This is a genomic window from Bradyrhizobium macuxiense (genome assembly GCF_001542415.1).
GTDB lineage: Bacteria > Pseudomonadota > Alphaproteobacteria > Rhizobiales > Xanthobacteraceae > Bradyrhizobium > Bradyrhizobium macuxiense.
The window spans coordinates 57,672-113,746 of record NZ_LNCU01000088.1; the positions used below are offsets into that span (position 1 = coordinate 57,672).

54 protein-coding genes and 1 pseudogene (2 of these 55 cut by a window edge) are annotated in these 56,075 nt (G+C 64.9%); 30 read left to right on the forward strand and 25 right to left on the reverse strand.

Going from position 1 to position 56,075, the window contains the following annotated elements:
- Nucleotides 1–568, forward strand: partial view of a phosphonate ABC transporter, permease protein PhnE gene (phnE, locus tag AS156_RS25665; RefSeq protein WP_066510237.1) — the 3' portion only. 281 nt of this gene lie to the left of the window's left edge; only the last 568 of its 849 coding nucleotides appear in the window; the start codon falls outside the window, past its left edge; the stop codon is at nt 566–568.
- A 124-nt stretch (nt 569–692) separates the two neighbouring features.
- Here phnE and phnF read toward each other — a convergent pair whose 3' ends face one another.
- Nucleotides 693–1,418, reverse strand: a complete 726-nt coding sequence (gene phnF / locus AS156_RS25670; RefSeq protein ID WP_066510239.1) for a phosphonate metabolism transcriptional regulator PhnF — start codon at nt 1,416–1,418, stop codon at nt 693–695.
- A gap of 104 nt (nt 1,419–1,522) precedes the next feature.
- On the opposite strand from phnF, the gene phnG reads away from it, so the two are divergent.
- Genes phnG through AS156_RS25715 form a run of 9 tightly spaced genes read left to right on the forward strand, consistent with a single transcriptional unit; the run spans nt 1,523 to nt 8,482 of the window.
- Nucleotides 1,523–1,984: a phosphonate C-P lyase system protein PhnG gene (gene phnG, locus AS156_RS25675; RefSeq protein WP_066510241.1), complete on the forward strand. Its 462-nt coding sequence runs from the start codon at nt 1,523–1,525 to the stop codon at nt 1,982–1,984.
- Between the two features lie 4 nt (nt 1,985–1,988).
- On the forward strand, nt 1,989–2,597 hold the full coding sequence (gene phnH / locus AS156_RS25680; protein WP_066510242.1) for a phosphonate C-P lyase system protein PhnH: 609 nt from the start codon (nt 1,989–1,991) through the stop codon (nt 2,595–2,597).
- A 3-nt stretch (nt 2,598–2,600) separates the two neighbouring features.
- Nucleotides 2,601–3,704 (forward strand): carbon-phosphorus lyase complex subunit, encoded by a 1,104-nt coding sequence (locus AS156_RS25685; RefSeq protein ID WP_066510248.1) that lies wholly within the window; start codon nt 2,601–2,603, stop codon nt 3,702–3,704.
- Complete coding sequence (locus AS156_RS25690; protein ID WP_066510250.1) at nt 3,701–4,585, forward strand: alpha-D-ribose 1-methylphosphonate 5-phosphate C-P-lyase PhnJ; 885 nt, start codon at nt 3,701–3,703, stop codon at nt 4,583–4,585. The genes AS156_RS25685 and AS156_RS25690 overlap by 4 nt, the downstream gene beginning before the upstream one ends.
- Complete coding sequence (phnK, locus tag AS156_RS25695) at nt 4,578–5,375, forward strand: phosphonate C-P lyase system protein PhnK (protein WP_066510252.1); 798 nt, start codon at nt 4,578–4,580, stop codon at nt 5,373–5,375. The genes AS156_RS25690 and phnK overlap by 8 nt, the downstream gene beginning before the upstream one ends.
- 8 nt (nt 5,376–5,383) lie before the next feature.
- Entirely contained in the window at nt 5,384–6,082 is a 699-nt protein-coding gene (phnL, locus tag AS156_RS25700) for a phosphonate C-P lyase system protein PhnL (RefSeq protein ID WP_066510258.1), read from the forward strand.
- Between the two features lie 13 nt (nt 6,083–6,095).
- Nucleotides 6,096–7,250 carry an alpha-D-ribose 1-methylphosphonate 5-triphosphate diphosphatase gene (locus tag AS156_RS25705; RefSeq protein WP_066510607.1) on the forward strand — a complete coding sequence of 385 codons (1,155 nt, stop codon included), beginning with the start codon at nt 6,096–6,098 and terminating at the stop codon, nt 7,248–7,250.
- The gene (gene phnN, locus AS156_RS25710; RefSeq protein ID WP_066510261.1) at nt 7,247–7,843 is read left to right on the forward strand and encodes a phosphonate metabolism protein/1,5-bisphosphokinase (PRPP-forming) PhnN; all 597 of its coding nucleotides are present in this window, start codon (nt 7,247–7,249) and stop codon (nt 7,841–7,843) included. Before AS156_RS25705 ends, phnN begins: the two co-directional genes overlap by 4 nt.
- Before the next feature lie 27 nt (nt 7,844–7,870).
- Nucleotides 7,871–8,482: a pyridoxamine 5'-phosphate oxidase family protein gene (locus AS156_RS25715; RefSeq protein ID WP_066510264.1), complete on the forward strand. Its 612-nt coding sequence runs from the start codon at nt 7,871–7,873 to the stop codon at nt 8,480–8,482.
- A gap of 19 nt (nt 8,483–8,501) precedes the next feature.
- Here AS156_RS25715 and AS156_RS25720 read toward each other — a convergent pair whose 3' ends face one another.
- Entirely contained in the window at nt 8,502–9,101 is a 600-nt protein-coding gene (locus AS156_RS25720) for a TetR/AcrR family transcriptional regulator (protein ID WP_066510273.1), read from the reverse strand.
- Between the two features lie 203 nt (nt 9,102–9,304).
- Here AS156_RS25720 and AS156_RS25725 point away from each other — a divergent pair, with 203 nt between their 5' ends.
- Together AS156_RS25725 and AS156_RS25730 are read left to right on the forward strand one after the other, a co-directional pair.
- Nucleotides 9,305–10,546, forward strand: a complete 1,242-nt coding sequence (locus tag AS156_RS25725; protein ID WP_066510275.1) for an efflux RND transporter periplasmic adaptor subunit — start codon at nt 9,305–9,307, stop codon at nt 10,544–10,546.
- Nucleotides 10,547–10,573: 27 nt separating this feature from the next.
- On the forward strand, nt 10,574–13,756 hold the full coding sequence (locus tag AS156_RS25730; protein WP_066510277.1) for an efflux RND transporter permease subunit: 3,183 nt from the start codon (nt 10,574–10,576) through the stop codon (nt 13,754–13,756).
- Nucleotides 13,757–13,872: 116 nt separating this feature from the next.
- Here the strand turns inward: AS156_RS25730 and AS156_RS25735 are convergent, their stop codons facing one another.
- The 4 genes from AS156_RS25735 to AS156_RS25750 form a co-directional block, all read right to left on the reverse strand.
- The gene (locus tag AS156_RS25735) at nt 13,873–14,091 is read right to left on the reverse strand and encodes a hypothetical protein (protein WP_066510278.1); all 219 of its coding nucleotides are present in this window, start codon (nt 14,089–14,091) and stop codon (nt 13,873–13,875) included.
- Between the two features lie 253 nt (nt 14,092–14,344).
- Entirely contained in the window at nt 14,345–15,145 is an 801-nt protein-coding gene (locus AS156_RS25740) for an SDR family NAD(P)-dependent oxidoreductase (RefSeq protein ID WP_066510282.1), read from the reverse strand.
- A gap of 1 nt (nt 15,146) precedes the next feature.
- The gene (locus tag AS156_RS25745) at nt 15,147–15,701 is read right to left on the reverse strand and encodes a carboxymuconolactone decarboxylase family protein (RefSeq protein WP_066510284.1); all 555 of its coding nucleotides are present in this window, start codon (nt 15,699–15,701) and stop codon (nt 15,147–15,149) included.
- Nucleotides 15,702–15,748: 47 nt separating this feature from the next.
- On the reverse strand, nt 15,749–16,702 hold the full coding sequence (locus AS156_RS25750) for a hotdog family protein (protein WP_066510286.1): 954 nt from the start codon (nt 16,700–16,702) through the stop codon (nt 15,749–15,751).
- A gap of 211 nt (nt 16,703–16,913) precedes the next feature.
- On the opposite strand from AS156_RS25750, the gene AS156_RS25755 reads away from it, so the two are divergent.
- The 3 genes from AS156_RS25755 (at nt 16,914) to AS156_RS25765 (ending at nt 22,190) form a co-directional block, all read left to right on the forward strand.
- Nucleotides 16,914–20,387: an indolepyruvate ferredoxin oxidoreductase family protein gene (locus AS156_RS25755; RefSeq protein ID WP_066510288.1), complete on the forward strand. Its 3,474-nt coding sequence runs from the start codon at nt 16,914–16,916 to the stop codon at nt 20,385–20,387.
- Between the two features lie 145 nt (nt 20,388–20,532).
- Entirely contained in the window at nt 20,533–20,985 is a 453-nt protein-coding gene (locus tag AS156_RS25760) for a hypothetical protein (protein ID WP_066510290.1), read from the forward strand.
- A gap of 386 nt (nt 20,986–21,371) precedes the next feature.
- Nucleotides 21,372–22,190 (forward strand): aldo/keto reductase, encoded by an 819-nt coding sequence (locus AS156_RS25765; RefSeq protein WP_066510292.1) that lies wholly within the window; start codon nt 21,372–21,374, stop codon nt 22,188–22,190.
- A gap of 81 nt (nt 22,191–22,271) precedes the next feature.
- Here AS156_RS25765 and AS156_RS25770 read toward each other — a convergent pair whose 3' ends face one another.
- From AS156_RS25770 to AS156_RS25780, 3 genes are all read right to left on the reverse strand, one after another.
- A complete protein-coding gene (locus AS156_RS25770) occupies nt 22,272–22,496 on the reverse strand; it encodes a hypothetical protein (RefSeq protein ID WP_066510299.1) in 225 nt (74 codons plus the stop codon).
- Between the two features lie 137 nt (nt 22,497–22,633).
- Complete coding sequence (locus AS156_RS25775) at nt 22,634–23,872, reverse strand: aminotransferase-like domain-containing protein (RefSeq protein ID WP_066510301.1); 1,239 nt, start codon at nt 23,870–23,872, stop codon at nt 22,634–22,636.
- Nucleotides 23,873–23,931: 59 nt separating this feature from the next.
- Nucleotides 23,932–24,474 (reverse strand): DUF3124 domain-containing protein, encoded by a 543-nt coding sequence (locus tag AS156_RS25780; protein WP_245313075.1) that lies wholly within the window; start codon nt 24,472–24,474, stop codon nt 23,932–23,934.
- Between the two features lie 57 nt (nt 24,475–24,531).
- On the opposite strand from AS156_RS25780, the gene AS156_RS25785 reads away from it, so the two are divergent.
- From AS156_RS25785 to AS156_RS25800, 5 genes and pseudogenes are all read left to right on the forward strand, one after another.
- The gene (locus AS156_RS25785; RefSeq protein WP_066510303.1) at nt 24,532–26,259 is read left to right on the forward strand and encodes a cation:proton antiporter; all 1,728 of its coding nucleotides are present in this window, start codon (nt 24,532–24,534) and stop codon (nt 26,257–26,259) included.
- A 55-nt stretch (nt 26,260–26,314) separates the two neighbouring features.
- A partial coding sequence (locus AS156_RS44955) for a 3,4-dihydroxy-2-butanone-4-phosphate synthase (protein WP_430641813.1) occupies nt 26,315–26,605 on the forward strand: 291 nt, incomplete at its 3' end.
- A gap of 1 nt (nt 26,606) precedes the next feature.
- A pseudogene (locus tag AS156_RS25790) lies at nt 26,607–27,477 on the forward strand (3,4-dihydroxy-2-butanone-4-phosphate synthase); the annotation flags it as partial.
- Between the two features lie 194 nt (nt 27,478–27,671).
- Entirely contained in the window at nt 27,672–28,886 is a 1,215-nt protein-coding gene (locus AS156_RS25795) for an acyl-CoA dehydrogenase (protein ID WP_066510306.1), read from the forward strand.
- A 132-nt stretch (nt 28,887–29,018) separates the two neighbouring features.
- Nucleotides 29,019–29,936 carry an MBL fold metallo-hydrolase gene (locus AS156_RS25800; protein WP_066510309.1) on the forward strand — a complete coding sequence of 306 codons (918 nt, stop codon included), beginning with the start codon at nt 29,019–29,021 and terminating at the stop codon, nt 29,934–29,936.
- Nucleotides 29,937–29,999: 63 nt separating this feature from the next.
- On the opposite strand, the gene AS156_RS25805 is transcribed toward AS156_RS25800, so the two are convergent.
- Both AS156_RS25805 and AS156_RS25810 read right to left on the reverse strand, forming a co-directional pair.
- On the reverse strand, nt 30,000–30,854 hold the full coding sequence (locus tag AS156_RS25805; RefSeq protein WP_066510311.1) for a DUF1499 domain-containing protein: 855 nt from the start codon (nt 30,852–30,854) through the stop codon (nt 30,000–30,002).
- A gap of 164 nt (nt 30,855–31,018) precedes the next feature.
- Entirely contained in the window at nt 31,019–32,647 is a 1,629-nt protein-coding gene (locus tag AS156_RS25810; protein WP_066510312.1) for a fatty-acid--CoA ligase, read from the reverse strand.
- 75 nt (nt 32,648–32,722) lie between these two features.
- Between AS156_RS25810 and AS156_RS25815 the strand changes: the two genes are divergently transcribed.
- Complete coding sequence (locus AS156_RS25815; protein WP_066510314.1) at nt 32,723–33,943, forward strand: extensin family protein; 1,221 nt, start codon at nt 32,723–32,725, stop codon at nt 33,941–33,943.
- 24 nt (nt 33,944–33,967) lie between these two features.
- On the opposite strand, the gene AS156_RS25820 is transcribed toward AS156_RS25815, so the two are convergent.
- Entirely contained in the window at nt 33,968–34,660 is a 693-nt protein-coding gene (locus AS156_RS25820; RefSeq protein WP_066510316.1) for a L,D-transpeptidase, read from the reverse strand.
- Nucleotides 34,661–35,002: 342 nt separating this feature from the next.
- Between AS156_RS25820 and AS156_RS25825 the strand changes: the two genes are divergently transcribed.
- Together AS156_RS25825 and AS156_RS41175 are read left to right on the forward strand one after the other, a co-directional pair.
- Complete coding sequence (locus AS156_RS25825; RefSeq protein ID WP_066510319.1) at nt 35,003–35,980, forward strand: magnesium transporter CorA family protein; 978 nt, start codon at nt 35,003–35,005, stop codon at nt 35,978–35,980.
- Between the two features lie 141 nt (nt 35,981–36,121).
- Nucleotides 36,122–36,343, forward strand: a complete 222-nt coding sequence (locus AS156_RS41175) for a hypothetical protein (protein WP_245313066.1) — start codon at nt 36,122–36,124, stop codon at nt 36,341–36,343.
- Nucleotides 36,344–36,582: 239 nt separating this feature from the next.
- Here the strand turns inward: AS156_RS41175 and AS156_RS25830 are convergent, their stop codons facing one another.
- Together AS156_RS25830 and pdxH are read right to left on the reverse strand one after the other, a co-directional pair.
- Nucleotides 36,583–37,335, reverse strand: a complete 753-nt coding sequence (locus tag AS156_RS25830) for an SDR family NAD(P)-dependent oxidoreductase (protein ID WP_066510320.1) — start codon at nt 37,333–37,335, stop codon at nt 36,583–36,585.
- 97 nt (nt 37,336–37,432) lie between these two features.
- The gene (gene pdxH, locus AS156_RS25835; protein ID WP_066510322.1) at nt 37,433–38,074 is read right to left on the reverse strand and encodes a pyridoxamine 5'-phosphate oxidase; all 642 of its coding nucleotides are present in this window, start codon (nt 38,072–38,074) and stop codon (nt 37,433–37,435) included.
- A gap of 150 nt (nt 38,075–38,224) precedes the next feature.
- On the opposite strand from pdxH, the gene AS156_RS25840 reads away from it, so the two are divergent.
- Both AS156_RS25840 and AS156_RS25845 read left to right on the forward strand, forming a co-directional pair.
- Entirely contained in the window at nt 38,225–38,593 is a 369-nt protein-coding gene (locus AS156_RS25840) for an RT0821/Lpp0805 family surface protein (RefSeq protein ID WP_347336646.1), read from the forward strand.
- Nucleotides 38,594–38,729: 136 nt separating this feature from the next.
- On the forward strand, nt 38,730–39,689 hold the full coding sequence (locus AS156_RS25845; RefSeq protein ID WP_066510324.1) for a DnaJ C-terminal domain-containing protein: 960 nt from the start codon (nt 38,730–38,732) through the stop codon (nt 39,687–39,689).
- 377 nt (nt 39,690–40,066) lie between these two features.
- On the opposite strand, the gene AS156_RS25850 is transcribed toward AS156_RS25845, so the two are convergent.
- Nucleotides 40,067–40,831 carry an anti-sigma factor family protein gene (locus AS156_RS25850; RefSeq protein ID WP_066510326.1) on the reverse strand — a complete coding sequence of 255 codons (765 nt, stop codon included), beginning with the start codon at nt 40,829–40,831 and terminating at the stop codon, nt 40,067–40,069.
- Between the two features lie 66 nt (nt 40,832–40,897).
- Entirely contained in the window at nt 40,898–41,386 is a 489-nt protein-coding gene (locus AS156_RS25855; protein ID WP_066510327.1) for a sigma-70 family RNA polymerase sigma factor, read from the reverse strand.
- Between the two features lie 268 nt (nt 41,387–41,654).
- Here AS156_RS25855 and AS156_RS25860 point away from each other — a divergent pair, with 268 nt between their 5' ends.
- The 4 genes from AS156_RS25860 (at nt 41,655) to AS156_RS25875 (ending at nt 45,802) form a co-directional block, all read left to right on the forward strand.
- Complete coding sequence (locus tag AS156_RS25860) at nt 41,655–42,254, forward strand: histidine phosphatase family protein (protein WP_066510329.1); 600 nt, start codon at nt 41,655–41,657, stop codon at nt 42,252–42,254.
- Nucleotides 42,255–42,448: 194 nt separating this feature from the next.
- Nucleotides 42,449–43,537 carry a chorismate synthase gene (aroC, locus tag AS156_RS25865; protein WP_066510331.1) on the forward strand — a complete coding sequence of 363 codons (1,089 nt, stop codon included), beginning with the start codon at nt 42,449–42,451 and terminating at the stop codon, nt 43,535–43,537.
- Nucleotides 43,538–43,708: 171 nt separating this feature from the next.
- Nucleotides 43,709–44,902 (forward strand): adenylate/guanylate cyclase domain-containing protein, encoded by a 1,194-nt coding sequence (locus tag AS156_RS25870; RefSeq protein ID WP_066510333.1) that lies wholly within the window; start codon nt 43,709–43,711, stop codon nt 44,900–44,902.
- Between the two features lie 12 nt (nt 44,903–44,914).
- On the forward strand, nt 44,915–45,802 hold the full coding sequence (locus tag AS156_RS25875; protein ID WP_066510335.1) for a DMT family transporter: 888 nt from the start codon (nt 44,915–44,917) through the stop codon (nt 45,800–45,802).
- An 11-nt stretch (nt 45,803–45,813) separates the two neighbouring features.
- Here the strand turns inward: AS156_RS25875 and clpS are convergent, their stop codons facing one another.
- The gene (gene clpS / locus AS156_RS25880; protein WP_066510336.1) at nt 45,814–46,119 is read right to left on the reverse strand and encodes an ATP-dependent Clp protease adapter ClpS; all 306 of its coding nucleotides are present in this window, start codon (nt 46,117–46,119) and stop codon (nt 45,814–45,816) included.
- A 246-nt stretch (nt 46,120–46,365) separates the two neighbouring features.
- Between clpS and AS156_RS25885 the strand changes: the two genes are divergently transcribed.
- Nucleotides 46,366–47,217, forward strand: a complete 852-nt coding sequence (locus AS156_RS25885; RefSeq protein ID WP_066510337.1) for a DUF1194 domain-containing protein — start codon at nt 46,366–46,368, stop codon at nt 47,215–47,217.
- An 89-nt stretch (nt 47,218–47,306) separates the two neighbouring features.
- Here AS156_RS25885 and AS156_RS25890 read toward each other — a convergent pair whose 3' ends face one another.
- The 8 genes from AS156_RS25890 to AS156_RS25925 form a co-directional block, all read right to left on the reverse strand.
- Entirely contained in the window at nt 47,307–48,131 is an 825-nt protein-coding gene (locus tag AS156_RS25890) for a nucleotidyltransferase domain-containing protein (protein WP_066510340.1), read from the reverse strand.
- 175 nt (nt 48,132–48,306) lie between these two features.
- A complete protein-coding gene (locus AS156_RS25895) occupies nt 48,307–49,542 on the reverse strand; it encodes a class I SAM-dependent RNA methyltransferase (protein WP_066510342.1) in 1,236 nt (411 codons plus the stop codon).
- Nucleotides 49,535–50,290: a TlyA family RNA methyltransferase gene (locus AS156_RS25900; protein ID WP_066510345.1), complete on the reverse strand. Its 756-nt coding sequence runs from the start codon at nt 50,288–50,290 to the stop codon at nt 49,535–49,537. The genes AS156_RS25895 and AS156_RS25900 overlap by 8 nt, the downstream gene beginning before the upstream one ends.
- Entirely contained in the window at nt 50,287–50,856 is a 570-nt protein-coding gene (locus tag AS156_RS25905) for a nucleoside 2-deoxyribosyltransferase (RefSeq protein ID WP_066510348.1), read from the reverse strand. Before AS156_RS25905 ends, AS156_RS25900 begins: the two co-directional genes overlap by 4 nt.
- A 35-nt stretch (nt 50,857–50,891) precedes the next feature.
- On the reverse strand, nt 50,892–52,841 hold the full coding sequence (dxs, locus tag AS156_RS25910) for a 1-deoxy-D-xylulose-5-phosphate synthase (protein WP_066510350.1): 1,950 nt from the start codon (nt 52,839–52,841) through the stop codon (nt 50,892–50,894).
- A 546-nt stretch (nt 52,842–53,387) separates the two neighbouring features.
- On the reverse strand, nt 53,388–53,639 hold the full coding sequence (locus AS156_RS25915; protein ID WP_066510358.1) for an exodeoxyribonuclease VII small subunit: 252 nt from the start codon (nt 53,637–53,639) through the stop codon (nt 53,388–53,390).
- A 74-nt stretch (nt 53,640–53,713) separates the two neighbouring features.
- On the reverse strand, nt 53,714–54,640 hold the full coding sequence (locus tag AS156_RS25920) for a histone deacetylase family protein (protein ID WP_066510359.1): 927 nt from the start codon (nt 54,638–54,640) through the stop codon (nt 53,714–53,716).
- 317 nt (nt 54,641–54,957) lie between these two features.
- Nucleotides 54,958–56,075, reverse strand: partial view of a bifunctional metallophosphatase/5'-nucleotidase gene (locus AS156_RS25925; protein ID WP_066510612.1) — the 3' portion only. Its footprint extends 556 nt past the window's final position; the window shows 1,118 of its 1,674 coding nt (coding positions 557–1,674); the start codon falls outside the window, past its right edge; the stop codon is at nt 54,958–54,960.

Here is a 56,075-nt window from a genome sequence, read left to right on the forward strand (position 1 = left end):
CGGCACCACGCTCGCGGCGGTGATGGCGCTGCCAGTCAGCTTGTTGGCGGCACGCAACATCATCCCGTCGAACCTGATCCGCTTTCCGGTGCGCCGCTTCCTGGATTCGATCCGCGGCATCGATACGCTGATCTGGGCGCTGGTCTGGATCAACGTCGTCGGCTTGGGTCCGTTCGCCGGCGTGCTGGCGATCGCGGTGTCTGACTTCGGCGCGTTCGGCAAGTTGTTCTCCGAAGCTATCGAGGCCGCCGACCGCAAGCAGGTCGAGGGCATTCGCGCCTCCGGCGGCAACGCGCTGCACGAGATCCGCTTCGGTCTGTTGCCGCAGGTGCTGCCGGTCATTGCGGGCCAAGTGCTCTATTTCATCGAGTCGAACACGCGCTCCGCCACCATTATCGGCATCGTCGGCGCCGGCGGCATCGGCCTGCAGCTCGCCGAGCAAATCCGCGTGCTGGAGTGGCAGCATGTATCGTTCCTGATCCTGATGATCCTGATCGCGGTTGCCGTGATCGACTTCATCTCGGGCAAGCTGCGTTTCGCCATCATCGGGCAAAGAGCGGTCGCCTGACGGGGTGGCAAAGGCGCGCAACGCCGAGCCCACCATTCTGGCGCCGTGCGCGGGAAGGTGGGCACACTTCCGCCTTCGCTCCTCGAGAGGTGGCGGACAACTCACTTAGTCCGCCTCGCAGATATCAACTGTTCTCGATCAGGAATTCGACCCGCTCCGCGGCAAAGCGCGAGCGCTTGGTGAGGAGCGGCTTGGCTGCGGTGTCCACATCAGTGGAATCGACGACAAGCACGGCATGGCCCAGCGTGAGATCGAGCCGCGCGGCGTCGGTGGCGTCGACAATCGCTCCGGTGATCCGGGTCGAGGAGCGCCGGTAATCCCTGATATCGTAATGCGCCAGCAGCTTCGTCATCGAGCGGACGTTGGCGAACACGCTGCCGGCATCGGGAAAGCGCTCGGCGGAGAGCCAGGTAGTGGAGACGCAGATCGGAGTACGGTCGGCGAGCCGGACCGACTCGATCCGGATCAGCGGGGCGCCGATCTTCAAGCTCAGCTCGCGCGCGATCTCCCGGGTGGCGACGTCGTCCCTTGCGTCGATCAGCTTGCCGCGCGGCTCGTGCCCGCCGGCGCCGACGATCTCGGAAAATCGCGTGCGTGAGTGCAGGGGATAGGCGAGGCGCTGCGCCTCGACATAGGTTCCGCTGCCGCGCTCGGCGCGGACCAGGCCGCGCTCGGCAAGTGCTGCAAGTGCGCGCCGCACGGTATGGCGGTTGACCCGGTAGGTCTCCGCGATCTCCATCTCGCTGGGCAGCTTTTCGCCGGCGATGAAGCGGCCGTCAGCGATGCCGCGCTCGATGCCGTCGGCGACCTGCCGCCACAAGGCGACGCCGGAACTTTCTTGCATGCTCATGGCGCGGTGATACCAGAAATCTTCGATTTGTCACGAAACAGTCATGGCGTTCCGTTATCAAGTTGTCTATTAACATAGACAACTTGAATCGAGCAAGGTTGCCCATGAGTTCGTCCGGACAGAACAGCAAAGAGGCGCAGCGCAAGGCCGCAATGGCGGTGCTGGCGCATTCCGGCGCTGCCGAGATCGCGGGGCGATTGCAGCAGATCGCGGTGCCTGCGCATGAAAACCTCCGCGAGCCCGAGAACGGCCTGGTGATGCTGCGCGGCCGGGTCGGCGGCGACGGCGCACCATTCAATCTTGGCGAGGCGACGGTGTCGCGTGCCGCGGTGCGGCTCGCGACCGGCGAGGTCGGCTTCGGCTACACGCTCGGCCGCGATGCGCAGAAGGCGCAAATGATCGCGCTGTGCGACGCCATGGTGCAGTCGGCGCAATTCGCCGATGAGGTGGAAGCGAAGGTGGTTGCGCCGTTGCGCGCAGCCATGATCGCCGAACGCAGCCGCAAGGCCGCGGAGACCGCGGCAACGCGGGTCGATTTCTACACGATGGTACGCGGTGAGGGATGATGCGATGACCACGGTTGCCGAATTACCCGCAGGCTTTGCCGACAAGGTGTTGTCGGCGCAATCGACCTTCCGCTCGGTGATGGATGCGATGGCGCGCCCGGGCAGCATCCAGCGCGTCACGGCGAGTGCGGGAACGCCCGCCGGCATGATGCGCGGGTCGGCTGCGATCGCGCTGACGCTGTTCGATCACGACACGCCGATCTGGCTCGATGCCGCGATGTCGGCGACGCCAGATGTGGCGAGGTGGCTGAAATTCCACACCAGCGCGCCGGTGATCGCGGATTCCTCGATCGCGAGCTTCGCGCTGGTCGGCAATCCGGCGAACTTGCCGGCACTCGATCATTTCGCGTTCGGCAGCAACGAATATCCTGACAGGTCGACCACACTGATCCTGCAGGTCGACAGTCTCGCGCATGGGCCGGCCTTCGAGCTGAAGGGGCCGGGCATCGAAGGCACGGCGCTGCTGCAGGCGATGATCCGGCCGCGCGACCTGTTCGCACGGCTCTCGATCAACGAAGCCCTGTTCCCGCGCGGCATCGATGTCGTGCTGGTCCATGACGATGTCATTGTTGCGATCCCCCGCACCACGCGGCTGGTCGCAAGCGGAGTGTAAGCGATGTATGTAGCCGTCAAGGGAGGCGAACGCGCCATCGAGAACGCTCACCGCCTGCTCGCGCATGAGCGGCGCGGCGACCGCGATGTGGCCGAAGTGTCGCTGGCGCAGATCTCCGAACAGCTCTCGCTCGGCGTCGACCGCGTCATGACCGAAGGCTCGCTCTACGATCGTGAGCTCGCGGCGCTCGCGATCAAGCAGGCGCGCGGCGACATGATCGAGGCGATCTTCCTAGTCCGCGCCTTCCGCGCCACGCTGCCGCGCTTCGGCGCCACCGAGCCGGTCAACACCGGCGAGATGCAGGTGCGGCGTCGCATCTCCTCGACCTTCAAGGACATTCCGGGCGGCCAGATCCTGGGGCCGACCTTCGACTACACCCATCGCCTGCTTGATCCGCAGCTGGCCGAAGGGTTCGTGCCGGAGCAGCCGTTGACGGCGGAGGCGTTGCAGGCGGCGACGCCACGCGTGACCGACATCCTCGGCCGCGACGGCCTGATCGAAGGCTCGCCGCAAGCCGATGCCGACGCGCCGGTCGGCGACCTCACCCGCGAGCCGCTGAACTTCCCGGCCGATCGCGATCTGCGGCTGCAAAACCTGGCGCGTGGCGACGAGGGCTTCCTGCTCGCGCTCGGCTATTCGACCCAGCGCGGCTACGGCCGCAACCATCCGTTCGCCGGCGAGATACGTTTCGGCGAGGTCGAGGTCGAGTTCTTCGCCGAGGACGCCGGGTTCGCCGTGCCGCTCGGCTCGATCGAGCTGACCGAGTGCCAGATGGTGAACCAGTTCAAGGGCTCGGCGAACGAAGCGCCGTGTTTTACCCGCGGCTATGGCCTGGCCTTCGGGCAGAGCGAGCGCAAGACCATGTCGATGGCTCTGGTCGATCGCGCTCTGCGCGCGCGTGAACTTGACGAGGAAGCGACGTCGCCGGCGCAGGACGAGGAGTTCGTGATGTCGCACTCCGACAATGTGCAGGCGACCGGCTTCGTCGAGCATCTGAAGCTGCCGCACTATGTCGACTTCCATTCGGAGCTCGGCCTGCTGCGTAAGTTGCGGCAGGAATTCGCCGAGGCGAACGAGGCTCCCGAAATGCAGGAGGCCGCAGAATGAACGCGCCGACTTACAACTTCGCTTATCTGGACGAACAGACCAAGCGGATGATTCGCCGCGCGATCCTGAAGGCGATCGCGATTCCCGGCTACCAGGTGCCGTTCGCCAGCCGCGAGATGCCGATGCCCTATGGCTGGGGCACCGGCGGCGTGCAGGTGACGGCGGCGATCCTGGGGCCGCAGGACGTGCTGAAGGTGATCGACCAGGGTTCGGACGACACCACCAACGCGATCTCGATCCGCAAATTCTTCGGCAAGACCGCGGGCGTGGAGACCACGACCTCGACCACCGACGCGACCGTGATCCAGACTCGGCACCGCATTCCCGAGGCGCCGCTGCATGCGGGGCAGGTACTGGTCTATCAGGTGCCGATCCCGGAGCCCCTGCGCTTCCTCGAGCCGCGCGAGACAGAGACGCGGCGCATGCACGCGCTCGCCGAATACGGCCTGATGCACGTCAAGCTCTACGAGGACATCGCACGCTTCGGCCACATCGCCACCGCCTACGCCTATCCGGTTAAGGTGAACGCGCGCTACGTGATGGACCCGTCGCCGACGCCGAAATTCGACAATCCGAAGATGGACAATTGCCCGGCGTTGCAGCTGTTCGGCGCCGGCCGCGAGAAGCGCATCTACGCGATCCCACCTTACACCACGGTGGTCTCGCTCGATTTCGAGGACCATCCGTTCACGCGCTACCGCTTCGATGCGCCATGCGCGCTGTGCGGCGCCGCCGATTCCTATCTCGACGAGATCGTCACCGACGACAAGGGTGGACGGATGTTCGTTTGCTCGGACACCGATTTCTGCGAGCAGCGCCAGGCGGCCGGCCATCACGGCGCGCTGAGCGCGGCGCCGCACAAGGAGAAGGCGCATGTCTGAGCTGTCCCGCCTCGACAATGATCAGCCGCTGCTGGTCGCCGAAGGGCTTGCTAAAAATTATGGGCAGCTCGCGGCCTGTCGTGACGTCTCCTTCTCACTCTATCCCGGCGAGGTGCTGGCGATCGTCGGCGAATCGGGTTCGGGCAAGTCGACGCTGCTGCAGCTTCTGTCGGCGCAGCTTGCGCCGAGCGCCGGGTGCGTCTCCTACAGGATGCGTGACGGTGTGCTGCGCGATCTCGCCGATCTCGGCGAAGCCGAGCGGCGCTTCCTGTTCCGCACCGATTGGGGCTACGTGCACCAGGATCCGGCGCAGGGCCTGCGCATGGCGGTCTCGGCCGGCGCCAATGTCGGCGAGCGGTTGATGGCGGTCGGCTGGAATCACTACGGCCGGATCCGCGACACCGCATCGACCTGGCTCGAGCGGGTCGAGATCGATGTCGGCCGCATCGACGATGCACCGAAAACCTATTCGGGCGGCATGCGGCAGCGGTTGCAGATCGCGCGCAACCTCGTCACTGAGCCGCGGCTGGTGTTCATGGATGAGCCGACCGGTGGCCTCGACGTCTCGGTGCAGGCGCGCCTGCTCGACCTGATGCGCAACCTCGTCAGCGAGCTCGGTCTCGCCGCCATCATCGTGACCCACGATCTCGCCGTTGCGCGGCTGTTGTCGCACCGCGTGATGGTGATGAAGGGCGGCCGCGTCATCGAGACTGGATTGACCGATCAGGTGCTCGACGATCCCCGCGAGCCCTATACGCAACTGCTCGTTTCCTCGATTCTGCCGCCATGAGCCAGCCAATGACCGCGATGATCGAACTTGCCAATGCCGAGAAGACCTTCACCATGCATCTGCAGGGCGGCGTCGAGCTGCCCGTGGTGCGCGGCGTCTCGTTCCATGTCGAGCCGGGCGAATGCGTGGTGCTGTCGGGCCCGTCGGGCGCGGGCAAATCCTCGATCCTGAAGATGATCTTCGGCAACTACCGCTGCGACGGCGGCCGGATCGGCATCCGCCACCACGGCTCGGTGATCGACCTCGCCACCGCCGAGCCGCGCCAGGTGCTGAGCATCCGCCGCTCGACCATCGGCTATGTCAGCCAGTTCCTGCGCGCCGTACCGCGGGTGGCGACGATCGATGTCGTCGCCGAGCCGCTGATCGCCAACGGCGTGGTGCGCGAGGAGGCCCGGGCACGCGCCGGGCAGCTGCTGCGCCGGCTCAACATCCCGGAGCGGCTGTGGCCGCTGCCGCCCTCGACCTTCTCCGGCGGCGAGCAGCAGCGCGTCAACATCGCGCGTGGCTTTATCTCGGACCTGCCGATACTGCTGCTGGACGAGCCGACGGCCTCGCTTGACGCGGCCAACCGCGCCGTGGTGGTCGAACTGATCGCCGAAAAGAAGACAAAGGGCGTCGCGATGGTCGCGATCGTCCATGATGACGAGATCCGTCACTTGATCGCCGACCGCATCGTCGACGTGACCTCGTTTGCTGCTGCCGCCTGAAGGACCGTTTGAAATGACTGCCAAGCAAGACACCATCATCGGCAATGCTCGCCTCGTCCTCGCCGATCGCGTGATCGAGCAGGGCTGGGTTGCCATTGCCGATGGCAAGGTCGCGGAATTCGGCGAGGGCAGGGCGCCCGGTGCGAGCGAGGACGCCGGGGGCGACCTCATCATGCCGGGGATGATCGAGCTGCACACCGACCACCTCGAAATGCACTACGTGCCGCGGCCCAAGGTGTACTGGAATCCGGTTGCCGCCGTGATCTCTTATGATGGGCAGCTCGCGACGTCAGGCATCACCACGGTGCTGGATTCGCTGCGCGTCTGGCGCGAGGACGGCGCCGAGGGTGTCGATGGCCGCGCCGGCCTGCTGGCCGAGGCTATTGCCGAGGCGCGTGAGGACAACCTGCTGCGCGCCGATCATTTCCTGCATCTGCGTTGCGAAATCCCGATGCCCGACGTGGTCGCCGAGGCCAAGGAACTGGTCGGCCGTCCCGACGTCCGGCTGATGTCGCTCATGGATCACACGCCCGGCCAGCGCCAGTTCCGCGACGAGGTGAAGCTGCGCGACTACTATCGCGGCAAGGGCGGCGGCATGACCGACGCCCAGCTCGACGTGTTGTTTGCAAGGCGCTTCGCCTATCAGAAGGAATATGCCGCGACCAACATGCGCGCGATCGTCGCGCTGGCGCATCAGTACAGGATTCCGCTGGCGAGCCACGACGACACCACGGACGAGAATGTGGCCGACGCCGTCACCGACAAGGTGTCGGTCGCCGAATTCCCGACCACGATGGAGGCGGCGCGCGGGCTGCACGCCGCCGACATCGACATCCTAATGGGGGCCCCGAATGTGGTGCGCGGCGGTTCGCATTCCGGTAACATCGCGGCTGTCGATCTGGCGCAAGAGGGGATGCTCGATATCCTGTCGTCGGACTACATCCCGTCGAGCCTGCTGATGGCGGCGCTGCAACTGCCGCAGCGGGTACCGGCGATCGATCTCGCGTCAGCCGTTCGCACCGTGACCAAGACGCCGGCCGAGGCGGTCGGGCTCACCGATCGCGGCGAGATCGCGGTCGGCAAGCGCGCCGATCTGATCCGCGTCCACGTCGCGCGCGATGTGCCTGTTGTGCGCAGCGTCTGGCGCGAAGGAGGGAGGGTCGCATGACCGGATCTCCCGTCATGACCGGGCAGCGGCTCGCCGCGATCGGCCCGGGACGGTTGGTGTTGGTGGTCGGTCCAAGCGGTGCCGGCAAGGATACCTTGCTGGGCCTTGCACGGGCGGCTTGTGCCGACGATCGCAACATCGTGTTTCCGTGCCGCCTGATCACGCGCGAGGCATCAGCCTCGGAAGACAACGAGCAGGTCAGTGCGGAGGCCTTCCAGCGCGCGGTTGCCGGCGGCGACTATGCGATGCATTGGGAAGCCCATGGGCATCGCTATGCGCTGTCGCGGGCTGTCGACGACGACATCCGCGCCGGCCGCGCCGTGATCGCGAATGTCTCGCGCACCGTGATTTCGGCCACACGCCGCAACTACGCCAATGTCGTGGTCGTCTCGATCACCGCGCCGCCGGATGTGCTGGCCGCGCGGCTCGCGATGCGGGCGCGCGCCAGCGACGGCAAGATCGAGCAGCGGCTGGCCCGCGCGGTCGACGAGACTACGGCGACGCCGGATTTCACCATCGTCAATTCCGGCACCGCCGACTATCACGCGCGGCAGCTCGTCCGCATCATCAAAGGCGAGCGCTGGGACGACTAATCGCCTTGAACAAAGGGAAGGGCACGAATGTCGGTGGTTGAAACGATCGAGCAGCTTGAGGCGATCTACGGCTTCCCGAACGATGCGTCGACCGTGAAGGTCGCCGACCGTGTGACGCCGCTCTACCGCGTGCTCATCGAAAAATCGCCCTTCGTGTCGCTGGCGACCTCCGGGCCCGAGGGGCTCGACTGCTCGCCGCGCGGCGATCTGCCGGGCTTCGTCCGTATCCACGACGAGAAGACGCTGATGATGCCGGATCGCCGCGGCAACAACCGCTGCGACTCCTTGCGCAACATCGTTCGCGATCCCCGCGTCGGGCTGTTGTTCCTGATCCCGGGTTCGGGCAGCACGCTGCGCGTCAACGGCCGTGCCTATGTCTCCGCCGAGCCTGAGCTGCTGGCGTCGTTCAAGATGGAGGGGAAGGCGCCGCGCACGGTCATCGTGATGACCGTCGAGGAGATGTATTTCCAGTGCGCCCGCGCGATCGTACGCTCCGATCTCTGGAATCCGGAGAAGCGGGTCGATCCGAAGACGTTGCCGACACCAGGCGAGATCCTCGCCGAGATGAGTGACAACACGGTCGGCGGCGAAAAATACGATCGGGAATGGCCCGAGCGCGCGCGACAGACGATGTGGTGACGTCGCGCCTGAACGAGGATCAGCCCCTGGACTGCTCCTCGAACGCCTTCAGCGACACCATCGCGATCTCGCGCAAGGCGTCACGGTCGATGCGTGAGGAGGCCATCACGCCCATGCCGGCAGTGACGGCCGAGAGGTAGCGCGCGAGCGCAGCCGGGTCCGCATTGTCGCCCAGATCATTCTCGGCTTTCGCGCGCTCGAAACGCTCACGCAATTGGTCTTCGGTGTGAGCGCGGCGCGCGGCCAGTTCGAACGGCACGTTGGCCGAGCCGGTGCCGCAGGCGAGGCCGCCTTGCACCAGGAGACAGCCGGGCGGGTTGGCTGGATCGGTGTGCGCATCTGCGGTCCCCATCAGGAACCGTTCAGCCACGTCGCGGGCGGTGGGGCTGGACAGGACCTGCTCCATCCAGGAGTCGCGCTTCTCAGTGTATCGGTCGAGCGCGGCCTTCAGCAGGCCTTCCTTGCTGCCGAATGCGGCATAGAGGCTTGGGGGATTGATATGCATCGCCTCGGTGAGCTGCGCGATCGTCGCGCCCTCATAGCCATGGCGCCAGAACACCTCCATGGCCTGGTCCAGTGCTGCGTCCGCGTCGAATGCGCGGGGGCGTCCCATACCCATTTTCCGTTACTCCGTAAGCCGGGTGCCGTTTCTGCGACGTGCTGTCCCTAGCCTATCCTATTGTTGCACATGGTGTTTTCTTGCTGTCTTCTCATTTCCCCAGAAATGCGCTAAGAAATTCCTAGCGTCCGCTACATAAGTATCTTGCGGACCGGCGTCCAGCTTCACATCTGTAGCGAACACTACATATGTGGAGCGCGCAAATGCCTTCGTCCAAGAATCCCCGTTCCGGCCGCTTCCGACGCGTCGTCGGCGGTATCGTGATCCTCGGTGCGGTCGCGGTGGCCGGTTCGGTCGCAACCGGCCACTACTTTTATGCCGCGCAGGCGACGTCCGCCGCCACCCCGCCCGAACAGGCCGTGGCGGTGACCGTCGCGCTCGTCCAGCCCCGTCCGACCACCCTGTTCGATGATTTCTCAGGCCGGCTCGAGGCCGTCGACCGCGTCCAGGTCCGGCCGCGGGTTGCCGGCGCGATCCTGTCGACCAATTTCACCGAGGGCGCGCTGGTGAAGGCCGGCGATGTCCTCTTCAAGATCGACCCCGCGCCCTATGCCGCCGAGGTCGACAAGGCCGAGGCGCAGCTCGAGGCCGCCAAGGCGCGCGTCGTCTTCACCACCAGCGAGGTCGAGCGCGGCGCGCAGCTGGTCGGCAACAACGTCGTGACCAAGCGCGACTTCGACCAACGCGACAACGCCAATCGCGAGGCGATCGCCAACGTCAAGGCGGCCGAAGCCACCCTGCAGACCGCGAAGCTCAATCTCGACTACACCGAGGTGCGCGCTCCCGTCGACGGCCGGGTCGGCAGGATCGAGGTCACCGTCGGCAATCTCGTCGCCGCCGGCACCGCCTCGCCGGTGCTGACAACGCTGGTCTCGGTCAACCCGATCTATGCCAGCTTCGATGCCGACGAAGAGGTGGTGCTGCGCGCGCTGAACTCGATCGCCGACGCCTCCGGCAAGCGCGGTGATCTCGGCCGCATCCCGGTCGACATGACGACGTCGGGCGGCCTCAGCGCCAAGGGCCACATCCAGCTCATCGACAACCAGGTCAATGGCCAGAGCGGCACCATCCGCCTTCGCGCGGTGTTCCGCAACGATGACGGTCGGCTGATCCCGGGACAGTTCGCCCGCGTGCGCATGGGCCAGCCGCAGCAGCAGACCCTCGTCATGATCGACGAACGCGCCATCGGCACCGACCAGGACAAGAAGTTCGTCATGGTCGTCGGCGACGACAGCCGTGCGGTCTACCGTCCGATCACGCTCGGCGGCTCGGTCGACGGGCTGCGCGTCGTGACGGCGGGCCTGAAATCGGGCGACCGCATCGTGGTCAACGGCCTGCAGCGCGTGCGCCCGGGCGCCCTCCTCAAGTTGGAGGTCGCCGAGATGGGCGCGCGGGGCATGCAGCAGGCATTGGCTGAAAGCAACCAGCATACGGCGCAGCGCTAGGCATTTGCTGCGCCCCGGGGCATCACCATGAATCTCTCAAAATTCTTTATCGACCGGCCGATCTTTGCCGGCGTGCTGTCGATCCTGATCTTTCTGGCCGGCCTGATTTCGCTGCTGGCGATGCCGATCTCGGAATATCCCGACGTGGTGCCGCCGTCGGTGGTGGTGCGCGCGACCTATCCTGGCGCCAATCCGAAGGTGATCGCCGAGACGGTCGCGACCCCGATCGAGGAGCAGATCAACGGTGTCGAGGGCATGCTCTATATGAGCAGCCAGGCGACCACCGACGGCGCGATGACGCTCACGGTGACCTTCCGCCTCGGCACCGATCCCGACAAGGCGACGCAGCTGGTGCAGAACCGCGTGCAGCAGGCCGAGCCGCGCCTGCCGGCCGTGGTGCGCCAGCTCGGCATCATCACCAAGAAGAGCTCGCCCGACCTCACCATGGTGGTGCATCTGCTGTCGCCGAACAACCGCTACGATATGACGTATCTGCGCAACTACGCGGTGCTCAACGTCAAGGACCGGCTGGCGCGGATCGACGGCGTCGGCGATGTGCAGATCTACGGCGCCGGCGACTATTCGATGCGAATCTGGGTCGATCCGCAGAAGGCCGCCGAGCATAGCCTGACCGCGAATGACGTCGTGCGCGCGATCCAGGCGCAGAACGTCGAGGCCGCCGCCGGCGTGGTCGGCTCCTCGCCGAGCGTCAAGGGCCTCGACCTGCAGCTCTCCGTCAACGCCGAGGGGCGGTTGTCGACCGAGGAGCAGTTCGGCGACATCGTGGTGAAGACCGGGGCTGCCGGCGAGGTGGTGCGGCTGCGCGACGTCGCGCGCGTCGAGCTCGGGGCCTCCGAATACGGCCTGCGCTCGCTGCTCGACAACAAGCAGGCGGTCGCGCTGCCGATCTTCCAGGCTCCCGGCTCCAACGCGCTGCAGATTTCGGACAACGTCCGCGCCACGATGGCGGAGATCAAGAAGAACATGCCGGAAGGCGTGTCCTATCAGATCGTCTACGATCCCACCCAGTTCGTGCGCTCCTCGATCGAAGCCGTGGTCCACACGCTGCTGGAAGCAATCGTGCTGGTGGTGCTGGTCGTGATCCTGTTCCTGCAGACCTGGCGTGCCTCGATCATTCCGCTGCTCGCGGTGCCGGTGTCGATCGTCGGCACCTTCGCGGTCATGCATGTGTTCGGCTTCTCGATCAATGCGCTCAGCCTGTTCGGCCTGGTGCTGGCGATCGGCATCGTGGTCGACGACGCCATCGTCGTTGTCGAGAACGTCGAGCGCAACATCGAATCCGGCCTGTCGCCGCGCGACGCCACCAACCAGGCGATGAGGGAAGTGTCCGGACCGATCATCGCGATCGCGCTGGTGCTGATCGCGGTGTTCGTGCCGCTGGCCTTCATCTCCGGCCTCACGGGGCAGTTCTACAAGCAGTTCGCGCTGACGATCGCGATCTCGACCGTGATCTCGGCCATCAACTCGCTCACGCTGTCGCCCGCGCTGTCGGCGTTGCTGTTGAAGGGCCATCACGAGCCGAAGGACCGGCTGACGCTGATCATGGAGAAGGGGCTCGGCTGGTTCTTCCGTGGGTTCAACCGTGTCTTCACGCGTTCTTCGGAGAATTACGGCCGCACCGTCACCAAGGTGATCTACGGCAAGGCCGCGGTGATAGGCCTCTACGTCCTGCTGATCGGCGTAACTGGCGTGCTGTTCAAGCAGGTGCCGAGCGGCTTCGTGCCGGGCCAGGACAAGCAATATCTGGTCGGTTTTGCGCGACTGCCCGACGGCGCAACGCTCGATCGCACCGAGGAGGTGATCCGCAAGATGAGCGACATCGCGCTGACGCAGCCGGGCGTCGAGAGCTCGGTGGCGTTCCCGGGCCTGTCGATCTCGGGCTTCACCAACTCCTCCAACGCCGGCATCGTGTTCTCGACGCTGAAGCCGTTCGACGAACGCAAGGATCCCTCGCTGAGTGGTCCTGCGATCGCGGCCGCGCTGAACAAGAAATATGCCGGCATCCAGGAAGCCTACATCGCCATGTTCCCGCCGCCGCCGGTCAACGGTCTCGGCACCATCGGCGGCTTCAAGCTGCAGATCGAGGATCGCGCCGGTCTCGGCTATGAGGCGCTGAACGACGCGACCAAGGCGTTCATGGCCGCGATCCAGAAGGCGCCCGAGATCGCCGGCGCGTTCTCCAGTTTCCAGGTCAACGTGCCGCAGTTGTTCGCCGACATCGACCGCACCAAGGCGCTGCAGCTCGGCGTGCCCGTGACCGAGGTCTTCAACACGCTGCAGATCTATCTGGGCTCGTACTACGTGAATGACTTCAACAAGTTCGGACGGACCTATTCGGTCTATGTGCAGGCCGACGCCCCGTTCCGCGCGCGGGCCGACGATATCAGGCAGCTGAAGGTGCGCTCGTCGTCCGGCGACATGGTGCCGCTGTCGGCGCTGTTGAAGATCCGGCAGAGCGCAGGCCCGGAGCGTGCGATCCGCTACAACGGCTTCCTGTCGTCCGACATCAACGCCGCCGCGGCGCCCGGCTATTCGTCCGGCCAGGCGCAGGAGGCGGCGACGCGGATCGCGGCGGAAGTGCTGCCGCCGGGCTTTGCCTTCGAATGGACCGATCTGACCTACCAGGAGTTCATTGCCGGCAATTCCGGACTCTGGGTGTTTCCGCTGGCGATCCTCCTGGTGTTCCTGGTGCTGGCCGCGCTCTACGAGAGCCTGACGCTGCCGCTCTCGATCATCATGATCGTGCCTATGGGTCTGCTGGCGGCAATGTTCGGCGTCTGGCTGTCGAAGGGCGACAACAACGTCTTCACCCAGATCGGCCTGATCGTGCTGGTGGGCCTGTCGGCCAAGAACGCGATCCTGATCGTCGAGTTCGCGCGCGAACTCGAATTCGCCGGTCGCTCGCCGATCCGCGCGGCGATCGAGGCGAGCCGGCTGCGTCTACGCCCGATCCTGATGACGTCGATGGCGTTCATCATGGGCGTGCTGCCGCTGGTGCTCTCGACCGGCGCGGGCTCGGAGATGCGGCGCGCGATGGGCGTCGCCGTGTTCTCCGGCATGATCGGCGTCACGATCTTCGGCTTGTTCCTGACGCCGGTATTCTATGTGCTGCTGCGCGCCGCCACCGGCATGAAGCCGTTGACGCAGCACGGCGAGGCGACGATTCCGAATAAAGCGCACGCGGCATGATGCCGCGTGCCTGGAGCGTCTTCGCGCGAAGTGGATACCGTTTCGCTCCACAAAGCCGCGTCAAAACGAGAAACGAGAGCCTCGGACGAAGCTTCGTTCATGAACTTTTCGAAAGGTCAGGCTGCAATATCAAGCAGCAGTTGTGAGGAACCGCGGACCAGCACCTTGCGGCCCGCGGGCGTCAGCGCAAACGAATCGCCCCGCACTGCAACATAGCCGAGCGTGATCAGGCTATCGACCGCAAACCGGCTCAGTTTTGAGGGATTTGCTGCGGGAGCGCGCAGCGCTTTCAACGCGTCCCACTGATCTGGTCTGAGTTCGAGTTCTTCGCTCATGGATCTAGGCACCTTCCGTAGCGTTTTCCAGCGAAGTGGTTACCGGTTCGCTGGAGAAAACGCGTCAAACGACGCGTTGCATTCACGGGGTGCGAGATACAGAGCGCACATGAATTTCGTGCGACCACAACGAGTCAGGATTTCGATTTATGTGGACCCACCGTCACATCATCGTGTCATTGGATTATTTCAAGTTTTTCGAATCGTGATGCGTTGTGACGCGTGATGTTGTCACAGAGATTAATCGCCTTGGTTAACCGCGCCGCACGCTCGCGCCGCCGTCGACCGGCAACGTGACACCGGTCACGAAGTTGGCTTCATCGGACGCGAGAAACAGCGCGGCGTTGGCGACGTCCCAGCCGGTGCCCATCTTGCGGCGCAGCGGCACCTTGCTGTCGCGCTCGGCCTCGACCTCGGCACGGCTCTTCTTGAATTCGCGCGCACGGGTGTCGACCGCCATCGGCGTGTTCATCAGACCGGGCAGGATCACGTTAGCGCGAATGCCGTATTGCGCATTCTGGTACGCGAGCTGCTCGGTGAACGCGATCATCGCCGATTTCGTCGCCTTGTAGGCGACGTAGGGATAGGTCGTGATCGCGGCCATAGAGGAAATATTGATGATCGCGCCGTGCTGCTGCTGCCGCATGATCGGAATCACGTGCTTGGCAGCGAGGATGCAGCTCTTCAAATTGATCGCCACGCAGAGATCGAACGCCTCCTCGGTGATGTCGAGCAATTCCGCGTCGCCGCCGGACAGGCTGACGCCGACATTGTTGTGCAGGATGTCGACGCTGCCCCAGCGCGTGTGCGCATCCGTCACCATCGCCTTCATGTCGGCATTCCTGGTGACGTCGGCCTTGAAAGCCACTGCGGTGCCGCCCTTGGCCGCGATCAGATCGACGGTCTCCTGTGCCGAGGCCAGGTTGTGATCGACGCAAAGCACCTTCGCGCCTTCGCGGGCGAAGGTCAGCGCAGTGGCGCGGCCGTTACCGATGCCCTCGCCGGGGCTCTGTCCGGCCCCAACGACGATGGCGACACGATCTTGCAAGCGCATCTCACTTCACTCCCGGTAGCGGGTACTGTTGCAGTACCTCTTTGTAGGTTGGTTCGTTGTCGATCTTCATGGTGGCGAGCACGCGCACCACGGCGCAGTAGAACGCGATCGTCAGCACGAGGTCGGTCATATGCTCGTCGGACAGATGTGCCTTGATCTCGGCAAAGGTCGCATCCGACATCGCGAGCTCGCGGACCATCTCGCGGGCGCCCTTGAGGATCGCCTTCGCGAGCGGCTCTAGCTGCGACGGCTTGCCGTCGGTTTCCGCGATCAGGCCCTGGATGTCCTCGTCGGTGACGCCGAACTCCTTGCCGATCTTTACATGGTGGGTGAACTCGTATTCCGATTTTTCCAGCCAGCCGACCTGCAGGATGGCGAGCTCGCGCAGCCGCGGGTCAAGCTTGCTCTTGAAGCGGATGTAGCCGCCGATGCCGTTGAAGGCACGCGCCATGTCCGGCGAGTTCACCAACAGCTTGTGCAGATTGGTATTGCGCTTGAGCATGTCCCGATATTCGGGCGCAACCTGATCGGCTTCGAGGTAGGGCAGGCGGGCCATTATTGTTGTCCTTGGTTCGGCGGCTTGCGGGAGACGCGGCTGTCGCTTCAGCCGTAGAGCGCTTTGTACTCGTCTTGATAGTTGGCGTAGGAATCCTTCATGCTGGCGCCGTTGAGCAGCATGGTCGCGACCGGCTTGTCGTCGGCGTCACACACCGTCGTGCGCACCCACATGCTCTCGGTGCGCTTGCTGCCGGACAGCGCAACGACCTCGCGTTCGGCCCAATAGGTCTCGCCAGGGAACAGCGGCCCGCGCAGCAGCCGGATCTCCTGGTCGGCGAACAGTCCGACGGCGGGGCCGCGGACCGGCAGCCGGTCCTCGCGCGCCCGGTACTGGAACAGCACGCTCAGCATTTCCATCGGAATGATCGCCCGGCCCCAGGGGTTGTGCTCCTGCGCATAGTAACCATCCGAGGGCTCGGTGATCACCTTCAGCTTGTCGGCCAGCGAAAACGGATAGAGATCGCCCATGTTCTGGTCGAAATCCATCTTGATGGGTTGTCGCGCCGTCTTCATGCCGACCTTGATGTCGGCGAGGATGACTGGATCAGAAAGCGGCTTCAATTCGCCGAGCCGGTGGTTCAGTGCTGTCTCCGTGCCGTCGCCGCCAACAGAGGCCGTGCCGCGCAAAACCTCGGTGCCGTCGCGCTTGATCATCCCGATCGCGCACACGGTCTGGCCCGGCTTTGGCTTCTCGATCTGGGCCTGCACCTCTTCGCCTTCGAACACAGGGTTGCGGTAGTGCGCGGATAGGCAGCCAGTTTCGAACCAGGCCCGGCCCCAGATCCGCTCGCACAATGGCGCGAACTGGCTGAAATGCGTCGGGCCCTCGATCGTCCCGCCGCGAAAGCCGAGCTTCTGCGCGGTTGCGTCGTCGTGGATGGACGCGTGGGAGTCGTAGGTCTGCGCCTGGAGCATCTGCTTCGGGCCGCGCCACGGACCCACCAGCAGATTGCCGTTCTCCACGATTTCCGTCGTGAACGCGTTTTCGACCGTAATCATCCCTGGGTCTCTCCCTTTGGCCGTCAACGTTTCAAAGAAGCCGCGGTTCGGCAAGGGTTTGCGAAGGCAATGCCGAGATATGCCCTGCGGCCATGGAACGGGGGTTGTCCATGCATAGCAAAATCAGTGCATGCTGTTGCATGATGATGTTGCAGATAATGAGACCGGTTCGGACCGGCGTGCGGCAGATATTGGGACGGGGAGCCTGCTGATGGCGTTGATGGAAGTTGGACTGGACGACAAGTACCGGTTGGACGCGAAGCGAATCTTTCTTTCCGGTACCCAAGCGCTGGTCCGATTGCCCATGTTGCAGCGCGAACGCGATCGCGCCCATGGGCTGAACACCGCGGGTTTCATCTCCGGTTACCGCGGCTCGCCGCTCGGCATGTACGATCACGCGCTGTGGCGTGCGAAATCCTTCCTGAAGGAGCATGACATCGCCTTCGTGCCGGGCCTCAACGAAGACCTGGCGGCGACCGCGGTATGGGGCAGCCAGCAGGTCGGCATGTTTCCGGGCGCCAAGGTCGATGGTGTGTTCGGCATCTGGTACGGCAAGGGTCCCGGCGTCGACCGTTCGCTCGATGCTCTCAAGCACGCCAATTCTGCCGGCACCTCGCCGAATGGCGGCGTGATCGCGCTGGCCGGCGACGACCATGGCTGCCAGTCCTCGACGCTGGCGCACCAGAGCGAGCAGGTGTTCGCCTCGGCGCTGATGCCGGTGGTCAATCCGGCAACGCTGCAGGACTATCTCGATCTCGGCATCCTCGGCTTTGCGTTGTCGCGCTATTCGGGCTGCTGGGTCGGTTTCAAGGCGATCTCGGAGACGGTGGAAAGCTCGGCCTCGATCGTCAGCGATCCCGATCGCATCAAGATCATCATGCCTGACGATTTCGAGATGCCGCCGGGTGGCCTCTCGATCCGCTGGCCGGATCCGCCGCTCGATGCGGAGCGGCGGCTGCATGGGCTGAAGATGGACGCGGTCGCTGCGTTCACCCGCGTCAACCGCTTCGACCGCATCGTGCTCGATTCGAAGCCGGCGCGGCTCGGCATCATGGCGACGGGCAAGGCCTATCTCGATCTGCGCCAGGCGCTCGCCGATCTCGGCATCACCGACGCCGATGCGCAGGCGCTGGGCTTGCGCATCTACAAGGTGGCGCTGACCTGGCCGCTGGAGGAGCGCGGCGCGCGCGCCTTCGCCGAAGGCCTGCAGGACGTGCTCGTGGTCGAGGAGAAGCGCGGCTTCATTGAGGATCAGCTGGTCCGCATCCTCTACAACGTGGACGCTGCGAAGCGGCCCTCGGTGGTCGGCAAGCGCGATGAGAGCGGCGCAACGCTGCTGCCGAGCGAGGGCGAACTGACGCCGACCATGGTCGCGGCCGCGGTCGTGGCGCGGCTGCGCCGGCTCGGCCATCGCAGCCCGATGCTGGAGCAGCGGCTCGCCAAGCTCGAGGCGTTCGATCGGCCGGCCGAGGGCATCGGCGCAGGCAAGCTGCAGCGCACGCCGTATTTCTGCTCGGGCTGTCCGCACAACACCTCGACCAAGGTCCCGGAAGGCAGCCGCGCGATGGCCGGCATCGGCTGCCACGGCATGGCGCTGTCGATTCCCGCCCGCCGCACCCAGACCATCTCGCATATGGGCGCCGAGGGCGTCGCCTGGATCGGGCAGGCGCCGTTCACCAGCGAACAGCACGTCTTCCAGAATCTCGGCGACGGTACCTACACCCATTCCGGCCTGCTGGCGCTGCGCGCGGCGGCAGCGGCGGGCGTCAACATCACCTACAAGATTCTCTACAACGACGCGGTCGCGATGACGGGGGGCCAGCCGGCCGAAGGCAGCTTTACGGTGTCGCAGATCGCCCACCAGGTCGCGGCCGAGGGGACAAAACGGCTCGCGATCGTCTCTGACGATCCCGACAAGTATCCCGCCAACTATTTCCCGGCCGGCGCCAGCGTGCACCATCGCCGCGAGCTCGATGCCGTGCAGCGGAGCTTGCGCGAGATTCAGGGCCTGACGGTTCTGATCTACGACCAGACCTGCGCGGCCGAGAAGCGCCGCCGCCGCAAGCGCGGCACCTATCCCGATCCGGCCAAGCGCATCTTCATTAACGAGCGCGTCTGCGAAGGCTGCGGCGATTGCTCGGTGGCTTCGAACTGCGTCTCGGTACAGCCGCTGGAGACCGAGTTCGGCCGCAAGCGACGCATCGACCAGTCGAACTGCAACAAGGATTTCTCCTGCGTCGAGGGCTTCTGCCCGAGCTTCGTCACCGTGCTCGATCCCAAGCTGCGCAAGGCCGACCGCACCGCGGCCGATCCCAAGGCGCTGTTTGCCGACCTGCCGACGCCGCCTACTGCTGCGCTGACCGACCCCTACAACATCCTGATCACCGGCATCGGCGGCACCGGCGTCATCACGATCGGCGCGCTGCTCGGCATGGCCGCGCACGCCCAGGGTCTCGCCTGCTCGACGCTCGACTTCACTGGCCTGTCGCAGAAGAACGGCGCTGTCATGAGCCATGTCCGGCTCGCGCCGGCGCCCGACATGCTGACCACGGTCCGCATCGCGCCCGGCAATGCCAATCTGATCCTCGGCTGCGACCTCGTCGTTGCGACCAGCGCCCCGGCGTTGAGCCGGTCCGAGCGCGGCGTCACCCGTGCCGTCATCAACGCCGATCTCTTGCCAACCGCGAGCTTCGTGATCGATCCGGACATCGATTTCGAGGCCGGCGCGATGCGCGATGCGCTGAACGGCGCAGTGACGCCTGGCGACCTCGACATCCTCGATGCCACCGGGCTCGCCACCGCGCTGATGGGTGACAGCATCGCGACCAACGCCTTCATGCTCGGCTTTGCCTTCCAGCGCGGCGCGATCCCGCTATCGCTGGAAGCGATTCTGAAGGCGATCGAGCTCAACGGCGCCGCGATCGAGATGAACAAGACGGCGTTCTCGTGGGGCCGGCTCGCTGCGCACGATCTGCAGCGCGTGGTCAGCGCCGCGCGCTTCAAGAGCGCAGGTAGCGCGCCCGCCAAGCGGACGCTGGATGAGACGATCGCCTATCGCGCCAGGTTCCTCGCCGACTATCAGAACGAGGCCTATTCGAAGCGCTATCTCGACGACGTCGCGCGCGTGCGTGCGGCCGAAGCGACGGCAGCGCCAGGCTCGCACGACCTGACCGAAGCGTTTGCCAAGGGCCTGTTCAAGCTGATGGCCTACAAGGACGAATACGAGGTCGCGCGGCTTTATTCGGATGGCGAGTTTGCCAAGGCCCTGCGGGAGCAGTTCGACGGCAATCCGAAAATGAAGGTGCTGCTGGCGCCGCCGTTGCTCGCGCAACGCGATCCCGCCACCGGGCGCCTGCAGAAGCGCGAGTTCGGTCCGTGGATCTTCCAGGCCTTCAGCATCCTGGCGCGGCTGAAGGGTCTGCGCGGCACCGCGTTCGACATCTTCGGCTACACCGCTGAGCGCAAGATGGAGCGCGCATTGCCGGTCGAGTATTCGGCGATGATCCTGCGTCATCTCGACGGCAAGAAGCCACTCGATCTGCCGCGGCTGGTGGCGCTGGCGAAGTCCGCCGATCTCGTGCGTGGCTATGGCCACATCAAGGAAGCCAACGTCGCCCGCTACCGCACCGAATGCGCGCGGCTGGAAAGCGCGATCGGCCGGCCGGTGGCGCAGGCGGCCGAATAGGGTGCTGCAGCCGGCCGCGGTTGGGGAACCCTCCGCGGCCGCCAATCGTTGACCGGGAACCTTGCCCGCAGCATCGGCTGGATTTGCGTGGCCGGGCTCCTACATGATCACCGTTCCGTTTTGAGTGATTTCAGGAGGCCGTTCGATGGTCCTGAAAAGCGCTTTTGTTGCAGCCTTTTGTTCCGCGTCCCTGGTGGTGGGTGGCGTGGCGTTTGCTGACGAGTACCGTCCGAGCGAGTTCTTCAGCCTCGATCTCTCCAAGGCAGTGCTGTCGCCGAAGCCGCTCGGCCCGCCGGCCAAGTTCGAGCCGGTCCCGGTCGAGGCCAATTCCGCCCCCAGCGCCGATACATCACAGGCCAACGCCGAGCCGAAGGTCGAGGACACAAAGGTCGCGCCGCAGAAGGCCGTACGCACCGCCAAGGTGACGGCGGAGCCGGCCGAGAAGAAGGCGCCGGTCGAGAAGAGGCGGGCAGCCAGGCACGTCCCCGCGCGCGCCAAGCTCGCCCGCCGCCACAGCAACCCGCTCGACGCCCAGGCGCGCGACATCCGGATCCAGACCTGGCCGTGCCGGTCCGGCGGCATCTGCAACTGGCGGTGAGGCGATCCGTTTAGCCATTGCGCGCGCCTTGGCCCAGGCCCGTCATCCCCGCGCGCGAAGGCTTCGCCTTCGTCGCTGGAGGAGCGTGCCCTTGCGCGCGTCTCGAAGGATGCACGGCCCGGCTGGTGGCCGTTCGCCCTTCGAGACGGCCGCTCTGCGGCCTCCTCAGGGCGACGGGTCTAACTTCGAGCGGAGATCCGGCCGGACATCGAGCAGAACGGCTGAACCGGTCGCGGCTTCTTGATGCCGGACATCTTGCATCGCCGACGCCCTTACGCGCAAATTGCACGTTGGCAGCTCTGCCACTTCAATCACTTCTCTCAATCGATTGTTCGCGCGACGCCGCTGTCTCTCTTTGGCGGCTGGTATCTCTTCAGGAGTCATCCATGGAAAATCTGCAAACACAGGGCATCGACCTGCCGCGGCTCGGGCTTGGCACCTTCCGCATGCAGGGCGATGCCTGCCGCGCGGCGGTCGAGAGTGCGCTGGGGCTCGGTTACCGGCATATCGACACGGCCGAAATGTACGGCAACGAGGAGCCGATCGGCGCTGCGATTGCGGCCGCGAAGATCGCGCGCAAGGATCTGCATGTGACCACCAAGGTCTGGCAAGAGAACCTGGCGCCCGATGCGATCCGAAACGCCTTCGATGCCAGCCTGAAGAAGTTGCACCTCGATCACGTCGATCTCTATCTGGTGCATTGGCCGTCGCGTTCCATGAACCTGCCGGCGATTTTCGAGACGCTGATGAAGCTGAAGGAGGAAGGCCGCACCCGCGCGATCGGTGTCGCGAACTTCACGACGGCGCTGCTCAAGACCGTGGTCGAGGACATCAGGGCGCCGATCGCCTGCAACCAGGTCGAATACCACGCGATGCTGGACCAGACGCCGTTGCGAAAATATCTCGTCGCGAAATCGATTCCGCTGGTGGCCTATTGTCCGCTGGCGCAGGGTCGCTTCGCAACCGACGAGACGCTCGCCCGGATCGGCGACAAGCACGATGCAACGGCCGCACAGGTCGCGCTGAAATGGTTGCTCGACCAGGACGGTGTTGCGGCGATCCCGAAAGCCTCGCGTCCCGAAAGCCAGAAGGCCAATCTCGACGCACTGAAGGTCAAGCTCGACGACGAGGACCGCAAGGCGATTGCCGCGCTGCCCAAGGACACGCGCTGCGTCAATCCGGGCTTCGCCCCGGCGTGGGATTGATGAAGGGGCCTTGCACCGCGACTCTAAAGCGCTTCGTAAAGAAAATGGCTCCGCGAGGAGCCATTTTCCGTTGTATCGGCCTTAGTAATCGCGGTGTCTCTTCACGATCATGTCGCGGTCGTGATGATGGCGCCAGCCATTGTGCCAGCCGTAATCACGGCGCATCTCGGCGTGCGCGTTCCAGCCGCGATTCCAGTTATGATGATAGCCGCCACGGCCGACCACGATCGTATCTGCGCTCGCGATCGACGGCACCGCAACGGCAAGCGCACCGATCGTCGCGAAGACATATCCAAGCTTGCTCATCTCATCCTCCTCAAGTGGTGAGGATAAAACATCGCGCGCATTGAAACGTTCCGAAAGAACCCGATGAGTTTTCTGAACAGACGTTCAGCATCGTCGCGTTACAGCGAACGGAACGGGCTGATCTATCGTGCCACGAGCTAGCCGCGCTTCTCGACATTGCTGCTCCGCGCCGGCACGCCGAATTCCTTCCGGCACACTTCGGCGAGCACGGCGACGCCTTCGCGAATCTGCTGGTGCGAGGGGCTCGCGAAGCAGAGCCTGAGCCGGCTGCCGGAATGTGCGCTGTTGGTCGACCATTCTGGTCCCGGATTGATCGAGACGCCGGCGGCGAGCGCGGCCTGATAGAGCTTCATCGTGTCGACATTGTCGGGCAGCTTGACCCAGAGGAAGATGCCGCCCTTCGGTGCTTCGAATTCGGCCGCGGTACCGAACTGCTCGTTCAAAGCCTCCATCAGCGTGTCGAGCTTGGCGCGCAGGCCGCGCGTCAGCCGCGGCACGTGGGTAGCGAAATGCGGCACGCAATATTCGGCGAGCACCATCTGCTCCAGCGCGCCGGAGCCTGCATCGGTCTTCAGCGGAAGCATCCGCGACATCATTGCCCAGGGCGCCACGACGAAGCCGACGCGCAGCGCCGGTGCGATCGATTTGGAGAACGAGCCGATGTGGATCACGCCGCCATGCTTGCTCATGGCGTAGATCGCGGGCGGCCGCTGGCCGCTCCAGATCAGATCGGCGTAGCAATCGTCCTCGAAGATCGGCACGCCGTATTCCTGCGAGAGCTTCAGCATCTCGGCGCGGCGGCTTTCGGGCAGGATCGAGCCGGTCGGGTTCTGCACCGTCGGGATGGTGTAGATGTATTTCGGCGTAATGCCGCGCCGCTTGTGGTCGGCGAGCGCTGCGGCCAGCGCATCCATCCGCATGCCGTCGCCATCGAGCGGAATGCCGACCGCCTTGACGCCGAGCCGGGTCAGCCGGTTCAGCGAACCCTGATAAGTTTCCTGCTCGATCAGCACGGTGTCGCCCTTGGCGAGCAGGGTGTGATTAACCAGATCGAGTGCCTGCAGCGAGCCGGAGACGATCATGACTTCGTCCGCTGTGCAGACGATCCCGGCGTCGAGCTTCAGCTTCTGCACCAGGAATTCGCGCAGGGGCAGGTAGCCCTGCGGCCCGTGTGCCAGGTTGTAGGTCGCGAGATTCCTGCCGTCACGCTTCAGCACAGCGTTGACCGCCTCCAAGAGCCCGTCGACAGGGACCTGCTCGGGATCGTTATTGCCGCCGACGAAGCTGTACTTCGCAAGCCCGGTCCACCGCGCGGCCGGCGCGGGCAGGCCAGCCGGGAGCAGGGGTGCAAAATCGAACTGGGCTGAGGTGGACATGGATGTTTCGCTCCGTTTTGTTGTCGTTGAGAGGGCCGTATTCTCGGCCCTCCGTGAGGCTAGTTCTTGCCGACCAGCTTGACCGGCCGGCCTTGAGTGATGAAGGCGTAGTGTCCAGCGCCGACGCTGCCGACCATCAACGCCTCCACCGCTGGTTCCGCGATCTCGCCGGCGGCGGCCCAGTCGACCACGAAATTGGCGCCGGTGCCGCCGCGGGTATCGGTCGTGGCGATAAAGACCTCGATGGTCGCAAATGGTTTTAGCGCGACCGGCGATTTGAGGTAGCTCTCCACCATCTTGCCTGATGTGTCGAAATAGGCGATCCGCTTCAGCACCAGCGGCTTCGTTTCCGAGGCGTTGTGCACGCTCAGCGTCACCGAGAAATCGGCCCTGAGCTTGCCCTGGCTCATCGACACGCTGGAATAGACCGGCACATAGAATGCACCAGACGCGCTGAGGCTGTCCGACGGTACAGTGGTCAGCGAGTTCGCAAAATTTTGTTCAATACTTCCGGGGGATTGTGCTAGCGCCTCTGCCGTGGGCGCGGTGAGCAGGCAGGCGAGAATCGCCAGAAAAAAGCTGCCTGCGCGGATGTGACACATTGCTCGTTTGATCCTCACGCCCAGCCCTCTAGGTTGCGGCACAGGAAGCCTTGACGCATGCACGAACTTATTCGCGATATCACGCTCTGTATCCTGTTTGCCTGGGGGCTCGGGCTGTTGGCCCATTTCTCCCGGCAGCCGCTGATCCTGGCCTACCTTATCGCCGGCTTTTTCATTGGTCCATTCGGCATGGGCTGGGTCAAGTCCCAGGAATCGATCAGCGTCATCTCCGAGCTCGGCCTGATCTTCATGCTGTTCATGATCGGGCTGGAAATCGACCTGAAGAAGATCGTCCGCGCCGGCAAGGTGATTCTGTTCGCCGGCGCCGGCCAGCTTCTGGGCGGCTGCCTGCTCGGCATCCTGTTCTTTGCAGGAATCGGGCTTTCGATCGGCGGCGGCAAGTTCGATGCACTCTATCTCTGCGTCGCCTGTGCGCTGTCCTCGACGGTGATCATCGTCAAGGTGCTCTACGAGAAACGCGAGCTCGACACGCTGCCCGGCCGAATCACGCTCGGCGTGCTGGTCTTGCAGGACATCTTCGCGATCCTGTTCCTGGCGGTGCAGCCGAGCCTCGACAATCTGCAGATCAGCGTCGTGCTGATGTCGATCGGACGGGTCGCGGTACTGGTCGCGACCGCGCTGGTGTTGAGCCGCTATGTACTGCCGCGGTTGTTCCACCAGATCGCGCGCCGGCCGGAGCTGGTGCTGCTCGGCGCGCTCGCCTGGTGCTTCCTGATCGGCGAGATCGCCGAGCAGCTGCATCTGTCGCGCGAGATGGGCTCGCTGGTCGCCGGCGTGTCGATCTCGACGTTCCCCTATGCGCTCGACGTCACCGCGAAAGTGACCACGCTGCGGGATTTCTTCATCACCCTGTTCTTCGTCGCGCTCGGCATGACGATCCCGATTCCCGGCCTGTCAGTGATCGGGCTGGCGCTCGTCATCGCGGCATTCACCGTGGCGAGCCGGCTGGTGACGACGTTCGCGCCGCTCTATTTGATGAAGCAGGGCCTGCGTGCCAGCCTTCTGCCGGCGATCAACCTGGCGCAGATCTCCGAGTTTTCGCTGGTCGTGATCCAGACCGGGATTGCCGCCAACCACATCTCGACCGAGACCGCGAGCGCCGCCTCGTTCGCCTTCGTGGTGCTGGCGGTGCTCTCGACCTTTGCGATGGGACGCAGCGACCAGATCGTGCGCGGCCTGATCGGTCCGCTCAAGCGGATCGGCCTCCGCGACCTCGACCATGGCGAGCAAGGCGAAGGTGGACAGGAGGGCGGCCATGGCGAGATCAGGCGGATCGTCATCCTCGGCTTTTTCCGTGCGGCGAGCGCGCTGCTGAGCCAGATCGAGCGCCAGAACGAGTCGCTGCTCGAGCAGATCAGCGTCGTCGACTTCAATCCGCTGGTGTTCCGCACGCTGTCCGACCGCGGCCTGCACGTGATCTATGGCGATATCAGCAACGTCGATACGCTGGTCCATGCCGGCATCGGCAAGGCCGAGATCATCATCCTGAGTGTGCCGGATTTCCTGCTTGTTGGCGCCGACAACGAGAAGCTGGTACGCCACGTCCGCACCCTGAACCCGACCGCGAAGATCGTCGCGACCGCGGATCTCCTGGCCGACGTCGACGACCTCTACGCCGCCGGCGCCGACTATGTCACGGTCACCCGGATCAGCGACGCCGGCGAGCTCTATGCCGTGATCGAAGCCACCGACGCCGGCCTGCTCGACGACAAGCGCGCCGAGATGGACGCCCAGCTCGGTGAGCGGCGCGAGGTCCTGCCGTAGAAGCTCGCTGCATCCGGGCTTCGGGTGCCCGTCACCGTCCTGGTATGCCTGCGGGATGCATGGCGGGTTGCATAATGATACTGGCGCGCGGTTCGGAACCCGGCTAAGCCACTCCTGCAAAAAACGAGATGTCAGGACAATGCCCGATACGATCCAGGAAGTGCTGCAAGCCTTTGCAAAGGGTGAACTCGTTGTCGTCACCGACGATGACGACCGGGAAGGCGAGGGCGACCTGATCGTCGCGGCGTCGTTCTGCACAGCGGAAAAGATGGCCTTCATCATCCGCCACACCTCCGGCATCGTCTGCGCGCCGATCACCACCGATGACGCCCGACGGTTGCGGCTCNCGACCCGATGGTGGCACACAACGAGTCCAACCACACCACGGCCTTCACCGTCTCGATCGACTACAAGCCCGATGGCGGCACCGGCATCTCCGCCGACGAACGTGCCTCGTGCTGCCGCGCGCTCGCCAATCCCAATGCCGGGGCCAACGACTTCGCGCGCCCCGGTCACATCTTTCCGCTGATCGCCCGCGACGGCGGCGTGCTCCTGCGCTCCGGCCATACCGAGGCCGCGGTCGATCTGTGCCGGCTCTCGGGCCTGCCGCCGGTTGGTGTCATCAGCGAGCTGATGAACGACGACGGAACCGTGATGAAGGGCGTGCAGGTCGCGAAATTCGCCGCCGCCAACAATCTCAAGCATGTCACGATCGCGGACCTGATTGCCTATCGCCAGGCACGCGAGAAGCTGATCGAGCGGGTCGCGACCTTCACCACCGAAAGCCCGATCGGCCCCCTGCAGGGCTATGCCTATCGCTCGCCATTCGACGAGATCATGCACGCCGCCTTCGTCTATAACGGCATCGGCGACGGCAAGGACGTGCTGACGCGGTTGCACAAGCCCAACATCGTCAAGGACCTGTTCACCGGCCAGGCGCGGATGGAAGCCGTGTTGCGGCAGTTCAAGAATGCCGGCCGCGGCGTGCTGGTATATTTGCGCGATGGTGCCGCGGGTGTTCCGGTCGAGCCGGTCGGCGAGACGAAGAGCGCGGAAGCCGACCGTAACAAGCAGTGGCGCGAAGTCGGCGTCGGCGCGCAGATCCTGCGCGATCTCGGCGTCACCTCGATCCGAAACCTCACGTCGTCGGTGCACGACTACAAGGGCCTGTCCGGCTTCGGCATCGAGATCGTGTCGAACGAAAAGCTGGAGCACTAGCATCCCCGTCATTCCGGGGCGATGCGTCAGCATCGAACCTCAGGGGGCGCAATTGCGCCCCGGGGAATCTCGAGATTCCGGGTTCACGCGTGCGCGTGCCCCGAAATGACAGTGAGTGATCACCAATTGCGCTTCGCAGCATAGCGCTTTAATTTATCCGCCAATTCCGAGAGACCTATGCGAAAGGATGTTTCATGAGCGTGAGCCCCAAGGCCAAGGACAAGCCGGCAGCGGCTTCTTTCCAGTGGGATGATCCGTTCCTGCTCGACGACCAGCTCACCGAAGATGAGCGCCTGATCCGCGACACCGCGCGCGCCTATGCGCAGGACAAGCTCCTGCCGCGCGTCACCAAAGCCTATCTCGAAGAGAAGACCGATCGCGAAATCTTCAACGAGATGGGCGAGCTCGGCCTGATCGGCGTGACGTTGCCGGAGGAATATGGCTGCGCCAATGCGAGCTATGTGGCTTACGGCCTCGTGGCGCGCGAGATCGAGCGCGTCGACAGCGGCTATCGCTCGATGAACTCGGTGCAGACGTCGCTGGTGATGTATCCGATCTACGCCTATGGCGATGAAGCCCAGCGCAAGAAGTATCTCCCGAAACTCGCGACCGGCGAATGGGTCGGCTGCTTCGGCCTGACCGAGCCGGACGCCGGTTCCGATCCCGGCGGCATGAAGACCCGCGCCGAAAAGGTTGCCGAGGGCTACAAGCTCAACGGCGCCAAGATGTGGATCTCGAATGCGCCGATCGCCGACGTGTTCGTGGTCTGGGCCAAGTCGGCCGCGCATGACAACCAGATCCGCGGCTTCATCCTGGAGAAGGGTATGAAGGGCCTGTCGGCGCCGAAGGTCGGCGGCAAGCTCTCGCTGCGCGCCTCGATCACCGGCGAGATCGTGCTCGACAACGTCGTGGTGCCGGAAAGCGCGCTGCTGCCCAACGTGTCCGGCCTGAAGGGTCCGTTCGGTTGCCTCAACCGCGCCCGCTACGGCATCTCCTGGGGTGCGATGGGCGCTGCCGAGGATTGCATGCATCGCGCGCGGCAGTACACGCTCGACCGCAAGCAGTTCAACCGGCCGCTCGCCGCCACCCAGCTGGTGCAAAAGAAGCTCGCCGACATGGAGACCGAGATCGCGCTCGGCCTGCAGGCCTCATTGCGCGTCGGCCGCCTGATGGACGAAGGCAAGATGGCGCCGGAGATGATTTCGATCGTCAAGCGCAACAATTGCGGCAAGGCGCTCGACATCGCCCGCATGTCGCGCGACATGCACGGCGGCAACGGCATCCAGATCGAGTATCACGTGATGCGCCACACCGCGAACCTGGAAACCGTGAACACATACGAGGGCACCCACGACGTGCATGCCCTGATCCTCGGCCGCGCGATCACCGGCATCCAGGCGTTTTCGTAAAGCGCTTGCTCGTCATTCCGGGGCGCGCCGATGGCGCGAACCCGGAATCTTGAGCCGCATTCTTTTCGCTCACTTCGAGATTCCGGGTTCAGCCCTACCGGGCTGCCCCGGAATGACGCCAGGGAGGTCTCCATGGCCGACAACGACGACATCCCGTTCAACCGCGATTTTCCTCTGAAGCCCGGCGTGGTCGAAGAGGTCCGCCCCGGCATACGCCGCGTCCTCTGCAACAATCCGAGTCCGTTCACCTTCACCGGCACGGTCAGCTACATCGTCGGCCAGGGCAAGGTTGCGATCATCGATCCCGGCCCCGATGACGAGGCGCATGCGAAAGCGCTGCTCGATGCGGTCAGGGGCGAGACGGTGACGCATATCCTCGTCACCCACACCCATCGCGACCATTCGCCGAATACGCCGCGGATCAAGGCTGCGACCGGTGCGCCCGTCTACGCCGAGGGGCCGCATCGCGCCTCGCGGCCACGCTTCGAGAGCGAGAAGCATAATCCGGAATCCGGCGCCGACCGCGATTTCCGTCCCGACGTGCAGGTGAAGCATGGCGATGTCATCGAATGCGCGGGCTTTGCGCTGGAGGCCGTCGCCACGCCTGGCCACACCGCCAATCATCTGGCGTTTGCCTGGGCCGAGCGCAGCATCAATTTCGTCGGCGACCATGTGATGGGCTGGTCGACCTCGATCGTGGCGCCGCCGGACGGTTCGATGATCGACTACATGGCCTCGCTGGAGCGGCTGGAGCAGCGGCCCGAGCAACTGTATTTCTCGGGCCATGGCCCGGAGATTCCGGAAGGCCCGCGCTACGTCCGCTTCCTGGCACGTCACCGCCGGGCGCGCGAGACGTCGATCCTGCATCGCCTCGGCAAGGGCGAGGCCGACATCCCGACCATGGTGCGCGCGATCTATATCGGGCTCGACCCGCGCCTTGCCAATGCCGCCGGCTATTCCGTGCTGGCGCATCTGGAGGATCTGGTCGGACGCGGGATTGTCGTGACCGACGGCGATCCCGTGATCGGCGGGACGTATCGGCTGGCGTAAGCACTCCCTCCATTCGTCTTTCCGGGCTCGCGCTGCGCGCGCCCCGGAATGACGAGGTAGGGATTATTTCTTCACCGTCTTCGCAGGCGCCTTCGGCGCAGGGGCCGGAGCCTTCCTCGCCGGTTTTGAATTGTCGTTGTCGACCGCGGTGTTGAGGTCCTCGATCAGCTTCGTCACCCGCGAGGCGTTGCTGCCGAGATCGGCGTCGAAGTAACGCGAGGCGGAGCGGATATCGACGCGCGAGTCCTCGCCGTCGGGCACCACCCGGATCGAGACGTCCTCGCGGAACCCCATGATCGGCGTGCGCGCCACCGCCTCGATGCGGCCGACGTTGCGCGGCGGCTGCGGTGCGCGCTCGTCGATGACGAGCCATTTGCGGCGGTTCACCAGCCGCAGCGTGATATCGAAGGCACGGGTGGCCGATGCTTCGAGGTCGACGGTCTCGATATCGGGATAGGCCTTGCGCTGCTGCTCGGCCGAATAGAGGCCGGCATAGACGGCCGGATTGGTGCCTTCACCGGTGCGCAGGCGCGCCAGCGCCTCGAATTTCGGCGGGTCGATCGGATCGGTTGTGACGTCGTAGATCCGCGGCAGCTTGCGGTACTGATAGAGGAGGTAGGCGGGGTAGGCGAGGACGGCGGCGTCGATCAGGAGCGCGAACAGAATCCGGCCCATGCCGCGGGTGCCGTTCTGCCAGATCGCCGCGAAGGCGCCGAGGCCGACCAGGATCGACAGCCCGGCGCAGCCCAGCGCGCCGAAGAACGTTGCCAGCGCCGGCTTCACTTCCAGGAAGCCGAAGCGGACGATGAGGATCGAGACCAGCACCGCGACGACGGAGAAGATGGCGAGGTTGCGTGACCAGGTGGCGAGGCCGGACACGGGCTCCTGCTGGTAGGGAGCGGCAAACCTGCGCGCCATCGTCGAGAAATCTCCCGGTTGAGATGTGCCGGGGCGACCAATGCCGCCGTGACTGACCCGTGTGAGACCACGGACCTGCGGCAAATTCAAGGGAATTCGGGGACCACCTTCGCTCGCAAGTGCGAGCGCACCCTCTCCCACAAGGGGAGAGGGTGACAACGAGGCTAGGCCGCAGCAGTCGGGAGCGTGTAGTCCTTGAACTGGTCGCGCAGCGCCGTTTTCAGGATCTTGCCGGTTGCGGTGTGCGGAATGCCGTCGACGAAGGCGACGTCGTCGGGCATCCACCATTTCGCGATCTTGCCGTCCATGTACTTCAGGATGTCCTCGCGCGTCGCGCTCTGGCCCTGCTTGAGCTGCACGATCAGGAGCGGGCGCTCGTCCCATTTGGGATGATGCACACCGATCACGGCTGCCTCCGCGACCGCCGGATGGCCGACCGCGAGGTTCTCGAGGTCGATCGAGGAAATCCATTCACCACCGGACTTGATCACGTCCTTGGAGCGGTCGGTGATCCGCATGTAGCCGTGTTCATCCATCGTGGAGACGTCGCCGGTGTCGAAATAACCTTCATCGTCGAGGATCTTGGTGTCGACACGGAAATAGGCCTTGGCGATCGCGGGGCCGGAGACCTTGAGACGGCCGAAGGTCTTGCCGTCCCACGGCAGCTCCTTGCCGGAATCGTCGGTGATCTTCATCTGCACGCCGAACGGCGGGTAACCCTGGGTCTGCAGGATGTCGAGCCGCTCCTCGCCGGTACGTTCGGAGAATGGCGGCTTCAGCGTCGCGAGCGTGCCGAGCGGGCTCATCTCGGTCATGCCCCAGGCGTGGCGCACCTGGGTGCCCATGTCGAGGAAGGCCTTGATCATCGAGCGCGGCATCGCCGAACCGCCGCACACCACCATCTGCAGATCCGGCAGCTTGACGTTGTTGGCCGCCATGTATTGCAGCAGCATCAACCATACCGTCGGCACGCCCGCGGTATGGGTGACCTTCTCGGTGGACATCAGTTCATAGACCGAGGCGCCGTCGAGCTTCGGGCCGGGCATCACGAGCTTGGTGCCCATCGAAGGCGCGGAGAAGGCGATGCCCCAGCTATTGGCATGGAACAACGGGACCACCGGAAGCATTGTGTCCGCGGCGGAGGTGCCCAGCGCGTCCTTCGAGTTGGCCATCAGCGCATGCAACACGTTGGACCGGTGCGAATAAAGTACACCCTTGGGATCGCCCGTCGTGCCGGAGGTGTAGCACATCGCCGCCGCGGTGTTTTCGTCGAAGGTCTTCCACTGGAACTTGCCGTCGGACGCCGCGATCCAGTCTTCATAGGCGACCGCGTTCTTCAGCGTGGTCGGCGGCATGTGCGCCTTGTCGGTCAGCACCACGTAGCGCTCGACGCTCGGCAGCTCACCAGCGATCTTCTCCAGCACCGGAACGAAGGTGAGGTCGGTGATGACGATGCGGTCCTGGGCGTGGTTGACGATCCAGGCGATCTGCTCCGGAAACAGCCGCGGATTGACCGTATGGCAGATCGCGCCGATCCCCATGATGCCGTACCAGACTTCGAGGTGGCGCCAGGTGTTCCAGGCGATGGTGGCGACGCGGTCGCCGAGCTTGATGCCGTCGCGCTCCAGGCTTTGCGAAACCTTCAGCGCGCGCGCATGGATTTCGGCGTAGGTCGTACGATGAATGGGGCCTTCGACCGACCGCGTCACGACTTCCTGCGTGCCGTGATATTTCGCGGCGTGCTCGATAATCCTGTGACACAGCAAGGGCCAATCTTGCATCAAGCCAAGCATACGCAAATCCCTCCTCAATCCTCACGCATGATCTGCCGGCATCTTGGCGGCCGGCAGTAAAATCATGGAACTGACATGAACTGTAGCGCGGAGAAAGCAAGCCGAAAATGGGCTGATGGCGCGTTTCGTCGCGGGGGCGCGGCAATGGTTACCGCCGCCGCGACGGTTACCGCCGCCGCGACGCTGCTCTGGCTTGGCATGCAAGCCGGGCCGGCGGAGGCCGCCCGGCGTTCGGTTGGCTTTCCATGGAATGATCTGTTCCGCATTCCGACGGCGAAGCCGCGTGCGGTTAAACGCCGTGCGGCGGTGCCGCTGCCGAAGCCCCGCCCCGCCGAGGCGCCGGCTGCGGCCGAGCCGGAGCAGCCGGCGGCCAAGACACAGCCCCCGGCTGCGACGGCCAAGCCCAAAGAGGCTACCACGCCCACTGAGCCGGCGAAGCCGGAGGAGGCTGCCAAGCCGCCTGTCACAGCCGCGCCTCAGCTCTCGGCCTGCCGGCAGGCGCTGACCGAGGACGTCGCGATCGCACCAAGCATTCCCGACATCCATGGCGCCGGTGGCTGCGGCGGCGAGGATCTGGTGCGGCTGGAAGCGATCGTGCTGCCCGACAAGCACAAGGTCGCGGTGAAGCCCGCCGCGGTCCTCCGTTGCAAGATGGCAACCGCGGTCGCGGACTGGGTCCGGTCAGACGTCGCGCCGCTCGTCGCGGGGCTCGGGAGCACGATCAGCGATCTCGACAATTTCGACTCGTTCGAATGCCGCGGCCGCAATCGCGTCGCCGGCGCACCGCTCTCCGAGCACGGCCGCGCCAATGCGCTCGACGTGCGCGCCTTCAAGCTCGCCAACGGCAAGTCGATCGCGCTGACCGACCGCGCAGTCCCGCGCGCCTTGCGCGAGACGGTCCTGCATTCGGTCTGCGCCCGCTTCTCCACGGTGCTCGGTCCGGGCTCGGATGGATATCACGAGGACCACATCCATCTCGACCTGATGGAGCGACGCAACAACTACCGGATCTGCCAGTGGAACGTGTACGACCCGCTGCCGCAGGTCGCGCCGTTGTTGCCGGCCGCACGCCCGGACGATGCGCCGCCCCGCGAGGTCGCGGCCAAATCTGATCAGACCAAACCTGACGAGACCAAGTCAGGCACGCCAAGCGCTGCGAGCGGGAAGCCGGGTGCGGCGACGTCGGGCGATGCCGGTGCGGCCGACGACGCTGCCGAGACCACGTCGCAGCCGAAGAAACCGCAGCCAAAGAAACCGCAGCCAAAGAAAAAGCGCCGGCAAAGCCGGCGCCCTTGATCTCGTCCGCGATGCTTCAGCGAATCAGTAGGTCGTGGTTCCCATGCCCGTATTGCCGCCGCCGCCCTGCAGCGCCATCTGCGAATTGAACGGGGAGTCGCCGTGCTTCGGCTCCAGCACCACGACCACGGTGCCGAGCTTGACGCGGTTGTAGAGGTCGATGACGTCCTCGTTGGTCATGCGGATGCAGCCCGACGAGATCGACGCGCCGATATATTCCGGCTGGTTGGTGCCGTGGATACGGAACAGCGTGTCCTTGCCGCCCGAATAGAGATACATCGCGCGCGAGCCCATCGGATTGTCCGGGCCGGGTGCGACGTAGGAGGGAACGCCGAGGCGCGAGATTTCGCCGGCGGTCGGGTGCCAGGCCGGCCATTCGGTCATGGCGCCAACCTTCGCGATGCCGGACCAGGCCATCGCCTCTTCGCCCACGGTGATGCCGTAACGGATCGCCTTGCCGTCGTTCAGCACGTAATAGAGGTAGTGGTTGTCGGAATCGACCACGATCGAGCCGGGGGCTTCCTTGCGGTGATATTCGACGATCGCCCGGCGGAACGGTTCCGCAACCGGCGTCTTGACGAAGGTGCTCTTGGCCAGGAGTTCCTTGTCGTGGGGCTTGAAGTTCGCGGTGTTGGTTGCCTCATAGGTTGTGGCCTGCATGCAGCCCGACAACATCAGGCCAGCGGCCAACATTCCCAAGGTAACTTTGAGCGACATGATACAATCCAATCGAAAATCCGCGCTCCAAAGCGCCAAATTTGCGCCCCAAACGCCACGATTCCATTAGTGCCATTATTGCCGAAACCCACCGTCAATCCCAGCGCTTAGATGCTCCTACCGCGTTGCGGGACGCCATCTGTGGCTTTTTTGCCGCAAGTTTTCTGGCGCAGGGGCTGGTTTCTGTGCAAACAGGCAACGGTTGCCGGGTGGCATCATGTTACTTGCCACCCGGCTGCCGTGTGTGTGTGTGGGCGCGTTCGATTCATGTCCCGGTCATGATGAACCAGCCAGAATCGGGCTAAGTCCGCGAGTCTGCCAGCCGTTTCCCGGAGTTCCCTTATGCTGTCGGTGTTCGTTCCTTCCGATGCGTCCCTCAAGAAGGCTGCCACCGCCGACCTGGCGACGCTGCCCGAGAGCGCGGTCTGGGTCGATATGGTGAACCCGACCGTGGAGGAGGACCGGGCCGTCGAGAAGCTCGCAGGGATCGCGGTTCCGACCCGGGAAGACATGCAGGAGATCGAGATCTCCAGCCGCCTCTATATCGAAAACGGCGCGCGCTACATGACCGCGACGCTGATGTGCCAATCCGACACCGACATGCCGCGGACTACGGCCGTCACCTTCATCCTGACCGGCCATCGCCTGGTGACGGTGCGCTACGACCTGCCCAAACCGTTCGCGCTGGTCGAGAACAAGCTGGCGCGTGCCTGCCCGGCCGGCATCGTCGGCGAGATGGTGCTGATGGAACTTCTGGACGCGGTGATCGACCGCTGCGCCGACATTCTGGAGCGCTGCGGCGCCGACATCGACCAGGTCTCGCATGACATCTTCGAGCCCGAGAGCGAGCGACACGGCCAGGCCAAGCGCTACTCGCAGATCCTGATCGCGATCGGCCGCAAGGGCGACCTGACCTCGAAGGTGCGCGAAAGCCTGGTCTCGATCGGCCGCCTCGTTACCTTCCTGTCCGCCGTCGTGGAAGGCGTGAAATGGTCGAAGGACATGCGCGAGCAGCTCAAGACCATGCAGCGTGACGTGGCGTCACTGACCGACCACGCCTCCTATTTGTCCAACAAGATCACCTTCGTGCTCGACGCCATGCTCGGCGTCGTCAATCTCGAGCAGAACAACATCATCAAGCTGTTCTCGGTGATGGCGGTTGTGTTGATGCCGCCGACGTTGATCGCCTCGATCTACGGCATGAATTTCAAGGTGATGCCGGAACTTGAATGGGTGCACGGCTATCCGCTCGCACTGGTCGGGATGCTTGCTGCGGCGGTTGTCCCGTACTGGATATTCAAGTGGAAGAAGTGGCTGTGACGCCTGTTTTTCAACAGCGTGCGTCGCATTTTGGGATTGGGGCGGACTGCCTTATTTCCTCTCCTAAAATTTGAGTGTTGCGCTGAACGTTTGGGCGAAACTTGTCTGCGATAACGCCCGCCTCGAAGCCGGAGGACAGCAATGGTTGAGAAAATCATAACGCCACGGCGTAACGTCATCGACTTTGCGCGCTATCAACAAGACCGCGCAGCAGGCAAGGTGCAGGCGATCTCGCCGAGGCTTTGCCGATACTGTGGCGCTGCGTTGCTTGATGGTGAGGATGACGACGACTGCTCCAGCGCGTTGAACGACATCGCGCTGCAGCCGCTTGAGAAGAAGCCGCGCAGGTTCTACGCGGACTAGAGGCAGAAGCCTCAGAGGCAGAAGCCTCGTTGCGTCGTTGCACGTGCAATCGAAGCAATCCCTGGAGTACGGCCGCGGCGGCGGCCGGGATCGCCTCGTCTCTCTCCTTCCCCGCAACGACGTCCCATCAAATCCCCTGACGCGTTTTCGAGCGACGTGGACGCCGGTTCGCGCGAAGCGGTCGCGTGAAAGCTGCGCTCCGGAGCTTCGGTTCTGACTCAACCAGAACCGAAGATACTCTAGACGTGCTGGCCGCCGTTGATGTGGATCTCCGCGCCGTTCACGTAGGAGCTCGTCTCCGTGCAGAGAACGTAGATGATCTTGGCGACTTCGTCGGGCGTGCCGAGGCGATGCATCGGGATCTGCTGGTCGACGATCTTCTCGGTGCCCGGCGACAGGATCGCGGTGTCGATCTCGCCCGGCGCGATGGCGTTGACGCGGACGCCGACGCGGCCGAAGTCCGATGCCATCTCGCGCGTCAGCGCGGCCAGCGCCGCCTTCGACGTCGCATAGGCTGCGCCGGCGAAGGGATGCACGCGCGAGCCGGCGATCGAGGTGACGTTCACCACGGCGCCCCTGGCGTGCTTCAGTTCCTCGATCAGCCCGCGCGCGATCATGATCGGCGCGAAGAAGTTGACGTGGAAGACGTGGTTCCAGGTTTCGACATCGGTGTCCATGGTGCCGAGCCGTCCGCCGCCCGGTGCCTTCGGCGAGATCGCGGCGTTGTTGACCAGCGCGTGGAGCTCGTCGTTCTCCAGGCGTCTGCGGATTTCGGAGATCGCGCGCACGGTGTCGTCGTGGCTGCCGAGGTCGACTTCGATGTGGTCTTCCGGGCCCGCGCCCCACGGGCACACTTCCGGGAAGGCGTGGCGCGAGCAGGTGATGACGCGCCAGCCGGCGGAGGAGAACCGGATCGCGGTGGCATGGCCGATGCCGCGGCTGGCGCCGGTCAGGAGCAGCGTGCGGCGCGGCGCGTTGGATGACGGAGGCATGGGGACCTTTCAGCGTTGAACGGCGTCGGCGTCCAGAGCGTGATCCGGAAAAGTCGAAACCGGTTTTCCGAAGAGATCATGCTCAAACAAGTTGGCATCAGGGATAGAGCCGCACTTTCGACCACGCGCTGCCGGCGCCGTCGCGGCGGAATTCGACACGGTCGTGCAGGCGGAACGGACGGTCGTGCCAGAACTCGATGCGCTGGGGCGTGATCCGCCAGCCACTCCAGCCCGGTGGGCGCGGCACCTCGCCGATGACGTATTTGGCGCCGACCTTGGCGATCGCCTGCTCGAACGCGAAGCGGCTCTCCAGCGGCTGCGATTGCTTGCTGGCCCAGGCGCCGATCTGCGCCTGCTTCGGCCGCGTGGCGAAATAGGCGTCGGCCTCGGCATCGGTCACCGGCGAAACCGGGCCGCGGATGCGCACCTGCCGGCGCAACGATTTCCAATGAAAGAGTAAAGCGGCCTTAGGATTTGCGGCCAATTCGCGGCCCTTTGCGGAAGCGATGTGGCTGTAGAACACGAAGCCGTCGGCATCGAAGCCCTTCATCAGCACCATGCGCACGTCGGGCAGCCCGTCGGCATCGACGGTGGCGAGCGCCATCGCGTTCGGATCGTTCGGCTCGGACTTCGCGGCCTCCGCAAACCATTCTCCGAACAGCGCGAACGGCTCCTCCGCGGCGGTGAAATCACCCGATGTTAACGGTGTCGGGTGTTTGATGGAGGTCGTGTCGGTCATGTTAGGGGTCCCGATTTGCATCCGCCCGCGTCAGAGAACGCGTTGCTCGCTCTATATAGGGCATGGGGGCGCGTTGGCCTATCGGCGATCCGCCCCGTTGGCGTGGTCGTTACACTGATTCTCATCGGTGTCGGCGCCAGTGGTTGCAGCTTGTCGCAGGTTGATGCCTTCGCCCGCGCCGACGACAAGGATGTGACGGGCTCGATCCGCGCGATGCCGGTCAACGCAGTGGTGGCGCCGACCGACAGCGATCTCGCCTTCGCCCGCAATGCCGCTTCCGATGTGCTGACCAAGGGCGACAAGGATTCCAGCCAGCCCTGGGAGAATCCCCAGACCGGCGCGCGCGGTTCGGTGACGCCGCTGGCCCAGGTCTATTCAGGCGAGGATGGCCGGGTCTGCCGGGACTTCCTCGCGAGCTACGTCAATGGAACCACCGAAAATTGGTTGCAGGGCGCCGCATGCAAGACTGGACGGGGGCGGTGGGAAATCCGTAGCCTGACGCCGTGGAGAAAGTCCTGAGGCCTGTCGGTATTTTGAGGTGGAGCCGGCGCCAGGCTAGTTGCAAAAATGCCACTGAACCCCCAGATGAAGGCAAAGTGGGCCCGGACGGGTTCCCGATTCTGGACCGATTTTTCCCTTGAAGGAGACGTAACGGATGCGCGACCCCTATGACATCTTGGGGGTGCAGCGGAGCGCCAGCGCCGCGACGATCAAGAGCGCCTATCGCAAGCTCGCCAAGAAACATCACCCCGACAACAACAAGAACGATCCGAAGGCGGCCGCGCGCTTTGCCGAGATCAACACGGCCAACGAGATCATCGGCGACGAGGACAAGCGCAAGCAGTTCGATCGCGGCGAGATCGATGCCGAGGGCAAGCCGCGCTTCCAGGGTTTCGCCGGCGGCGGAGCGGGCGCAGGCGGCCGTGCCGGTCCAGGCGGCTTCGAGTACAGCTTCCGCGGCGGCCCGGGCGCGGGCGGCATGGGCGGCGGCAGCTTCGAGGACATCCTCAACAGCATGTTCGGCAACGCGACCCGCGGCGGCCGGGCCGGGCGATCGAGCCCGTTCGAATTCGATGGCGGCGGGGTCGGTCTCGACCTCGACCTGTCCGTTGCCATGACGGTTACGCTGGAGGAATCCGTCAAGGGCGGCGAGAAGCGCGTTCGGCTGCCCACCGGCCGTGAGCTCAACGTCAAGATTCCCGCCGGCGTCGCCGCCGGCCAGCAGATCCGGCTGAAGGGGCAGGGCGAGACCGCGGCCGGCCATCCGCCCGGCGACCTCCTGATCACGATCTCGATCGCGCCGCATCCGTTCTTCAAGGTCGACGGCAACGATCTCAGGATCGATCTGCCCGTCACGCTCTACGAGGCGGTGCTCGGCGGCAAGGTCCGCGTGCCGACGCTCGGCAGCGCGGTCGAATTGTCGATCCCGAAGAACACCTCCAGCGGCCGCACCTTCCGCCTCAAGGGCAAGGGTCTGCCCAAAGCAGGCGCGACCGGCGATCTCTACGTCACCACCCGCATCATCCTTCCCGACGGGAACGATGCCGATCTTGAGGCATTGATGCAGACGTGGCGGGATAAACATCCTTACAATCCGCGCAGCGACCTCGGCTGACACCCGATAGCGCGCTCGAGATGCGAAACTGCACTGCCCCCGGAATCTTTCGGGGTAGAGAGTTCGCATCGCGAGGGCGTCAAAAGTTGGCACACTGCTCCGTCCGATTCTGCGGCGAGCAGACGGTTGGGGCCGCGGACAAGGAAGTGCGGCCTCGAAAGGGGGACCAGCGCGGTACAAAACCCCAATCGAGGCCGCGTGCGCCGATCGGCGGATCGAGCGCAGATCATCTTCGCGTGAGCATCCGGTGCGATATTGAGACGCGCCAATGACGCGATTCGAAACTTTCAATGTCGGAATTGAGACGTTGAGTGAGGCGGGATTCACTCACCGCTTTGCGTGCCGCGCATCGCGTCAATCGCCCGTAGAATTACGGACTATCCTCCGCTCTTCTCCATCTGGTCGTAGACCGCTTGCGCGACTTGCGTCAGGCGCGAGCGGTCGGTGCCGCCGCTGACGACATAGGCGACGCCGCGATCGGCCCAGAACAGCGCGCCGTCATTGCCCTGCACGGCGTACCGCATCTGCGTCGCCTCGGTCTTCGCTTTCGCGGTATAGACCGTGTAGCGCTCGCCCGATGCGCTCTCATACATCAGGAACGACGCCGGCCCGCTCGGCCCGGGCAGCAGCCGGCCGCCGATCAGCTTCAGTCCGGCAAGCTCCGGCGCACGCACGTCCCAGCCGCAGCGCTTGGTCAGCCACGCCTGCAGATGCGCACGCTCGCTGCCGGGCACCTCGACAGGATGGCGCACCTCGACCACGTAGAGCCGGTGCGCATCGAGCGCATCCAGCGTGAAGCTCTGGAAGGTCGACGGCGTGGCGGACGCACCGCGCGCGATCCAGCCGACGCCGCCGCCGGCGACGAAAGCGGCGAGCGTGGCCGCCACAGCTCCGTAGATCCAGCGCCGCGGTTGGCGCACCAGGCGCTCGAGCTCGAGCCGCTTCGGCACCGTCTCGTCGAGCACGGAATCGTACCGCGCGTGCAGCGCATCGGCCATCGTGCGCCACGACTGCACCCGTGCTGCGTCGTCGGGATGCCCCGCAAGCCACGCCTCGACATCGCCGCGGCGTTCGGCCGGCAGCTCGTTGTCGATATAGGCATGCAGTTCGTCTTCGGTGACGGGAATGTTCGGGTCGGTCATATCAGTCGTCTCTGTCAAATCTTGTTCGGAAATCGTTCAAGCGTATCGCCGTCAAAACGCACCGTGTCATTTCACCCGCCTGAGCGCCGGGCGCTCGCCCTCCAGTGAGGCTCTCACATGGGCGCGGGCCCGTGCCAGCCGGGACATTACGGTGCCGATGGGCACGCCCTGGATGTCGGCGACCTCGCGGTAGCTCAGGCCCTCCAGCATCACCAGCAGCAGCACCGCGCGCTGCTCCTCCACCAAGGTCGACAGCGCGCGCTCGATGTCGCGGCCCTCGGCCTCGGTGCCGCTGGCGTCGGCATTGTTGTCGAGCAGCGGCATCAATGGCGGCCGCCGCGCCAGCGAGCGCCGGCGATTCTTGTTCAGGTTGGTCAGGATTGTGTAGAGCCAGCTCCTGAGATCGCCGCCGAGGAACAGCCGCTCCGAGCGCAGCGCCCGCACCAGCGTGTCCTGCACCAGATCGTCGGCGATGTCGGCGTCACGCGCGAGTGCCCGCGCGTAGCGGCGCAGCGCCGGAATCATGGCCTCGACGCTTTGACGAAACGCAGTCATGCATCCCCGTCTTCGATGGTTGCGGCGGCAGCCGCCTTGCCCAACATAACACCCAAATAGCATGCCTATTCCGGCTGCACGGATCTGTGCGCATGTGGCGCGGCGCGGCCGCCGATTTAGGCTGTACCCGGCCCGAGTGCTGGTGTACGTCCACCCCAGATCGGTAGCGAAACGGGACGCCTTATGTCGCAGGTTTCAGGGCTGATGCAGGGCAAGCGCGGCGTGATCTTGCCTGTCTTCTCGCTCAGCAAGGACTAGCTCGCTGCAAATGCCGGTGCCGACGATCTACTATATTCGCCATGGCGAGACCTCGTGGAATGCGGAAGGCAGGCTGCAGGGCGTGCAGGACATCGCGCTGAACGAGCTCGGCCGTCGGCAGGCTGCCCATGCCGGGCGCATTCTCGCCGATCTGTTCGCGCGCGACGGTCGCGACAGGGCGCAACTCGCCTTCGTCGCAAGCCCGCTGGTGCGGGCCCGCGCGACCATGGAGCTGGTGCGCGCCGAGCTTGGCCTGCCGCAGGGCGGCTATGCGCTCGACGACAGGCTGCGCGAGATCGGCTACGGGACGTGGGAAGGCTCGACGCTCAGGGAAGCGCAGGCCGCCGACCCCGCGCTCTATGCCCGCCGGCTGGTCGAGAAGTGGACGGTGTCGGCGCCGGGCGGCGAGAGCTATGTCGAGGTGCAGGCGCGGATGACCGACTGGTACCACTCGGTGAACTCGGACACGGTCACGGTGGCCCATGGCGGCTCCGCGCGGGCGCTGATGGTTGCGCTCGGCTTCGAGACCCCGGCCAGTGCCGCCGATCTCACCATCGAGCAAGGGGCGGTCTACGTGTTCAATGAAGCGGGCCTGCGGAAGTATAGTTAAGGGCGGCATCGACCAGGTCACCGTCATGCCCGGGCTTGTCCCGGGCATCCACGTCTTTCTTCGACGGCGGAAACAGGACGTGGATGGCCGGGACGAGCCCGGCCATGACGAACGCGTTTGACGCTGCGGACCGCGCGCGTTACCAGCTATGTTGACGTACAACGTTAGCTCAAATTCCTAGTAGGCAGCACTCCGTGTCCTTCAACACCTTCGGCCATATGTTCCGCGTGACGACCTTCGGCGAGAGCCATGGGGTCGCGATCGGCTGCGTGGTCGATGGCTGCCCGCCGCTCATCCCGCTCACCGTGGAGGAGATCCAGCACGACCTCGATCGCCGCCGTCCCGGCCAGTCGCGCTTCACCACCCAGCGCCAGGAGCCGGATGCGGTGAAGATCCTCTCCGGCGTGATGGCGCATCCGGAGACCGGCGTGCAGGTGACGACCGGCACGCCGATCGCGCTGCTGATCGAGAACACCGACCAGCGCTCCAAGGATTATTCCGAGATCAAGGACAAGTTCCGCCCGGGTCACGCCGACTTCACCTACGAGGCGAAATACGGCCTGCGCGATTATCGCGGCGGCGGGCGCTCCTCCGCGCGCGAGACCGCGACCCGCGTCGCAGCCGGCGCGATCGCGCGCAAAGTGCTGCCTGATGTGAAGGTGCGGGGCGCGCTGGTGCAGATGGGCCCGCACAAGATCGACCGCGACAAGTGGGACTGGGACGAGATCGCCAGGAACCCGTTCTTCTGCCCGGACAAGGACAAGGCGGCGTTCTTCGAAAGCTATCTCGACGGCATCAGGAAGAGCGGCTCCTCGATCGGCGCCGTCATCGAGGTCGTCGCCGAGGGCGTGCCGGCAGGACTCGGCGCGCCGATCTATGCCAAGCTCGACAGCGAGCTGGCCACAGCGATGATGACCATCAATGCGGTCAAGGGCGTCGAGATCGGCGCGGGCTTCGGTGCCGCCGAACTCTCCGGCGAAGAGAATGCCGACGAGATGCGGACCGGCAACGACGGCACCAGGTTCCTGTCCAACAATGCCGGCGGCATTCTGGGCGGCATCTCGACCGGCCAGCCGGTGGTGGTGCGCTTCGCGGTCAAGCCGACATCCTCGATCCTCACCCCGCGCCGGACCGTGGACCGCAAGGGCGGCGACACCGACATCCTGACCAAGGGCCGCCACGATCCCTGCGTCGGCATCCGCGCGGTGCCGGTCGGCGAGGCCATGATGGCCTGCGTGCTGGCCGATCATTTTCTGCGCCATCGCGGGCAGACCGGCCGCTGATCCCTATATAGTGGCGGTCACTGGAGCGTTTTCGAGTGAAGCCTGTCCCGGACTTGATCCGGATGGACGCCGGTTCGCGCGAGGAAAACGCGTCAAACTAGAATCTAGAGTTTCGGTTCTGATTCAAACAGAACCGAAACTCCAGATCGGGTGCTCGCCGGGGGTGCTGCCATGAACGCGTCGGAATTGCTGGAGATCAACAAGTGGCTGGTCGACGGCGCGCGGTCGGCTCCTACCCCATCGCAGATGATGGCCGAATGTTGCGAGCGCCTGGTCCGGGCCGGCCTTCCGCTGTGGCGGGTCGGCGTCTTCGTTCGCACGTTGCATCCCGAGATCGCCGGCCGCAATTTCATCTGGAAGCCCGGCGCCGAAGTCGAGCTCGGCACAGTCGACTACCAGATTCTGGATTCGCCGGAATTCATTGCCAGCCCGCTGGTGATCGTCTTCAGGCAGGGGCTTGAGGTGAGGGCGCGGGTCGACGACCCGGCGAGCGCGCGCTTCCCGATCGTCGAGGACCTGCGCGCAGAAGGCGTCACCGACTATCTCGCGTTGCCGCTCGTCTACATGGACGGCTTTATCAATGCCTCGAGCTGGACCACGAGGCAGCCCGGCGGCTTCACCGAGGAGCAGGTGAACGCGATCCGGTCGCTCACCGTTCCGCTGGCGCGCTACATCGAGATCATCACCCTGCGCCGCACCGCGACGCTGCTGCTCGACACCTATGTCGGCAACCGCGCCGGCGAGCGCATCATGGGCGGCCAGATCAGGCGCGGCCATGCCGACACGATGGATGCGGCGATCTGGCTGTCCGACCTGCGCGGCTTCACCGCATTGTCGGATCGCCTGCCGGCCGCGACCATCGTGGAAATCCTCAACCTCTATTTCGATTGCCAGGTGGCCGCGATCCGCGCCCATGGCGGCGAGGTGCTCAAATTCATGGGCGACGGCCTGCTAGCGGTGTTTCCGGTCGATGAATATCTTGGCGACGAGGCGCAGGTTTGTTCGCGGGTGCTGAACGCCGCACGCGAATCCCGCGCCGGCGTCGAGGCGTTGCAGTTTCCCAACGGCGAGGTGGTCGAGCGCTTCCGCTTCGGCGTCGCGCTCCATCTCGGCAACGTGCTGTACGGCAACATCGGCGGCGGCAACCGGCTCGACTTCACCTGCATCGGTCCTGCGGTCAATCTCGCCGCGCGGCTGGAGAAGATCGCGGGCCGGCTCGGCCGCACCGTCGTGGCCTCGGAACGCTTCGCCGGCATTTGCAACGGCGATTGGAGCGATCTCGGCGAGTTTCCGATCGCCGGGTTCTCGAAGGCTGAACGCGTCTATGGCCTCCATGACGAGGCGCCGCCCGCCGCTCACGCCTAGCGGCGGCGCCACGTGTCCGACGGCAACGCCCAGCATCGGATCGGCATTGCGCTTGTGGTCGCGGCCGCGGTGGCGTGGAGCACTGCGGCATTCTTCACCCGGCTGCTTCACTTCGATTCCTGGACCATCCTGTTCTGGCGCGGGTTGTTCGGCGGTGGCGCGATCGTGCTGTTCCTGCTTGTCACGCAAGGCCGGCGCGGCGCGCGCGACCTCGTCGCAATGCCCGCAAGTGGATGGCTGGTGGCCGGCCTCTCGACTCTGGGCATGGTGACGTTCATCCCGGCCTTGCAGCTGACCAGCGTGGCCAATGTCGCGATCCTCGTTGCAGTGCAGCCATTTGCCGCCGCCGCGATTGCCTGGATATGGCTTCGGGAAGCGGCTCTGCCGCGAACGCTGCTCGCCAGCGCTGTAGCGTTTTTCGGCGTGGTCGTCACCGTCAGCGGCGCCGGCGGCATCGCCGATTACAGGGGCATCGGGCTCGCTTGCGTGATGATGCTGGCACTGTCGGTCATGACGGTCGCCATTCGCAGGCACCGGGAAACACCGATGGTCGCGGCGGCCGCGCTGTCGAATGTCATCGGCAGCCTCATCAGCATTCCCTTCGCGCGGGACATCGGCGCGCCCACGGCTGCGGATCTCGGCGTCTTCGCGATGTTCGGATTCTGCCAGGTCGGACTGGGCCTCACGCTGTTCACGCTGGGCTCCAGGCTGCTGCCGTCCGGGCAGGCATCTTTGGTCGCTACGCTCGAAACGCCGCTGATGCCGTTCTGGGTCTGGCTGGCGTTTGCCGAGGTGCCGTCGGCTCGCGCGCTGGTCGGCGGCGCGCTGGTGATGGGTGCCGTCGTTGCCGACATCGCGGCCGGCAGACGGGCAGAACTCGCGCAGCCGGCGGAACGCTAATGGCCGGCCGTCTACTCCTCGGGTTCGGTGGTGAACAGCAGCGGATAGCCCTTGGCGCGACCAGCATCGGTGGCGCGCGTCGCCTTGGTCTCGGCGACGTCCCTGGTGAAGACCGCGACCACGCAGACGCCGCGCTGATGCGCCGTCAGCATCACCTTGTAGGCCTGATCGTCGGTCATGCGGAATTCCGCCTTGAGCACGGTGACGACGAATTCGCGCGGCGTGTAATCGTCGTTGATCAGGATCACCTTGTGCAGGCGCGGCCGCTCGACCTTGGTCTTTACCCTGGCTTTCGGCTTGACGACGGTATCGGGCATCGCCCGGCACCTCCCTCGCGGTTGCGGTCCAAGAATAATGCCTTCCGGCCCTCGTTGGAACCAGTCGATTTGCACGGGCTCATTGCGGCAACGGCACGGCGTGCGACGCATCGTTGCCAAAATCAAGGCGAGAGACGCTCAAGCTGCGAGCTACGCTTAACCTGAATGTGAAGGGCGGATGATGTTCGCGCTTTGCGCCGCCTGATTTGCATGTCACGATGATGCGCACACGACGGGAGGGCAGCGATGCGCTGGTATGTCTCGATCGGAGCGGTACTTGTCGCGGGCATGTTGGCCGGCGGCGGTGTACCCGGTGTTGCCGCGCCGGGTCCGCAAGCAGAACCCAATGAGCGCGTGGTGGACAAGGAATCCACCCCGAGCGTCGATATCGAACTGATCATTGCGGTCGATGTCTCCTACTCGATGGACATGGACGAACTCGCAGTCCAGCGCGAGGGTTACGCGCAGGCGATCGTCTCCAAGGAGTTCCTGCAGGCGCTGAAGGCCGGCCCGAACGGCAAGATCTCGATCACCTATTTCGAGTGGGCTGCCTCCAACGACCAGAAGATCATCATCCCCTGGCGCGTGATCGACGGCCCTGAATCCGCGGATGCCGTCTCGGCCGAAATCATGAAGACGCCGGTTCGCCGGGCCTCGCGCACCTCGATCTCGGGCGCGATCTATTTCGCTGTTCCGCTGTTTGACGAGAATCCGCATCGCGGCCTGCGCCGCGTGATCGACATTTCCGGCGACGGCGCCAACAACAACGGTGCTCCCATTACGCCCGCGCGCGATATGGCGCTGGAGAAGGGCATCGTCATCAACGGCCTCCCGATCATGGTGAAGGAGCCGTCCTACTCGACGATGGATATAGAGAATCTCGACTGGTACTACGAGGACTGCGTGATCGGCGGTCCGGGTTCCTTCGTGGTGTCGATCAAGGATCGCGAGAAGTTCAAGGAGGCGATCCGCACCAAGCTGCTGCTCGAGGTCGCCGGCCGCACGCCGGAGCGGCCCGTGGTGCGGGCCTCCGACAAGGAGCCGCGGGTCAATTGCATGATCGGCGAGAAGATCTGGCAGGACCGGTGGGGGCGGTAGATCTTGTAGGATGAGTAGAGCGCAGCGAAACCCATCAACTTCCTGGCGTGAGGTGATAGGTTTCGCTGCGCTCTACCCATCCTATGGGTCTACGATATCTCCCGAACGTCGTTCTCCAGCACGCGCAGCGTTTGCAATGCAGCGGCGTATTCCGCGGCTCCGATCTGTCGCCAAATCTGCGCGACGCGCCTGGTGAGGTCGCGAACCGTCACCGGAAAATTCGCCGCCTGCGCCAGCGCGTCCTTCTCGTTGATGAGGTATTGCCCGTTGAGCGCAAACAGCACCTGCGCGAGACAGGCGAGCGCGCGATAGGCGCAGCCGGCGATGTGCGTGCTGTCGCCGCGCGGCAGAGCGAGTTCGGCGTTCTCGATGCCGAACAGGATCTCCCATTGAAAGCGTTGGATCAACGCGTCGCGCAAGGCGCGTGGGTAGGGCGCGGTCGTTGCCTTCAGATTCGCGATGAGGCCGTTCGGATCATGCAAGGGTTGGCACAGTGCGACTTCGCCCATCCAGATCGCCGAGCAGAAGCCGTGCGGATGGCCGGGCTGGTAGTGCATGGTGATCTCGCCGTCGCGGCAGGCATCGATCGTCGCGGCCACCTTGTCGATGTTACGATAGAGCAGGTCGACCTTGCGGCCGTTGATCGCAAGCCACGCGCCGCCGACGATCCAGGGGCCCCACTCGCCGATCGGTGTGACATGCACCGTGTCTGGCACGTCGACGACATCAGTCATCACGTCGCGCAGCCGATCCGTGTCCAGGACTGCCGCCTCTGTGTAGTAAAGGCCTATGTCGTAGTCGGACGCATCGTGCGCCGTTCCACGCGCCCGCGATCCGCCCAACACGATGGCGGCGACGCCCGGGACATCAGCGAGGATGGGTGTGATGCGGGCGAGCAGCTGATCGTGTGGCATGGGACGAGAACTATATCGCGCCCTGCGACATCAGTCACATCGCCTCCAGTGCATGATCCGGAAAAGTGTGAAGCGGTTTTCCCTCGCGACAAACGCGGAACACGTTTGCGTGGAGATCATGCTCAAGCCAGGCGCTAAAGCGCGATGACGATTCAACGTAATCTCATCGCGCGCTTTAGCGCGCGAACCGCGCCACCAGCTCGATATGCGGGGTGTGGCGGAACTGGTCGACAGGCGTGACGCCCTCGATCCTGAAACCGCCGTCGATCAGGACTTTCGCGTCGCGCGCGAAGGTTGCCGCGTTGCAGGATACTGCGATCACGTTGGGCACCTTGCTGGCGGCGAGTTGCGTGACTTGCGCCTGCGCTCCCTGGCGTGGCGGATCGAACACGACGGTGTCGTAGTCGCGCAGCTCCTGCGGCACCAGCGGGCGGCGAAACAGGTCGCGCGCCTCGGCCTTGATCGGCTTCAATCCCTTTGTAGCGGTCACGGCCTTTTGCAGCGCGGTCACCGCGCCGGCATCGCTGTCGAATGCTGCGATGCGCGCGACCTTCGCGAGCCGCAGCGCGAACGGGCCGACGCCGCAGAACAGATCGGCGATATGTTTGGCGCGCTTGCAGCGGTCCTGCACGAGCGCAGCGAGCGTCTCTTCGCCGGCTGCGGTCGCCTGCAGGAACGAGCCGGGCGGCAGCGTCACCTGGGCGGGGCCGATGGCGAGGACCGGCGGGCTGCGCATCAGCACCAGCTCGCCATGGCGCGTCAGGCGCGCCAGACGGTGTTTCTCCGCGACCCGCGACAGCGCCGCAATCGTCGCGGTCGGCACCGGACCGGAGCCGCGGACATCGACGTCGAGCCCGCTGTCGGTCGCGGTGATCTGGATGTCGAGCGGCTTGTTGGTGGGCTTCAGCGCCTCGGTAATCGCGCGCGCGGCGTCGAGCGCGCCGCGCAAGGCCGGATCGAGGATCGGACAATCCGCGATCGCAACGATGGCGTGGCTGCCCGCGGTGGCAAAGCCGGTGCGCAACTCACCGTCGGCGCCGCGGCGGGCGTGAACCGTGACGCGCCGGCGGCCGGCGCCGTGGGCATCCACGATCTCGGCAATGTCGCAGGCGATGCCGGCTTGCGCGAGCGTGTCGACCACGATGGCGCGTTTCCAGGCGCGGTAGCCGTCCGGCTGCCAGTGCTGGATCGCACAGCCGCCGCATTGCCCGAAATAGTCGCAGAACGGCGCGATTCGCTCGGGGCTCGGCTGCACGATGCGTACAAGATGCGGCCGTTCCGGATCGTTCGCAGCATCGACCTCGACCGTTTCGCCGGCGAGCGTGTACGGCACATAGGTCGCGCGCCCGTGCGCAATGGCGACGCCGTCGCCGCGATGGCCGACATGGTCGATGGTGAGGAGTTCAGCCACGCCGCGCGCCGAGGAAAAATTCGATATTGCCGTCGCCGCCCTTGATCGAGGACGGGAACACCTGGATGTCGGTGCAGCCGAGCGAGGCGGCAAAGGCGGCGATGTCGTCGCAGATTTCCTGGTGCACCATCGCGTTGCGGATGATGCCGCGCTTGGAATGTTTGCGCGCGGCCTCAAACTGCGGCTTGATCAGCGCGAGCAGGTGCATCGGCGCGGCCGCGAGCGACAGTGCCACCGGGAGCACGAGCTTCAGCGAGATGAAGCTGACATCGATCACGACGATGTCGGGCCGCGCCGGCAGCCGCTTGCCTTCAAAGTTCCTGATGTCGGTCTCCTCCATGGAGACGACGTTCGGGTGCCTCTGCAGCGAGGGATGCAACTGGCCGTGACCGACGTCGATGGCAAACACGACGCTCGCGCCGTTGGCGAGCAGTACCTCGGTGAAGCCGCCGGTCGAGGCGCCGACGTCGAGGCAGACATGGCCCTCGACGTCGATCGGATAATGCTCCAGTGCGCCGGCGAGCTTGACGCCACCGCGCGAGACGTAAGGGTGCGCCGGCTCGGCGGACAGTGCGGCGCCGGGCGCCACGATCTCGGAGGCCTTCGCGACTTGTTTGCCGTCTGCGGTCACGAGACCGGCATCGATCGCTGCGCGCGCCCGCGCCCGGCTCTCGAACAGGCCGCGCTCGACCAGCAGCACATCGACGCGCTTGCCGGCCGGCCCATGGCTATCGCCTGTCCCGTTCAATTGAAGCCCGGCAAACGTTGCGTGCGCTCGGCGGCGAGCCGCACGCAGGCCTCGAAGGAGGCGAGATCGTGCCAGATGTCCTCTGGTGCTTCTCTCGGCGTCACCAGCGGACTGCCGTGCAGATCGAGCGCGTGTATCATCATCAGATTGTCGGGCAAGCCGAACTCTTCCACCGTGAGCCCCTCCGCGTCGATCAGGCGTCCGTCGGGCGCCTCGTCCACCCGATGAAACCGCGCCACGCGATTGGCGTAGGAGGCGGGATCGTTCGAGTAGGCGAGGCACAGCTTGCCGCAGCCCGCCATGTAGCCGAGTTCGTAGATGGTGCCTGCGTCGGCACTGGGGCCGCGAAACGGCGTCAAATTGGCGATGATGGCGTCTGCTGACTCCATCATCGCTTCGTTGCTCTTGAAGATGACGAGCGATGCACTGGCGGCCGCAGGGTTCACCGCATTGTCGAGCGGATAGAGCCCAGTCATTCCATGCGCCGCGCAAATCTCCGCCTTGCGGCGGCCGATCTCTACGGCATCCGGCAGGAACACGTCAGGACCTGCCAGATAGATGATCATGGACTTGCCGGCGCCCGAAGCGCCGCCCGGGCGGATTACGCGAGCTTCACGGTCTCGGTCTTGAAATCCTTGCCGAGGGCTTCGAACACCTTGGCAACGATGCTCTTCGCGTCGAGACCGGCGCGCGCATACATCGCCGCCGGCGAGTCATGGTCGAGGAAGACGTCGGGCAGCACCATCGAGCGGAACTTGAGCATCCCGCTGTCGAGCATGCCGTGGTCGGTCAGGAACTGCACCACATGCGAGCCGAAACCGCCGACCGCACCTTCCTCGATCGTGATCAGGATCTCATGGTCGCGCGCGAGCTTGAGGATCATCTCTTCGTCGAGCGGCTTCATGAAGCGCGCGTCCGCGATGGTCGCCGAGAGGCCGTGTGCGGCGAGCTCGTCGGCGGCCTTCTCGCATTCGGCGAGGCGGGTGCCGAAGGAGAGCAGGGCGACGTTCTTGCCCTCGCGGATGATGCGGCCCTTGCCGATCGGCAGCGCGACGCCGACTTCCGGCATCTCGACGCCGCGGCCTTCGCCGCGCGGATAGCGCAGCGCGCTCGGGCGGTCGTTGATCGCGACCTGGGTCGCTACCATGTGAACCATTTCCGCCTCGTCGGAGGCCGCCATGATCACGAAGTTCGGCAGACAGCCGAGATAGGCGTTGTCGAACGAGCCGGCATGGGTCGCGCCGTCGGCACCGACCAGGCCAGCGCGGTCGATCGCGAAGCGGACAGGCAGGCTCTGGATCGCGACGTCATGGACCACCTGGTCATAGCCGCGCTGCAGGAAGGTCGAATAGATCGCACAGAACGGCTTGTAGCCTTCGGTGGCAAGACCTGCCGCGAAGGTCACCGCGTGCTGCTCGGCGATGCCGACGTCGAAGGTGCGATCCGGGAACGCCTTGTTGAAGATGTCGACGCCGGTGCCCGACGGCATCGCCGCGGTGATGGCGACGATCTTGTCGTCCTTCTGCGCTTCCTTGACGAGGCTTTGGCCGAACACGTTCTGGTAGGCCGGCGCGTTCGGCTTGGCCTTCGCCTGGGTGCCGGTCGCGACGTCGAACTTGACCACGGCGTGATACTTGTCGGCGGAGGCTTCGGCCGGGCCGTAGCCCTTGCCCTTCTGGGTCACGACGTGGACCAGGATCGGGCCGGTCTCCATGTCGCGGACATTCTTCAGCACGGGCAAGAGATGGTCGAGGTTGTGACCGTCGATCGGGCCGACATAGTAGAAGCCGAGCTCCTCGAACAGCGTGCCGCCGTCCATCATGAAGCCGCGGGAGTATTCCTCGACGCGGTTGGCGCGGTTGGCGATGATCTTGGGCAGACGCTTGTTGATCTGCTTCGCCGCCTCGCGCAGCGTGCGGTAGGTCTTGCCGGAGTAGAGGCGCGACAGATACGCGCTCATCGCGCCGACCGGCGGCGCGATCGACATGTCGTTGTCGTTGAGGATCACGATCAGGCGCGAGTTCATCGCCCCGGCGTTGTTCATCGCCTCATAGGCCATGCCCGCCGACATCGCGCCATCGCCGATCACCGCGATGACGTTGTTCTTGCCGCCGGCGAGATCGCGCGCGACGGCCATGCCGAGGCCGGCCGAGATCGAGGTCGAGGAATGCGCTGCCCCGAACGGATCGTAATCGCTCTCGGTACGCTTGGTGAAGCCGGAGAGGCCGCCGCCGGTGCGCAGCGTGCGGATGCGGTCGCGGCGTCCGGTCAGGATCTTGTGCGGGTAGGCCTGGTGGCCGACGTCCCAGATCAGGCGGTCACGCGGGGTGTCGAAGATGTAGTGGATCGCGGTGGTCAGCTCGACCACGCCGAGGCCGGCGCCGAAATGTCCGCCGGTCACCGACACCGCGTCGATGGTTTCCTGGCGCAGTTCATCGGCAACCTGCCGCACCTGGTCGACCTTGAGCTTGCGCAGGTCTTCCGGCGTATGAATAGTGTCAAGAAGCGGTGTTTTACTATATGTGGTCACAGCGATATTCCAATTTTGCATGTCGAGACAACGGCCCGACGCGAGAAGGGTTGCGCGCGTTTCGCGCAGCGAATGCCAGACACTGGGTGCCGCCCCGGCGGCGCCGGTGCCTGGTTTGAAAGCCTAGATGCACTCCGGATTGGACCACGTGATAGGTATCACCTTGGTCGCTCTTCACCCGTCCCGGTTCAGTTTGTCGAACCATTTGAGGCGCTTGCCGCCGGAAGAATCTGGCCGCCCGTCACCATCAAATGCCCATAGGATGGGAAGCATTACACCAAAGTTGCGACCAAAGCCAACCCGCTCGCCGCGCTGGGTTCCTATGCCCGACGTCAAAAAAGCTAGGTTTTTCAATGGGTGTGACGACCGGTGGGCTGCATTACGCCCATTTTGGTGGCAGCCGGACGGCCCCGATCAGCCGATTCGGCCGGCCGCAGCAAAGCACCCGGCGGAGGGATCATCATCCTCCGGGTCACGGATATCGCAGAAATGCGCAGCAACAATCGCGACTATTGAGGTCAGCCTAGCCGACAAACTCGCCGGTTGTTGCGGTGGCCGCGCGCGGCGCTACTGCACGTCGAGCGGCTCGGTGCCGGTCACCTGGCCCGAGGCGTCGGTGGTGATCTTGTCGACGCGGGCTTCCGCCTGGCGCAGCAATTCCTCGCAGCGTCGCTTCAGCGCCTCGCCGCGTTCGTAGATCGTAACCGACTCCTCGAGCGGGACCTTGCCGTCCTCGAGACGCTTGACGATCGATTCGAGTTCCTCGATCGCGCGTTCGAAGGTCAGCTTCTTGACGTCGGCTTGAGTATTTTCGGCCATCTCGTGTTCCCGACTGCGCACGTTATCAGAGCGCAGAATCAATCGAATTTTTGCGAGCTTATTGTGGCGGGGATTTAGCCGCCCATCAATGCGCCAACGTGGGAAGCCACCGACTCTTTCAATCCCTGCAGATCGTAGCCGCCTTCCAGCACGGACACCACGCGGCCGCCGGCGCTCTTGTCGGCGACGTCGATCAGCTTGCGCGTCACCCAGCCGAAATCCTCGCCCTTCAGGTTGATCGAGGCCAGCGGATCGCGGTGGTGCGCGTCGAAGCCGGCCGAGATGATGATGAGTTCCGGGGAGAACTGCTGCAGTCGCGGCAGGATCAGGTTCTCGAAGGCGGCGCGGAACCTGGCGCTGCCGTCTTCAGGCGCGAGCGGCGCGTTGACGATGGTGTCGTGCTCGCCGCGCTCGCCCATCGCGCCGGTGCCCGGAAACAGCGGCATCTGGTGCGTCGAGCAGTACATCACGGTCGGATCAGCCCAGAAGATATCCTGCGTGCCGTTGCCGTGATGGACGTCGAAGTCGACCACTGCGGCGCGCGCGATGCCGTATTTGCGCTGCGCGTAGCGCGCGGCGATCGCCGCGTTGTCGAAGAAGCAGAACCCCATCGGCGTCGATTTCTCGGCGTGGTGGCCGGGCGGGCGCACCGCGACGAAGGCGTTCCGGTGCTGGCCCGTCATCACGGCGTCGGTTGCGGCGAGCGAGCCGCCGACGCCGCGCATCACCGCTTCCCAGGTGCCCGGCGACATCGAGGTGTCGCCGTCGACATAGATCAGGCCCGAGGTCGGCGCGATGTGGCGCAACTCGCCGACATAATGCTCGCCATGACACAGCAGCACGGAATCGAGGTCGCCTTCCGGCGCCTGCTCGCGCACCAGCGCGTTGAAGCGTGCCTCAGCCAGCACCTCGTCGACCGCACGCAGCCGGTCGGGGCGTTCGGGATGTCCGGGAGGGGTCAAATGGTCGAGGCAGGCGGAATGCGTCAGAAGCAGTGTCATGCAAATTCCCGGCGCAACCGGTGCGCGTGCGAGGAGCCCCTAATGTAGGCCGTTACCGGCCCCCCGGAAAGGGCTCCGGGTACGAACGCTGTGTCCCACACCCACAACTGTCATCGCCCGGCCTTGTGCGCAATTGCGCACTAGGACCGGGCGACCCAGTACGCCGCGGCCCCTCGGTTTAATCGTCACTGCCTCTGGAATATCGGATCACCCGCATGCGCACGCGCGGGTGATGACACTGGACAAGCTGTTGACGATGTCAAAGGATGAATGCTTCCCAGAGCTATCCGGCGGGCATTCCACCCGTGCCACCTTGCTCAATTCACCCGCTCGATCCGCTTGCCCGTCGCCGCGCTGACCGGGCTGTTGGCTTTGAAATAGGCATAGAGCGCATCGACATCGTAGACGCCGAACTGCTGCGCTGTTCCGCCCTTGAATGCCGTGAAGCCGTCGCCGCCCTCGGCGAGATAATTGTTCACAGTGACACGATAGCTCGTGGCCGGATCAATCGGCTTGCCGTCGAGCGCCATCCGATCGGCGACGATGCGCGCGCCGTCGGGCTTGGTCGCATCCCACGCATAGGAAAAGCCCTTGGAGACCTGCAGCGGGCGCGGCCGCTTCGGGTCGGCCCATTGCTGTTCCAGCGCGTCCTTGAGCTGCCTGCCGGTCAGCGTCATCGTCACGAGCTGGTTGCGGAACGGCTGGCTCGCGAAGATGTCGGCGTAGGAGACTGCGCCATCCTCTCGCTTGACGATGTCGGTGCGCACGCCGCCGGGATTGGTGAAGGCGATCACCGCGCCGCCGGTCGGCTCCGAGCTGGTCGCAGCGAGCTGCGCGTCGGCGACGATGTCGCCGAGCACGCTCTCGCCGGTCTCGCCCGGCGTGCGCGAGAGTGTTTCCGTCACCGCACCTGCCGCGCGGTTGGCGATCGGCGCGGCGAGCCGGTCGTAGGCTTCGAGCAGCGCGCTCTGCTCGGGATCGCGCTTGAATGTGTTGAGGCGCACGATGGTATTGTTGGCCTTGGCGCTGATCACGTCACGGGTCTTCGGATCGAGCTGAAGGTCGATCGCGGTGACCAGCGTGCCGTATTTGTCGCCCGAGGTGACGAGTCGTCCGTCGATGTCGCAGACATAGGCCTGATGGGTATGGCCGGAGATCACGACGTCGACCGCCTTGTCGAGTTTCTTGACGATGTCGACGATCGGCCCGGAGATGCCGGGGCATTCATTGTAGTCGCCGGTCGGAAAGCCGCCTTCGTGAATCAGCACCACGATCGCCTCGACGCCCCTGGCCTTCAATTCCGGGATCAGCGCATTGACGGTCTCGGCTTCGTCGCGGAATTCGAGCGTCGAGACGCCGGCCGGCGACACCAGGTTCGGCGTGTTCTTCAGCGCCAGCCCGATGAAGGCGACCGGGATGCCGTCGAACTCCCTGA

Excerpts from the sequence above, each read along its gene's own strand:
- AS156_RS25920 (WP_066510359.1), bottom strand. The coding sequence starts at position 54,640 with ATGACACTGCTTCTGACGCATTCCGCCTGCCTCGACCATTTGACCCCT.
- AS156_RS25830 (WP_066510320.1), bottom strand. The coding sequence starts at position 37,335 with ATGCCTCCGTCATCCAACGCGCCGCGCCGCACGCTGCTCCTGACCGGC.
- phnL (WP_066510258.1), top strand. The coding sequence starts at position 5,384 with ATGACCGCGATGATCGAACTTGCCAATGCCGAGAAGACCTTCACCATG.
- AS156_RS25770 (WP_066510299.1), bottom strand. The coding sequence starts at position 22,496 with ATGAGCAAGCTTGGATATGTCTTCGCGACGATCGGTGCGCTTGCCGTT.
- AS156_RS25780 (WP_245313075.1), bottom strand. The coding sequence starts at position 24,474 with ATGTGTCACATCCGCGCAGGCAGCTTTTTTCTGGCGATTCTCGCCTGC.
- AS156_RS25815 (WP_066510314.1), top strand. The coding sequence starts at position 32,723 with ATGAACTGTAGCGCGGAGAAAGCAAGCCGAAAATGGGCTGATGGCGCG.
- AS156_RS25885 (WP_066510337.1), top strand. The coding sequence starts at position 46,366 with ATGCGCTGGTATGTCTCGATCGGAGCGGTACTTGTCGCGGGCATGTTG.
- AS156_RS25750 (WP_066510286.1), bottom strand. The coding sequence starts at position 16,702 with ATGATTACGGTCGAAAACGCGTTCACGACGGAAATCGTGGAGAACGGC.
- AS156_RS41175 (WP_245313066.1), top strand. The coding sequence starts at position 36,122 with ATGGTTGAGAAAATCATAACGCCACGGCGTAACGTCATCGACTTTGCG.
- phnG (WP_066510241.1), top strand. The coding sequence starts at position 1,523 with ATGAGTTCGTCCGGACAGAACAGCAAAGAGGCGCAGCGCAAGGCCGCA.
- AS156_RS25775 (WP_066510301.1), bottom strand. The coding sequence starts at position 23,872 with ATGTCCACCTCAGCCCAGTTCGATTTTGCACCCCTGCTCCCGGCTGGC.
- AS156_RS25735 (WP_066510278.1), bottom strand. The coding sequence starts at position 14,091 with ATGAGCGAAGAACTCGAACTCAGACCAGATCAGTGGGACGCGTTGAAA.
- AS156_RS25795 (WP_066510306.1), top strand. The coding sequence starts at position 27,672 with ATGAGCGTGAGCCCCAAGGCCAAGGACAAGCCGGCAGCGGCTTCTTTC.
- pdxH (WP_066510322.1), bottom strand. The coding sequence starts at position 38,074 with ATGACCGACACGACCTCCATCAAACACCCGACACCGTTAACATCGGGT.
- dxs (WP_066510350.1), bottom strand. The coding sequence starts at position 52,841 with ATGCAAAATTGGAATATCGCTGTGACCACATATAGTAAAACACCGCTT.
- AS156_RS25855 (WP_066510327.1), bottom strand. The coding sequence starts at position 41,386 with ATGACTGCGTTTCGTCAAAGCGTCGAGGCCATGATTCCGGCGCTGCGC.
- AS156_RS25720 (WP_066510273.1), bottom strand. The coding sequence starts at position 9,101 with ATGGGTATGGGACGCCCCCGCGCATTCGACGCGGACGCAGCACTGGAC.
- phnK (WP_066510252.1), top strand. The coding sequence starts at position 4,578 with ATGTCTGAGCTGTCCCGCCTCGACAATGATCAGCCGCTGCTGGTCGCC.
- AS156_RS25730 (WP_066510277.1), top strand. The coding sequence starts at position 10,574 with ATGAATCTCTCAAAATTCTTTATCGACCGGCCGATCTTTGCCGGCGTG.
- phnF (WP_066510239.1), bottom strand. The coding sequence starts at position 1,418 with ATGAGCATGCAAGAAAGTTCCGGCGTCGCCTTGTGGCGGCAGGTCGCC.
- AS156_RS25760 (WP_066510290.1), top strand. The coding sequence starts at position 20,533 with ATGGTCCTGAAAAGCGCTTTTGTTGCAGCCTTTTGTTCCGCGTCCCTG.
- AS156_RS25690 (WP_066510250.1), top strand. The coding sequence starts at position 3,701 with ATGAACGCGCCGACTTACAACTTCGCTTATCTGGACGAACAGACCAAG.
- phnN (WP_066510261.1), top strand. The coding sequence starts at position 7,247 with ATGACCGGATCTCCCGTCATGACCGGGCAGCGGCTCGCCGCGATCGGC.
- AS156_RS25800 (WP_066510309.1), top strand. The coding sequence starts at position 29,019 with ATGGCCGACAACGACGACATCCCGTTCAACCGCGATTTTCCTCTGAAG.
- AS156_RS25765 (WP_066510292.1), top strand. The coding sequence starts at position 21,372 with ATGGAAAATCTGCAAACACAGGGCATCGACCTGCCGCGGCTCGGGCTT.
- AS156_RS25845 (WP_066510324.1), top strand. The coding sequence starts at position 38,730 with ATGCGCGACCCCTATGACATCTTGGGGGTGCAGCGGAGCGCCAGCGCC.
- AS156_RS25850 (WP_066510326.1), bottom strand. The coding sequence starts at position 40,831 with ATGACCGACCCGAACATTCCCGTCACCGAAGACGAACTGCATGCCTAT.
- AS156_RS25755 (WP_066510288.1), top strand. The coding sequence starts at position 16,914 with ATGGCGTTGATGGAAGTTGGACTGGACGACAAGTACCGGTTGGACGCG.
- AS156_RS25740 (WP_066510282.1), bottom strand. The coding sequence starts at position 15,145 with ATGCGCTTGCAAGATCGTGTCGCCATCGTCGTTGGGGCCGGACAGAGC.
- AS156_RS25725 (WP_066510275.1), top strand. The coding sequence starts at position 9,305 with ATGCCTTCGTCCAAGAATCCCCGTTCCGGCCGCTTCCGACGCGTCGTC.
- AS156_RS25810 (WP_066510312.1), bottom strand. The coding sequence starts at position 32,647 with ATGCTTGGCTTGATGCAAGATTGGCCCTTGCTGTGTCACAGGATTATC.
- AS156_RS25860 (WP_066510329.1), top strand. The coding sequence starts at position 41,655 with ATGCCGGTGCCGACGATCTACTATATTCGCCATGGCGAGACCTCGTGG.
- AS156_RS25745 (WP_066510284.1), bottom strand. The coding sequence starts at position 15,701 with ATGGCCCGCCTGCCCTACCTCGAAGCCGATCAGGTTGCGCCCGAATAT.
- AS156_RS25915 (WP_066510358.1), bottom strand. The coding sequence starts at position 53,639 with ATGGCCGAAAATACTCAAGCCGACGTCAAGAAGCTGACCTTCGAACGC.
- AS156_RS25805 (WP_066510311.1), bottom strand. The coding sequence starts at position 30,854 with ATGGCGCGCAGGTTTGCCGCTCCCTACCAGCAGGAGCCCGTGTCCGGC.
- AS156_RS25870 (WP_066510333.1), top strand. The coding sequence starts at position 43,709 with ATGAACGCGTCGGAATTGCTGGAGATCAACAAGTGGCTGGTCGACGGC.
- AS156_RS25705 (WP_066510607.1), top strand. The coding sequence starts at position 6,096 with ATGACTGCCAAGCAAGACACCATCATCGGCAATGCTCGCCTCGTCCTC.
- AS156_RS25825 (WP_066510319.1), top strand. The coding sequence starts at position 35,003 with ATGCTGTCGGTGTTCGTTCCTTCCGATGCGTCCCTCAAGAAGGCTGCC.
- AS156_RS25785 (WP_066510303.1), top strand. The coding sequence starts at position 24,532 with ATGCACGAACTTATTCGCGATATCACGCTCTGTATCCTGTTTGCCTGG.
- AS156_RS25890 (WP_066510340.1), bottom strand. The coding sequence starts at position 48,131 with ATGCCACACGATCAGCTGCTCGCCCGCATCACACCCATCCTCGCTGAT.
- AS156_RS25820 (WP_066510316.1), bottom strand. The coding sequence starts at position 34,660 with ATGTCGCTCAAAGTTACCTTGGGAATGTTGGCCGCTGGCCTGATGTTG.
- phnH (WP_066510242.1), top strand. The coding sequence starts at position 1,989 with ATGACCACGGTTGCCGAATTACCCGCAGGCTTTGCCGACAAGGTGTTG.
- AS156_RS25905 (WP_066510348.1), bottom strand. The coding sequence starts at position 50,856 with ATGATCATCTATCTGGCAGGTCCTGACGTGTTCCTGCCGGATGCCGTA.
- AS156_RS25685 (WP_066510248.1), top strand. The coding sequence starts at position 2,601 with ATGTATGTAGCCGTCAAGGGAGGCGAACGCGCCATCGAGAACGCTCAC.
- AS156_RS25715 (WP_066510264.1), top strand. The coding sequence starts at position 7,871 with ATGTCGGTGGTTGAAACGATCGAGCAGCTTGAGGCGATCTACGGCTTC.
- clpS (WP_066510336.1), bottom strand. The coding sequence starts at position 46,119 with ATGCCCGATACCGTCGTCAAGCCGAAAGCCAGGGTAAAGACCAAGGTC.